Origin of the sequence: Streptomyces sp. NPDC001828, from assembly GCF_042892175.1 — a bacterium.
GTDB lineage: Bacteria > Actinomycetota > Actinomycetes > Streptomycetales > Streptomycetaceae > Streptomyces.
Genome location: NZ_JBIATV010000014.1, coordinates 1 through 57,671, shown reverse-complemented (window position 1 = coordinate 57,671; position 57,671 = coordinate 1). Strand labels below are relative to the sequence as shown.

The 57,671-nt window shown below is 71.3% G+C and carries 46 protein-coding genes (1 of these 46 running past the window's edge); 24 read left to right on the top strand and 22 right to left on the bottom strand.

All coding sequences use genetic code 11. The features are described 5' to 3' along the window. Nucleotides 1–912, top strand: the final stretch of a protein-coding gene (acnA, locus tag ACFYZA_RS31855; protein ID WP_388494219.1) for an aconitate hydratase AcnA. Its footprint begins 1,818 nt before the window's first position; the window shows 912 of its 2,730 coding nt (coding positions 1,819–2,730); the start codon falls outside the window, past its left edge; its stop codon occupies nucleotides 910–912. Nucleotides 913–1,004: 92 nt separating this feature from the next. Here the strand turns inward: acnA and ACFYZA_RS31850 are convergent, their stop codons facing one another. Together ACFYZA_RS31850 and ACFYZA_RS31845 are read right to left on the bottom strand one after the other, a co-directional pair. Continuing rightward, complete coding sequence (locus ACFYZA_RS31850; protein WP_388494218.1) at nucleotides 1,005–1,937, bottom strand: FG-GAP repeat domain-containing protein; 933 nt, start codon at nucleotides 1,935–1,937, stop codon at nucleotides 1,005–1,007. A 157-nt stretch (nucleotides 1,938–2,094) separates the two neighbouring features. Continuing rightward, on the bottom strand, nucleotides 2,095–5,922 hold the full coding sequence (locus ACFYZA_RS31845; protein WP_388494217.1) for a GH92 family glycosyl hydrolase: 3,828 nt from the start codon (nucleotides 5,920–5,922) through the stop codon (nucleotides 2,095–2,097). A gap of 486 nt (nucleotides 5,923–6,408) precedes the next feature. On the opposite strand from ACFYZA_RS31845, the gene ngcE reads away from it, so the two are divergent. The 11 genes from ngcE (at nucleotide 6,409) to ACFYZA_RS31790 (ending at nucleotide 21,341) form a co-directional block, all read left to right on the top strand. Then, a complete protein-coding gene (ngcE, locus tag ACFYZA_RS31840) occupies nucleotides 6,409–7,833 on the top strand; it encodes an N-acetylglucosamine/diacetylchitobiose ABC transporter substrate-binding protein (protein WP_382590341.1) in 1,425 nt (474 codons plus the stop codon). Between the two features lie 45 nt (nucleotides 7,834–7,878). After that, nucleotides 7,879–8,805 (top strand): carbohydrate ABC transporter permease, encoded by a 927-nt coding sequence (locus ACFYZA_RS31835; RefSeq protein WP_382590344.1) that lies wholly within the window; start codon nucleotides 7,879–7,881, stop codon nucleotides 8,803–8,805. A 10-nt stretch (nucleotides 8,806–8,815) separates the two neighbouring features. After that, the gene (locus tag ACFYZA_RS31830) at nucleotides 8,816–9,730 is read left to right on the top strand and encodes a carbohydrate ABC transporter permease (protein ID WP_382590348.1); all 915 of its coding nucleotides are present in this window, start codon (nucleotides 8,816–8,818) and stop codon (nucleotides 9,728–9,730) included. Nucleotides 9,731–9,957: 227 nt separating this feature from the next. Beyond that, nucleotides 9,958–11,157: an ROK family transcriptional regulator gene (locus tag ACFYZA_RS31825; protein WP_382590351.1), complete on the top strand. Its 1,200-nt coding sequence runs from the start codon at nucleotides 9,958–9,960 to the stop codon at nucleotides 11,155–11,157. A 133-nt stretch (nucleotides 11,158–11,290) separates the two neighbouring features. Further along, a complete protein-coding gene (locus tag ACFYZA_RS31820; RefSeq protein WP_382590386.1) occupies nucleotides 11,291–12,394 on the top strand; it encodes a sugar ABC transporter substrate-binding protein in 1,104 nt (367 codons plus the stop codon). Between the two features lie 195 nt (nucleotides 12,395–12,589). After that, nucleotides 12,590–13,378 (top strand): ATP-binding cassette domain-containing protein, encoded by a 789-nt coding sequence (locus ACFYZA_RS31815; RefSeq protein ID WP_382590354.1) that lies wholly within the window; start codon nucleotides 12,590–12,592, stop codon nucleotides 13,376–13,378. Then, nucleotides 13,375–14,679: a sugar ABC transporter permease gene (locus tag ACFYZA_RS31810; RefSeq protein WP_382590357.1), complete on the top strand. Its 1,305-nt coding sequence runs from the start codon at nucleotides 13,375–13,377 to the stop codon at nucleotides 14,677–14,679. Before ACFYZA_RS31815 ends, ACFYZA_RS31810 begins: the two co-directional genes overlap by 4 nt. A 177-nt stretch (nucleotides 14,680–14,856) precedes the next feature. Then, entirely contained in the window at nucleotides 14,857–16,782 is a 1,926-nt protein-coding gene (dxs, locus tag ACFYZA_RS31805; protein WP_382590360.1) for a 1-deoxy-D-xylulose-5-phosphate synthase, read from the top strand. A gap of 149 nt (nucleotides 16,783–16,931) precedes the next feature. Next, entirely contained in the window at nucleotides 16,932–18,425 is a 1,494-nt protein-coding gene (locus ACFYZA_RS31800; protein WP_382590363.1) for an amino acid permease, read from the top strand. Between the two features lie 72 nt (nucleotides 18,426–18,497). Next, nucleotides 18,498–19,985, top strand: coding sequence for a glycosyltransferase family 39 protein (locus tag ACFYZA_RS31795; protein ID WP_388494216.1), 1,488 nt, complete (start codon nucleotides 18,498–18,500; stop codon nucleotides 19,983–19,985). 204 nt (nucleotides 19,986–20,189) lie between these two features. Further along, complete coding sequence (locus tag ACFYZA_RS31790) at nucleotides 20,190–21,341, top strand: hypothetical protein (RefSeq protein WP_388494215.1); 1,152 nt, start codon at nucleotides 20,190–20,192, stop codon at nucleotides 21,339–21,341. A 157-nt stretch (nucleotides 21,342–21,498) separates the two neighbouring features. On the opposite strand, the gene ACFYZA_RS31785 is transcribed toward ACFYZA_RS31790, so the two are convergent. From ACFYZA_RS31785 to ACFYZA_RS31760, 6 genes are all read right to left on the bottom strand, one after another. Further along, on the bottom strand, nucleotides 21,499–23,631 hold the full coding sequence (locus ACFYZA_RS31785; protein WP_388494214.1) for a 3-hydroxyacyl-CoA dehydrogenase NAD-binding domain-containing protein: 2,133 nt from the start codon (nucleotides 23,629–23,631) through the stop codon (nucleotides 21,499–21,501). Continuing rightward, complete coding sequence (locus ACFYZA_RS31780) at nucleotides 23,628–24,854, bottom strand: thiolase family protein (RefSeq protein WP_382599585.1); 1,227 nt, start codon at nucleotides 24,852–24,854, stop codon at nucleotides 23,628–23,630. The genes ACFYZA_RS31785 and ACFYZA_RS31780 overlap by 4 nt, the downstream gene beginning before the upstream one ends. Nucleotides 24,855–25,100: 246 nt before the next feature. Continuing rightward, nucleotides 25,101–28,736, bottom strand: a complete 3,636-nt coding sequence (locus tag ACFYZA_RS31775; protein ID WP_388494213.1) for a beta-galactosidase — start codon at nucleotides 28,734–28,736, stop codon at nucleotides 25,101–25,103. A 196-nt stretch (nucleotides 28,737–28,932) separates the two neighbouring features. Further along, nucleotides 28,933–30,216, bottom strand: a complete 1,284-nt coding sequence (locus ACFYZA_RS31770; RefSeq protein WP_388494212.1) for an HRDC domain-containing protein — start codon at nucleotides 30,214–30,216, stop codon at nucleotides 28,933–28,935. 78 nt (nucleotides 30,217–30,294) lie between these two features. Then, complete coding sequence (locus tag ACFYZA_RS31765) at nucleotides 30,295–30,957, bottom strand: response regulator transcription factor (protein WP_114039865.1); 663 nt, start codon at nucleotides 30,955–30,957, stop codon at nucleotides 30,295–30,297. Between the two features lie 269 nt (nucleotides 30,958–31,226). Next, the gene (locus ACFYZA_RS31760; protein ID WP_388494211.1) at nucleotides 31,227–31,880 is read right to left on the bottom strand and encodes a DUF3000 domain-containing protein; all 654 of its coding nucleotides are present in this window, start codon (nucleotides 31,878–31,880) and stop codon (nucleotides 31,227–31,229) included. Nucleotides 31,881–31,971: 91 nt separating this feature from the next. On the opposite strand from ACFYZA_RS31760, the gene hemE reads away from it, so the two are divergent. Continuing rightward, nucleotides 31,972–33,039 (top strand): uroporphyrinogen decarboxylase, encoded by a 1,068-nt coding sequence (hemE, locus tag ACFYZA_RS31755; RefSeq protein WP_382599593.1) that lies wholly within the window; start codon nucleotides 31,972–31,974, stop codon nucleotides 33,037–33,039. A 3-nt stretch (nucleotides 33,040–33,042) separates the two neighbouring features. Here the strand turns inward: hemE and ACFYZA_RS31750 are convergent, their stop codons facing one another. Next, nucleotides 33,043–34,419: an FAD-dependent oxidoreductase gene (locus ACFYZA_RS31750; protein ID WP_388494210.1), complete on the bottom strand. Its 1,377-nt coding sequence runs from the start codon at nucleotides 34,417–34,419 to the stop codon at nucleotides 33,043–33,045. A 208-nt stretch (nucleotides 34,420–34,627) separates the two neighbouring features. Between ACFYZA_RS31750 and hemG the strand changes: the two genes are divergently transcribed. Both hemG and hemQ read left to right on the top strand, forming a co-directional pair. Next, nucleotides 34,628–36,058: a protoporphyrinogen oxidase gene (gene hemG / locus ACFYZA_RS31745; RefSeq protein ID WP_388494209.1), complete on the top strand. Its 1,431-nt coding sequence runs from the start codon at nucleotides 34,628–34,630 to the stop codon at nucleotides 36,056–36,058. 4 nt (nucleotides 36,059–36,062) lie between these two features. Beyond that, entirely contained in the window at nucleotides 36,063–36,788 is a 726-nt protein-coding gene (hemQ, locus tag ACFYZA_RS31740) for a hydrogen peroxide-dependent heme synthase (protein ID WP_382599599.1), read from the top strand. Nucleotides 36,789–36,851: 63 nt separating this feature from the next. Here the strand turns inward: hemQ and ACFYZA_RS31735 are convergent, their stop codons facing one another. The 6 genes from ACFYZA_RS31735 to ACFYZA_RS31710 form a co-directional block, all read right to left on the bottom strand. Then, nucleotides 36,852–38,450, bottom strand: a complete 1,599-nt coding sequence (locus ACFYZA_RS31735; RefSeq protein ID WP_388494208.1) for an alpha/beta hydrolase — start codon at nucleotides 38,448–38,450, stop codon at nucleotides 36,852–36,854. 106 nt (nucleotides 38,451–38,556) lie between these two features. Further along, nucleotides 38,557–39,315: a TIGR04222 domain-containing membrane protein gene (locus tag ACFYZA_RS31730; RefSeq protein ID WP_388494207.1), complete on the bottom strand. Its 759-nt coding sequence runs from the start codon at nucleotides 39,313–39,315 to the stop codon at nucleotides 38,557–38,559. Nucleotides 39,316–39,389: 74 nt separating this feature from the next. Then, nucleotides 39,390–40,196, bottom strand: coding sequence for a DUF4142 domain-containing protein (locus ACFYZA_RS31725; RefSeq protein ID WP_388494206.1), 807 nt, complete (start codon nucleotides 40,194–40,196; stop codon nucleotides 39,390–39,392). Between the two features lie 155 nt (nucleotides 40,197–40,351). Further along, nucleotides 40,352–41,641 carry a DUF692 domain-containing protein gene (locus ACFYZA_RS31720; protein WP_388494205.1) on the bottom strand — a complete coding sequence of 430 codons (1,290 nt, stop codon included), beginning with the start codon at nucleotides 41,639–41,641 and terminating at the stop codon, nucleotides 40,352–40,354. Between the two features lie 107 nt (nucleotides 41,642–41,748). Then, the gene (locus ACFYZA_RS31715) at nucleotides 41,749–42,354 is read right to left on the bottom strand and encodes a DUF4142 domain-containing protein (RefSeq protein ID WP_382599635.1); all 606 of its coding nucleotides are present in this window, start codon (nucleotides 42,352–42,354) and stop codon (nucleotides 41,749–41,751) included. A gap of 305 nt (nucleotides 42,355–42,659) precedes the next feature. Then, on the bottom strand, nucleotides 42,660–43,481 hold the full coding sequence (locus ACFYZA_RS31710; RefSeq protein WP_388494204.1) for an aminoacyl-tRNA hydrolase: 822 nt from the start codon (nucleotides 43,479–43,481) through the stop codon (nucleotides 42,660–42,662). Between ACFYZA_RS31710 and ACFYZA_RS31705 the strand changes: the two genes are divergently transcribed. Genes ACFYZA_RS31705 through ACFYZA_RS31690 form a run of 4 tightly spaced genes read left to right on the top strand, consistent with a single transcriptional unit; the run spans nucleotide 43,480 to nucleotide 45,925 of the window. Beyond that, nucleotides 43,480–44,157 carry an AIM24 family protein gene (locus tag ACFYZA_RS31705; protein ID WP_382599612.1) on the top strand — a complete coding sequence of 226 codons (678 nt, stop codon included), beginning with the start codon at nucleotides 43,480–43,482 and terminating at the stop codon, nucleotides 44,155–44,157. The genes ACFYZA_RS31710 and ACFYZA_RS31705 overlap by 2 nt on opposite strands. Further along, on the top strand, nucleotides 44,154–45,011 hold the full coding sequence (locus tag ACFYZA_RS31700) for an ATP-binding cassette domain-containing protein (RefSeq protein ID WP_388494309.1): 858 nt from the start codon (nucleotides 44,154–44,156) through the stop codon (nucleotides 45,009–45,011). The genes ACFYZA_RS31705 and ACFYZA_RS31700 overlap by 4 nt, the downstream gene beginning before the upstream one ends. Beyond that, entirely contained in the window at nucleotides 45,008–45,685 is a 678-nt protein-coding gene (locus ACFYZA_RS31695; protein WP_388494203.1) for an ABC transporter, read from the top strand. Before ACFYZA_RS31700 ends, ACFYZA_RS31695 begins: the two co-directional genes overlap by 4 nt. A gap of 33 nt (nucleotides 45,686–45,718) precedes the next feature. Then, nucleotides 45,719–45,925 (top strand): hypothetical protein, encoded by a 207-nt coding sequence (locus ACFYZA_RS31690; protein ID WP_388494202.1) that lies wholly within the window; start codon nucleotides 45,719–45,721, stop codon nucleotides 45,923–45,925. 49 nt (nucleotides 45,926–45,974) lie between these two features. Here ACFYZA_RS31690 and ACFYZA_RS31685 read toward each other — a convergent pair whose 3' ends face one another. Continuing rightward, entirely contained in the window at nucleotides 45,975–46,853 is an 879-nt protein-coding gene (locus ACFYZA_RS31685) for a polysaccharide deacetylase family protein (RefSeq protein ID WP_382599617.1), read from the bottom strand. A gap of 235 nt (nucleotides 46,854–47,088) precedes the next feature. Between ACFYZA_RS31685 and ACFYZA_RS31680 the strand changes: the two genes are divergently transcribed. Then, entirely contained in the window at nucleotides 47,089–47,841 is a 753-nt protein-coding gene (locus ACFYZA_RS31680; protein WP_382599619.1) for a hypothetical protein, read from the top strand. Between the two features lie 58 nt (nucleotides 47,842–47,899). Here ACFYZA_RS31680 and ACFYZA_RS31675 read toward each other — a convergent pair whose 3' ends face one another. The 3 genes from ACFYZA_RS31675 to zapE form a co-directional block, all read right to left on the bottom strand. Next, nucleotides 47,900–48,784, bottom strand: coding sequence for a PPK2 family polyphosphate kinase (locus ACFYZA_RS31675; protein ID WP_382599621.1), 885 nt, complete (start codon nucleotides 48,782–48,784; stop codon nucleotides 47,900–47,902). Nucleotides 48,785–48,861: 77 nt separating this feature from the next. Next, complete coding sequence (locus tag ACFYZA_RS31670; RefSeq protein ID WP_120720768.1) at nucleotides 48,862–49,287, bottom strand: OsmC family protein; 426 nt, start codon at nucleotides 49,285–49,287, stop codon at nucleotides 48,862–48,864. A 66-nt stretch (nucleotides 49,288–49,353) separates the two neighbouring features. After that, nucleotides 49,354–50,460 carry a cell division protein ZapE gene (gene zapE, locus ACFYZA_RS31665; protein ID WP_382599624.1) on the bottom strand — a complete coding sequence of 369 codons (1,107 nt, stop codon included), beginning with the start codon at nucleotides 50,458–50,460 and terminating at the stop codon, nucleotides 49,354–49,356. On the opposite strand from zapE, the gene ACFYZA_RS31660 reads away from it, so the two are divergent. The 4 genes from ACFYZA_RS31660 to msrB all read left to right on the top strand — a co-directional run bounded on the left by ACFYZA_RS31660 (nucleotide 50,459) and on the right by msrB (nucleotide 53,840). Further along, nucleotides 50,459–51,274 carry a pyrimidine reductase family protein gene (locus ACFYZA_RS31660; RefSeq protein WP_382599625.1) on the top strand — a complete coding sequence of 272 codons (816 nt, stop codon included), beginning with the start codon at nucleotides 50,459–50,461 and terminating at the stop codon, nucleotides 51,272–51,274. The genes zapE and ACFYZA_RS31660 overlap by 2 nt on opposite strands. A gap of 152 nt (nucleotides 51,275–51,426) precedes the next feature. Continuing rightward, nucleotides 51,427–51,894, top strand: a complete 468-nt coding sequence (locus ACFYZA_RS31655) for an indole-3-glycerol phosphate synthase (protein WP_382599627.1) — start codon at nucleotides 51,427–51,429, stop codon at nucleotides 51,892–51,894. A 113-nt stretch (nucleotides 51,895–52,007) separates the two neighbouring features. Beyond that, nucleotides 52,008–53,402: a UDP-N-acetylmuramate--L-alanine ligase gene (murC, locus tag ACFYZA_RS31650; protein ID WP_382599629.1), complete on the top strand. Its 1,395-nt coding sequence runs from the start codon at nucleotides 52,008–52,010 to the stop codon at nucleotides 53,400–53,402. Nucleotides 53,403–53,432: 30 nt separating this feature from the next. Further along, the gene (gene msrB / locus ACFYZA_RS31645; protein ID WP_388494201.1) at nucleotides 53,433–53,840 is read left to right on the top strand and encodes a peptide-methionine (R)-S-oxide reductase MsrB; all 408 of its coding nucleotides are present in this window, start codon (nucleotides 53,433–53,435) and stop codon (nucleotides 53,838–53,840) included. Here msrB and ACFYZA_RS31640 read toward each other — a convergent pair. The 3 genes from ACFYZA_RS31640 to ACFYZA_RS31630 all read right to left on the bottom strand — a co-directional run bounded on the left by ACFYZA_RS31640 (nucleotide 53,815) and on the right by ACFYZA_RS31630 (nucleotide 57,280). Then, nucleotides 53,815–55,890 carry a PE-PGRS family protein gene (locus tag ACFYZA_RS31640; protein ID WP_388494200.1) on the bottom strand — a complete coding sequence of 692 codons (2,076 nt, stop codon included), beginning with the start codon at nucleotides 55,888–55,890 and terminating at the stop codon, nucleotides 53,815–53,817. The genes msrB and ACFYZA_RS31640 overlap by 26 nt on opposite strands. A gap of 101 nt (nucleotides 55,891–55,991) precedes the next feature. Further along, nucleotides 55,992–56,468 (bottom strand): chorismate mutase, encoded by a 477-nt coding sequence (locus ACFYZA_RS31635; protein ID WP_388494199.1) that lies wholly within the window; start codon nucleotides 56,466–56,468, stop codon nucleotides 55,992–55,994. Nucleotides 56,469–56,545: 77 nt separating this feature from the next. Beyond that, nucleotides 56,546–57,280 (bottom strand): 4'-phosphopantetheinyl transferase family protein, encoded by a 735-nt coding sequence (locus tag ACFYZA_RS31630; RefSeq protein ID WP_382600933.1) that lies wholly within the window; start codon nucleotides 57,278–57,280, stop codon nucleotides 56,546–56,548. Nucleotides 57,281–57,671 lie beyond the last annotated feature (391 nt).

The window sequence follows — 57,671 nt, the reverse complement described above, 5'->3', positions numbered from 1 at the left end:
GCCGAGGTCAACGACGTCGTGGCCAACGCCATCGGCGAGGACATGTTCAACAAGTCCTACCAGGACGTCTTCGCGGGTGACGCGCAGTGGCAGTCGCTGCCGATCCCGACCGGCAACACCTTCGAGTGGGACCCGCAGTCCACCTACGTCCGCAAGCCCCCCTACTTCGAGGGCATGACGATGGAGACCACCCCGGTCTCCGACATCGAGGGCGCCCGCGTCCTGGCGAAGCTGGGCGACTCGGTCACCACCGACCACATCTCCCCGGCCGGTGCGATCAAGGCCGACACCCCGGCCGGCAAGTACCTCACGGAGCACGGCGTCGAGCGTCGCGACTTCAACTCCTACGGCTCGCGCCGTGGCAACCACGAGGTCATGATCCGCGGCACGTTCGCCAACATCCGCCTGCGCAACCAGATCGCGGAGGGCACCGAGGGCGGCTTCACCCGCGACTTCACCCAGGCCGACGCCCCGGTCTCCTTCATCTACGACGCCTCGCAGAACTACCAGGCCGCCGGCATCCCGCTGGTCATCCTGGCGGGCAAGGAGTACGGCTCGGGCTCGTCCCGCGACTGGGCCGCCAAGGGCACCGCGCTGCTCGGCGTCAAGGCCGTCATCGCCGAGTCGTACGAGCGCATCCACCGCTCGAACCTCATCGGCATGGGCGTCCTGCCGCTGCAGTTCCCGGAGGGCGCCACCGCCGCCTCGCTCGGCCTCACCGGCGAGGAGACCTTCTCCTTCACCGGCGTGACCGTTCTGAACGACGGCAGCACCCCGCGCACCGTCAAGGTCACCACCGACACCGGCGTCGAGTTCGACGCGGTCGTGCGCATCGACACCCCCGGCGAGGCGGACTACTACCGCAACGGCGGCATCATGCAGTACGTGCTGCGCAGCCTGATCCGCAACTAGGCACGGGCGAAGCACCAGCGACGACGGCAGGGCCGCACCCCCCTCACGGGGGTGCGGCCCTGCCGCTTGCGCGCCGGTGCGTCAGACCGTCGTCAGGACGCCATCAGGCGGTAGATGTTGTAGCTCCAGCCGATCTGCACCCGCGTCCGGTACGGGGCCGCGGCGTTGCCGGTGCCCTTGTACAGCCACAGGTTGCCGCCCGGTTCGCGGGCGATGAGGTCGGTCTTGCCGTCCAGGTCCACGTCGCCGCTGGAGACCAGCGCGTCGAACATGTTCCAGCCGGAGCCGATCCTGGTGCGGGGCGCGAACGGCGCCTTGTAGTTGCCGGTGCCCTTGTAGAACCACAGCACGCCCGCCGTGTCGCGGGCCACGATGTCGGCCCTGCCGTCACCGTCCAGGTCGCCCTTGCCGGCCAGCTGGGTGTAGACGTTCCAGCCGCCGCCGACCTTGATGCGGCTGGTCACGGTGCCGTCGCCGTAACCGAGGTACAGCCACAGCACGCCCGTCTTGTCGCGCGCGACGATGTCGTAGCCCGGGGCGCCGCCGAGGTTGCCCGGCGCGAGAACCTTGTCGTAGATGTTCCAGCCGCCGCTGATCGGCTTCGGGACGTTGGAGTTGGCGTAGAAGTCCAGGTTGCCGCCGGTGCTCCACTGCCACTCGCCGTCGAGATAGCCGTCGGCGTCGTTGTCGACGAACGCGTCGTTGGCCAGGGCCGGGAAGGTGCCGTCCGTCGCCTCGCGCGGGGTCAGACCGCCGGCGCCGTTCGGGCCGTACACCCAGACCAGGTTGGCCCTGTCCACCCCGATCAGCGGGAAGACCGGGTTCGCGGCGTTGGTGGGCGTGGCCGCGGCGGCCGCGAAGTTCCTGGCCGTCGGCCCGTGCTTCGTGGTCGCCGGCTGGTGGCCCCAGTAGACGCTGTCGGCCGAGGCCGCGCCGGCGCTCACGCCGAGGAGGGCGCAGGCCATCGTGGCCACGGCGAGGCGGGAGAACGAGGTGCCGCTCTTACGGCTGCTGATTCTGGCCACGTATCGCTCCTGGTGTCGGTGACAGTGGCGCGGGCGGGACGCCGGACGGCTCACGAGCCGTCCAGCATCCCGCCGCGATAGTTCCACCGCATCTTTACATGTCAACTCGTTTGCTATGGGAGGAAGATGGGATTTTCCCTCCCTGATGAGTGGACTTTCAGGAGAGCAGTTCGACCTCGGCGAGCGTCGCGGATCCGCCCGCACTCACCAGGCGGTAGTGCGTGAATGAGCCAGGCGCGCGCAGCGAGAACACCCGGGTCTGGTGGTCCCAGGTGAACCGCTCGCCCGTACGCCGGTCGACGTCCTTCCACGTCGTGCCGTCCGTCGAGGCCTGGAGCGTCCAGGACGTCGGAGCCTTGGCGTGGTCCGCCGAGGTGAGCGTGTACTGGAGCGCCCGCGTGGCGGCCGCCACCGGCAGCTCCACCGAGGTGAACTCCCCCGACGTGGCTGAGGAGTTGTCGAACAGCGGACCGGAGCCGGTGATCGCGTCGCTCGGGGGAGCGGGCACCTTGTCGTCCTTGGTGATGGAGACCGGCGCCGCGTTCTTGCCGGTGCCCCACGACGAGGGCTTCGGGCCCATGGCGAAGTCGAGCGTGCCGCCCCGCGCCAGCAGATCGTGCGGCAGGGCCGTGGAGTTCCACGCCTTCCCGTCGACCTTCAGGGACTGCACGTACACGTTGGCGTCGCTGTTCTTCGGCGCCTTCACGACCAGGTCGCGGCCGTTCTCCAGGTGGATGGTCGCCTTGGTGAACAGGGGCGAGCCGATCGCGTACTCGCCGCTGCCCATCACCAGCGGGTAGAAGCCGAGCGCCGAGAACACGTACCAGGCCGACTGCTCGCCGTTGTCCTCGTCGCCGTGGTAGCCCTGCCCGATCTCGCTGCCGTTGTAGAGGCGCCGCAGCACCTCGCGGATCTTCTCCTGCGCCTTGTAGGGCTGACCGGCCGCGTCGTACATGTACGTGACGTGGTGCGCGACCTGGTTGGAGTGCCCGTACTGGCCCATCCGCACGTCCCGCGCCTCGGTCATCTCGTGGATGACGCTGCCGTAGGAACCGGCGAACTCGGGCGAGGCCGTCTCCGGCGTCGCGAAGTAGGCGTCCAGCTTCCGGGCGAGGCCCGCCTGGCCGCCGTACAGGTTGGCCAGGCCCCGCGAGTCCTGCGGGGCGGTGAAGGCGTAACCCCAGCCGTTGGTCTCCGTGTAGTCGTAGCCCCACACGCGCGGGTCGAACTTGGCGCTGTCCACGCGCCATTGACCGGCCGCGTCCTTGCCCTGGAAGAAGCCCGCCTTGCTGTCGAAGAGCTTCACGTAGTTCTGGGCACGGCCCATGAAGTACGCGGACTCCTCCCGGTAGCGGGGCTTCTTCGTCTTCTCGTACAGCGCCCGGCCCATCTTCGCCAGGCCGTAGTCGTTGACGTAGCCCTCCATCGACCAGGACAGGCCCTCGGGGGTGGAGGTCGGCGCGTAGCCGAGGAAGGGGGAGGTGGTCATGCCCTTGCGGCCGACGCCGGAGGAGGGCGGGGCGACCGTGGCGTTCTTCAGGGCGGCCTCGTAGGCGGCCTCGGCGTCGAACTTCACGCCCTTCACATAGGCGTCCGCGAAGGCGACGTCCGAGCTGGTGCCGGTCATCAGGTCCGCGTAGCCGGGCGAGGACCAGCGCGAGATCCAGCCGCCGTCCTTGTACTGCTGCACGAAGCCGTCGACCATCTCCCCGGCCTTCTCCGGGGTGAACAGCGAGTACGCCGGCCAGGTCGTGCGATAGGTGTCCCAGAACCCGTTGTTGACGTAGACCGTGCCGTCGACGACCTTCGACCCGGTCTGGGTCGGGGTGTCCTCGCCGGTCTTCGGCGTGAAGGGGCTGGCGTACTGGTTCTTCGAACCGACCTTCTCGAAGCCGGAGTTGGGGTACAGGTACAGCCGGTAGAGCGAGGAGTACAGGGTGGTCAGCTGGTCCTGCGAGGCGCCCTCGACCTCGATGCGGCCCATGATCTTGTCCCAGGCCTGCCGGGCCCGGTCCTTGACCGAGTCGAAGCCGGCCCGCGCCGGGATCTCGGCGGCCAGGTTGGCCTTCGCCTGGTCCACGCTGATGAGGGAGGTCGCGAGCCGCAGCGTGACGGTGCGGTCCTTGCCGGGCTTGAAGCGCGCGTAACCGGTGACGTCGGCGCCTCCGCCGCCGGGCAGCTTGCCGCTCGCGGTCACCGGCGCGTCGAAGACGCCGTACACGAAGAGCCGTCCGGCGCCCGTGGACAGACCGCTCTTGACGTCCGAGAATCCGGTGAAGGAACGGCTCGCCGGGTCCAGGGTGAGGCCGCCCTGGTTGGTCACGTTGTCGAGGATCAGGCTCGCGTCGTCACCGGGATAGGTGAACCGCATCATCGCCGCGTGGTCGGTCGGAGTGATCTCCGTCCTGAGGCCGTTCTCGAAGGTGACGCCGTAGTAGTACGGCTTCGCGGTCTCGTTCTCGTGCCGGAAGGGCAGCGCGCGGGCGGTCCGGGAGGCGTCCGGGGTACCGGCTGCCGCCGACGGCATGACCTGGAAGGTCTGCCGGTCGCCCATCCACGGGCTCGGCTCGTGGCTGGCGCTGAAGGCCTGGAGGGTGGGCAGGTTGTCGGCGTTGTTGCGCCGCGCGTAGTCGTACAGCCAGTCCTGCGAACCGGCGTTGGTGACCGGGGTCCAGAAGTTGAACCCGTTGGGGACGGCCGTCGCGGGGAAGTTGTTGCCGCGCGAGAAGGAGCCGCTGGAATTGGTGCCGCGCGTGGTCTGCGCGTAGTCCGACAGATGCGCGAGGGGCTTCGCGGGCTTCTTCGGCGCGATGGTGAGGTCGTCGATCCAGCCCTGGAACCTGGCGGGCCCCTTGGGGGAGTCGTAGGCGACCAGGATCCGGTCCACCCGCTTGCCGGCGGCGACGGTGCCGATCACCGAGGAGACCTGGTTCCACTGGTTGACGTAGAGCGTCTTGGCGGCGCCCTGGCCCTGCGGGCTGAGCGGCCCGCCGTGCGAGTCCAGGGCCTTGAGGTCACTCAGATAGGTGCCGTCGCTGAAGGCGAGGTCCACGGACACGTTGGTGGCCGGGTAGTTGAGGTCGGTCTCCGTCATCGACGGGAAGATCTTGTAGTCGAGTGCGGTGTCCCGGGTCACCGGCAGGTCGACGTCGAAGACCTTGTTGTACGAGTAGGCCCGCCCGTCGGCCTGGTGCGTGCCGGCGTAGCGCAGCGCCCGCTTCCCGGTGAAGCCCGCGTTCGCCTTGGCGGTGGGGGAGCCGCCGGGGCCGCGGTCCGGGGCGGTGAGCATGTCCGGCGGGGCCGGGGTGCTGGTGTCGCCGTTGGAGAACTGGATGTCGCCGAGCTGGGTGATGGGCGCCCCGCCGTTGGCGGTGATCTCCAGGCGGTAGTGCGCGTAGGCGGTGGAGTTGGCGAAGTCGTAGGTCTTGGTCTGGAAGCGGTCCTTGAAGCTCTCGCCGGAGCGGCTGTCCAGGGTCTTCCAGTCCTTGCCGTCCGCCGAGCCCTTCAGCGTCCAGTCCTTGGGGTCGCGCTCGGGGGCGTCGTTGGCCGACGTCAACGCGTAGGTGAGGGTCTTCACCGGTTCGGACAGATCGAATTCGAGCCAGGCCGACGGCTGGAAGGCCAGCCATTTGGTGCTGGGCTGGCCGTCGACGAGGTTCTCCTTCACCTCGCCGCCGTCGGTGTTCTCGGCGCTGGCCCGGACGTCGGTGACCTTGTCGGTCACATTGCCCGGTATCCCACTGGTGAACGCGCCGTCCACCCCGGAGGCCCGCTTGGTCCCCGCGCGGTCCGTGTCTACGGTATTGGTCCAGTCCGGCTGGGGCTGGCCGGTCTCGAACGAGGTGCTGAACCGGCCGCCGGGCTGCGGGGGTTGGGCCGTAGCGGACGGTGCACCGACGGCCGACTGGGCCGTCACTACGAGCAGGAACGAGGCGGCGGCCAGGGCGGCCGCCGGTGCTCGTCGGTACCGGGATCTGGGCAGCATGCGGGCCCTTTCCTTCGGCGCGTACCGGGTTCAACCGGCAGGTGCGAGGTGGACAACGTTGTCAGAACGGAAACGCAGGACCCAGTAGCGCGGCAAGTGCCGGTTGGTGTCAAGGGTGTTGGGAAGGAATGGATGGCCGGAATCGGCGGGGGCAATGCGGACGTCAAGGTGTGTAATGCGCGTCAAAAGCAACAGCCTCCTCCACATTGGTACGTACCAACGGATATATCCGTGAGGTCTCAACTCGGGAAAGACTGTCGGCCAACCGTGCTTTCGATCTTGCTCAGTTGACGGGAAGTGGACTATACCTGTCGGCGTCCGGGCAACCCGCTGAACGCGGGCGGGGGGAACCGCGTACGGGCCGGTCGGCCCGGGGCCGGGCGGCCTCCGCGATGGATGTACGGCATCACTCACGCTTCAACTGTTCGCGGGCGCCGGCGGATTCCGCTGCACCGCATGAGTCCTGGAGAAGGCGAGGACTTGAGCATGGGATCCGAGATCAACCGTCGTGACGCACTCAAGCGGGCCATGGCAATCGGCCTGCTGGCGGTGCCGGCGACGTCACTGCTGAGCGCGTGTGCCAGTTCCGACAGCGGCGACACCACCAAGAAGCCGAGCTCGCAGGGCACCAAGTCGGCGGACAACCCGCTCGGTGTCAACAAGGGCACGGCACTTGAGGCGTTCGTCTTCAAGGGCGGCTTCGGCGACGACTACATCAAGTCCGCCGAGGCCGACTACAACGCCAAGTACGGCATCACGATCAAGCACACCGGCACGCAGGCCATCGGCCCGAAGCTCCAGCCGCGCTTCGCCGGCAGCACCCCGCCGGACTTCATGGACAACTCCGGCGCCGACAACCTCGACACCGCCGCCCTCGCCAAGACCGGCAAGCTCCAGGACCTCACCCCGCTCCTGGACGCACCGACCATCGACGACCCCTCGAAGAAGGTCCGCGACGTTCTGATCGCCGGCACCATCGAGCAGGGCCAGTTCGGATCCCCGGAGCTGTACGCGTTCAACTACGCGTTCACCGTCTACGGCACCTTCTATTCCAACAAGCTGTTCAAGGACAAGGGCTGGACCTACCCCCAGACCTTCTCGGACATGCTGGCGCTCTGCAAGAAGATCAAGGCCGCGGGCATCGCCCCGTTCACGTACCCGGGCAAGTTCCCGTACTACGTGCACTTCGACCTGCTGCACCAGATCGGCAAGGTCGGCGGCAAGGAAGCGCTCAACGCGATCGACAACCTCGACGACGGCGCCTTCAAGACCGACGCGGTCAAGGAAGTCATCTCGTACTACGAGGAGCTGGCGGGCCAGGGCTACTTCCTGCAGGGCTCCGAGGGCATGACCCACATCCAGATGCAGACCGCCTGGACGCAGGGCCGCGCCGCCATGGTGGCCGACGGCTCCTGGGTGGAGAACGAGGCCGCGCCCACCATGCCGAAGGACTTCGACCTCGCGGTCGGCTCCCTCATCGGCTCCGGCCCGAACGACAAGCTGCCCTTCGGCACCCTGTACGCGGCGGCCGGCGAGCCCTTCATCGTCGCCAAGGACGGCAAGAACCCCACCGGTGGCATGGAACTGCTGCGCATCATGCTCAGCAAGAAGCAGACCACCAACTTCACCAACGCCATCAAGTCGCTGACCTGTGTCCAGGGCGCCGCCGACGGCCTCTCCCTGACGCCGGGCCTGACCTCGGCGAACGCCGCGCTGAAGGCCGCCGGGCCGAACGTCCTCAACTCCCGGCTGCAGGACTGGTACAAGAAGCTGAACAACGAGACCATCGGCAACCTGACCCTGGACCTGCTCAGCGGCAAGATCAAGGCCACCGAGTGGATCGACAAGGCCCAGAAGGCCTCGGACGACACCAAGAAGGACTCCTCCGTCCCGAAGTTCAAGCACCTCTGACGAGGCCGCTTACCACTACTGGCTGAGACGAGAGCGACCGGCGACATGCGACACGGCAAGTACCGGTTCATCATCGGATTCCTGGCAATTCCCCTGGCGCTGTACGGGGTCCTCGTGATCTCGCCCTTCCTCCAGGACTTCCAGATTTCGCTGACGAGCTGGAGCGGACTGACCCCCGAGAAGAACTTCATCGGTCTGGACAACTATCAGAAGCTGATTCACAACGACCTCTTCTGGAAGGCGTTGTGGCACAACGTCCTTCTGCTGCTCTTCGTGCCGGTCGTCACGCTGGCTTTCGGTCTCTTCTTCGCCTTCATGCTGAATGTCGGCGGCCGTCGCAGAGGTTCTGCGGGGGTCGCCGGCGTGCGGGGCTCCGGCCTCTACAAGGTGATCTTCTTCTTCCCGCAGGTCCTGTCGATCACGATCATCGCGATCCTGTGGCAGCAGATCTACAACCCCGACCCCGAGAACGGGATGCTCAACTCCCTGCTCTCCAGCGTCGGTCTGAGCTCGCTCCAGCAGTCCTGGCTCGGCGACTCCAGCATCGCGCTGATCTGCATCATGGTCGTGATGGTGTGGGCGAACGTCGGCTTCTACGTCGTCCTGTTCTCCGCCGGAATGGCCTCCATCCCGGGCGAGATCTACGAGGCCGCCCTCCTGGACGGCGCCTCGCGGGTCAAGACGTTCTTCCGGATCACCCTGCCGCTGCTGCGGGACACCGTCGCCACCGCCTGGGTCTACATGGGCATCATCGCGATGGACGCGTTCATCTACGTACAGCTGATGTCGGTGAACGTCGGCGGCCCCGACGAATCCACCGACGTGGTCCCGCTGCTCCTCTACAAGACGGCGTTCCGGGACAACAGCCAGTACGGAATGGCCGCCGCCATGGGTGTCGCGATGCTGATCGTGACCCTGGTGTTCGCCATTCTCAGCATGCGGCTCTCGCGCCGCGAGCGCATCGAATTCTAGGGGTGGCGCGATGACGACCGAAACCATGCAGGTGGACGGCGAGAAGTCCGCCGTACCGCCCACCGCCAGCGCCGCCCGCTGGAAGTGGCGCAGCAGCGAGGGGGGCGTGCTCAACGCCTTCTCCCACGTGTTCCTCCTGGTCTGGGCGCTCATGGTGGGCGTACCCCTGCTGTGGGCGCTGTGGAGCTCGTTCAAGACCTCCGGTGACATCCTCACCCACCCCTGGTCGCTGCCCACGGAGTTCCACTTCGACAACTGGTCGCGGGCCTGGAGCAAGGCCAACATCGGGCAGTACTTCCTCAACACGGCCTTCGTGGTGGGTCTTTCGACCTTCGGCACGATGCTGCTCGGCTCGATGGCGGCCTATGTGCTGGCCCGCTTCGAGTTCCCCGGCAACAGGTTCATCTACTTCCTGTTCGTCGGCGGCATGGCGTTCCCCGTGGTGATGGTGCTGGTCCCGCTGTTCTTCGTCACCAAGAACCTGGGCATCCTGAACACGCTGCCCGGCCTCGTCCTCATCTACATCGCGTACTCGCTGCCGTTCACGGTCTTCTTCATGACGGCGTTCTTCCGGACGCTGCCGACCACCGTCGCCGAGGCCGCGCTGATCGACGGGGCCTCGCACACCCGGACGTTCTTCCAGATCATGCTGCCGATGGCCAAGCCCGGCATCATCAGCATCGGCATCTTCAACGTGCTCGGCCAGTGGAACCAGTACCTGCTGCCCCTGGTGCTCAACCAGGGCGACACCAAGAACTGGGTGCTCACCCAGGGCCTCGCGGACCTCGCGGTGCAGCAGGGCTACCAGGGCGACTGGGGCGCGCTCTTCGCGGGCCTCTCGATCGCGATGCTGCCCGTGCTCGCCGTCTACATCGTCTTCCAGAAGCAGGTCCAGGCGGGTCTGACCGCGGGAGCGCTCAAGTAGCCGCCGCCGCGTAGCCGCCTTCTTCCCCCGACCGCCCGTGGGCCCCGTGCCCACGGGCGGTCGCGCGTTGCCCGATCCGGGCCGCGTCTGCTCAGGTCTTGACGGGAGACCACCCAGAAGGCTGAGCTTAGGGTTCACATGTTGGAGAAAAGACGGGGCCTCATTGCTGCGGCTCCGTGCGGGGGCGGCCGTCGAGCCGCCCGCCTACGGTGGGAGTGGATGAGTCGATGGAGACTCCGGGGTCGCAGACGTCATTGCACCGGGCCAACCTCGAGCGGGTCGTACGGGCCGTGCGCATGGCGGGCTCGCTCACCCAGGCCGAGATCGCCAGAACGACGGGCCTGTCCGCGGCCACCGTCTCCAACATCGTGCGCGAGCTGAAGGACGGCGGGACCGTCGAGGTCACCCCCACCTCGGCCGGCGGCCGCCGGGCCCGCAGCGTCTCGCTCAGCGGCTCGGCCGGCATCGTCATCGGCGTCGATTTCGGCCATACGCACCTGAGGGTGGCGGTCGGCAACCTGGCCCACCAGGTGCTGGCCGAGGAGTCCGAGCCGCTCGATGTCGACGCCTCGTCCGCGCAGGGCTTCGGCCGGGCGGAAGAGCTGGTCAAGCGGCTGATCGCGGCCACCGGGATCGGCCAGGACAAGGTCATCGGGGTGGGCCTCGGCGTGCCGGGACCCATCGACGTGGAGTCCGGCACGCTGGGCTCCACCTCGATCCTGCCGGGCTGGACCGGCATCAACCCCAGCGAGGAGCTCTCCGGGCGCCTTGGCGTGCCGGTCTACGTCGACAACGACGCCAACCTGGGCGCGCTCGGCGAGCTGGTCTGGGGCGCCGGGCGCGGGGTGCGCGACCTGGCGTACATCAAGGTCGCGAGCGGTGTGGGCGCCGGTCTGGTGATGGGCGGGCAGATCTACCGGGGGCCCGGCGGCACCGCGGGCGAGATCGGGCACATCACCCTGGACGAGTCGGGCCCGGTGTGCCGCTGCGGCAACCGGGGCTGCCTGGAGACCTTCACGGCGGCCCGCTATGTGCTCCCCTTGCTGCAATCCAGCCACGGGGCAGACTTGACGATGGAGCGCGTGGTGCGGATGGCCCGCGAGGGCGATCCGGGCTGCCGCCGGGTGATCGCCGACGTCGGACGCCACATCGGCAGCGGCGTCGCCAACCTGTGCAACCTCCTCAACCCCAGCCGGGTGGTCCTCGGGGGCGATCTGGCGGAGGCCGGGGAGCTGGTTCTGGGGCCCATCAGGGACTCCGTGTCGCGGTATGCGATCCCCAGCGCCGCACGGCAGTTGTCGGTCCTTCCGGGGGCCCTCGGAGGACGTGCCGAAGTGCTCGGCGCACTGGCCCTCGTCCTGAGTGAAATGGGGGATTCGACCCTGTTGGACAGTGCTCTCCCCGCCTCGGCGCCTGCCTTCACTTAGATAACGGATGGCACCGTTGTCATCTCGTTAAGGATTTACTCCTTGACGGTGGGCTTAACGCCGAGTTGACTTCCAGCCACCTCGGCCGCAACGTCGCGGCCTCGTCAGGGAGGTTTCTGAAGTGAACACGAACATGCGTCGTGCCGCTGTAGCCGTTGCCGCCACCGCGATGGCCGTCTCACTCGCCGCCTGTGGCAGCGCCAAGGAGTCGGGCGGCGGCACCAAGTCGTCCGACAGCGCCAAGAAGGGCGACGACCTCAAGATCGGTCTGCTGCTCCCCGAGAACCAGACCGCGCGTTACGAGAAGTTCGACAAGCCGCTGATCGAGGCCAAGGTCAAGGAACTGACCAACGGCAAGGGCCAGATCGTCTACGCGAACGCCAAGCAGGACGCGACGACCCAGAACCAGCAGGCCGACACGATGATCACCAACAAGGTGGACGCGCTCATCGTCGACTCGGTCGACTCCAAGGCCATCGCGGGCTCGGTCAAGAAGGCCAAGGAGGCCGGCATCCCGGTCGTCGCCTTCGACCGCCTCGCCGAGGGCCCCATCGACTCCTACGTGTCCTTCGACAACGAGGAAGTCGGCCACGTGCAGGGCAAGGCCCTCCTCCAGGCCCTGGGCGACAAGGCCAAGTCCGGCGACATCGTCATGATGAACGGCGCCGTCACCGACCCGAACGCCGCGCTCTTCAAGAAGGGCGCCCACGCCGAGCTCGACGGCAAGGTGAACATCGGGAAGGAGTACGACACCAAGGAGTGGAAGCCCGAGAACGCCAACGCCAACATGGAGGGCGCGCTCTCCGCCCTGGGCAAGGACAAGGTCATCGGCGTCTACTCCGCCAACGACGGCATGGCGGGCGGCATCATCACCGCCCTCAAGGCGGCCGGCCTCGCCAAGCTCCCGCCCGTCACCGGCCAGGACGCCGAGCTCGCGGGTGTGCAGCGGATCCTCTCGGGCGACCAGTTCATGAGCGTCTACAAGTCCTACCCGCAGGAGGACGCGATCGCCGCCGAGATGGCGGTCAAGCTCGCCAAGGGCCAGGACCTCGGCTCGCTCGCCCCGAAGAAGATCGACTCGCCGACCACCAAGGGCGTTCCGTCGAACATCGTCCCCGTCGTCTCGCTGACCAAGGCGAACATCAACGACACGGTGATCAAGGACAAGATCTACACGGTCGCCGAGCTCTGCACGGCCACCTACAAGGCCGCCTGCGACGCGGCCGGCGTCAAGTAGTCCGCGCCACCAAGTCCCTTGCGCGACAAGGGGCTTGAGCGCTCCGAAGCCCTCCGGCGCCCCGCGCCCGCTCTGTGCCCCCGCTGCGGCGGGGGCGCCGGACGGAACGTTTCGGCTCTTCTGTTCTCTTCTGCTCGACCTCCGCGCCCCCACCCCTTCGGGCGCGGCATCCCCGCCGGTCAGGCGGCGAAGGAGATGGTTCACGTGTCCGCTACGCCCGTGTTGGCGTTGCGCGGGGTCTCCAAGCGGTTCGGTGCCGTTCAGGCGCTCACCGACGTAGAGCTTGAGGTCCACGCCGGTGAAGTGGTCGCCCTGGTGGGCGACAACGGCGCCGGAAAGTCCACGCTGGTCAAGACGATCGCCGGCGTGCACCCCATCGATGACGGCGTCATCGAGTGGGAGGGCAAGGCCGTCCAGATCGGCAAGCCGAACGACGCCCAGAACCTGGGCATCGCGACGGTCTACCAGGACCTCGCGCTGTGCGACAACATCGACGTCGTCGGCAACCTCTACCTCGGACGCGAGCTGAAGAAGCGCGGCATCCTCGACGAGGTCGAGATGGAGCGCCGCTCGCGCGAGCTGCTCACCACGCTGTCGATCCGCATCCCGAGCGTGCGCATCCCGATCGCCTCGCTCTCCGGCGGCCAGCGCCAGACCGTGGCCATCGCCCGCTCGATGCTCGGCGAGCCCAAGCTCGTCATCCTCGACGAGCCGACCGCGGCACTCGGCGTCGAGCAGACCGCGCAGGTCCTCGACCTGGTGGAGCGGCTGCGCGAGCGCGGCCACGCGGTCGTCCTCATCAGCCACAACATGGCCGATGTGAAGGCCGTCGCCGACCGGGTCGCGGTGCTCCGGCTCGGCCGGAACAACGGTGTCTTCGACGTGAAGACCACCTCGCAGGAAGAGATCATCTCCGCCATCACCGGGGCCACGGAAAACGCCGTGACCCGCCGTGCGGCGCGCAACGCGGAGGTTCAGAAGTGAACACCGACAAGACCTCCTCGACCGACCTCGGCAAGCCGGCCACGGCTCCCGTCGACGCGCCGCCCGCCGCGGGCGCCGCCTCCACCGCGGTCGACCCGCGGCTGCTGGTGCGCGAGCAGGGCTTCGCCGGTTACATCGGCGAGCTGAAGCGCAAGGTGCGGGCCGGTGAGCTGGGCGCGCTGCCCGTCATCGTCGGCCTGATCATCATCTGCATCGTCTTCCAGAGCCTGAACTCCAACTTCCTCACCGCGGGCAACCTCTCCGACATCTCGGTCGCCATGGTCGGCACCGGCATGATCGCGGTCGGCATCGTCTTCGTGCTGCTGCTGGGCGAGATCGACCTGTCGGTCGGCTCGGTCAGCGGTGTGGCGGGCGCGTCCTTCGCGGTGCTCAGCGTCCTGCACGGCACGCCCGAGTGGCTGGCGCTGATCCTGGCCATCCTCACGGGCACGGTCGCCGGAACCATCCACGGTTTCATCTTCGCGCGCATCGGCGTCCCCGCCTTCGCCGTCACGCTGGCCGGTCTGCTGTTCTGGAACGGCTTCATGCTGAAGATCCTGGGCGACAACGGCACGATCAACACCAACGGCTCCGGCATCTTCTACAACCTGTCGAACTACTTCTTCAGTGACGTCGCGGTGGCCTACGGCGCCGCGGTGGTGGCCGTCGCCGTGTACTTCCTGTCCGCGTTCTTCGACAGCCGCCGCCGCGAGGCCGCGGGCGTCCCCGCGCGGCCGCTCAGCGAGATCGTGCTGCGCACGGTGCTGCTCGCCGTGGTGGCCTTCGCGGTGGCCTACATGTTCAACCAGAACAAGGGTCTGCCGCTCGCCGTGGTGATCTTCCTCGCGGTGCTGATCCTCACCGACTTCGTGCTCCGCCGCACGTCGTACGGCCGCATGATCTTCGCGCTCGGCGGCAGCGTCGAGGCCTCGCGCCGGGCCGGCATCAACATCGTGATGATCCGCACCTCGGTCTACGCGATCTCCGGCACCTTCGCGGCCGTCGGCGGCCTCTTCATCGCCTCCAAGATCAGCGCGGCCAACCAGGGCGCGGGCAGCGGTGACCTCCTGATGAACGCCATCGCGGCGGCCGTCATCGGTGGCACCAGCCTCTTCGGCGGCCGCGGCCGCACCTGGAACGCGCTGCTCGGTGTGCTGGTGATCACCTCGATCCAGTACGGCCTCGCCCTCGAAGGCGTCGCCGCCGCGATCCAGCAGATGATCACCGGTGGCGTGCTGTTGATCACCGTGATCATCGACGCCGTCACCCGGAAGACCCAGAAGTCCGCGGGCCGCGCCTGACCTGCCCCGTTCCCGACGTGCCCGGTGCCTGGGAGGCGCCGGGCACGTCTGTGCGCGGCGGTGCCCGTCAGCCACCCGGGTGACACAGAACGCACCGCCCCGCGACCGCGGTCGCGGGCGGAACATTAGACTCAACGGATCGGCATGCTCGACCAGCACGGATGCAAGGAGGCACGGGTGCCGCTGCTTACCCGTATCAGGGGACCGCGCGATCTTGACCGGCTCAGCCCGGAGCAGCTCGACCAGCTGGCGGCAGAGATCCGGACCTTCCTGGTGGACGCGGTCTCCAAGACCGGCGGACACCTCGGTCCGAACCTCGGTGTGGTGGAACTGACCATCGCGCTCCACCGCGTTTTCGAATCCCCCCGGGACCGCGTCCTGTGGGACACCGGACACCAGAGCTACGTCCACAAGCTGCTCACCGGGCGGCAGGACTTCTCGAAGCTGAAGATGAAGGGCGGTCTGTCCGGCTACCCGGCGCGCGCCGAGTCGGACCACGACGTCATCGAGAACAGCCACGCCTCGACCGTCCTCGGCTGGGCCGACGGCCTCGCCAAGGCGAACGAGGTGCTGAAGAAGGACGACCACGTGGTGGCCGTCATCGGTGACGGCGCCCTCACCGGCGGCATGGCCTGGGAGGCGCTGAACAACATCGCCGCCGCCAAGGACCGCCCCCTGGTGATCGTGGTCAACGACAACGAGCGCTCGTACGCGCCGACCATCGGCGGCCTCGCCAACCACCTGGCCACCCTGCGCACCACCGACGGCTACGAGCGCTTCCTGGCCAAGGGCAAGGACCTCCTGGAGCGCACCCCGGTCGTGGGCAAGCCGCTGTACGAGACCCTGCACGGCGCCAAGAAGGGCCTCAAGGACTTCATCGCCCCGCAGGGCATGTTCGAGGACCTGGGCCTCAAGTACGTCGGGCCCATCGACGGCCACGACATCGACGCCCTGGAGTCGGCCCTGCAGCGCGCCAAGCGCTTCGGCGGCCCGGTCATCGTGCACTGCCTCACCGAGAAGGGCCGCGGCTACCAGCCGGCGCTCGCGGACGAGGCCGACCGCTTCCACGCCGTCGGCAAGATCCACCCGGACACCGGCCTGCCGGTGTCGACCTCCGGCCTCGACTGGACCTCGGTGTTCGGCGAGGAGATGGTCAAGCTCGGCAAGGAGCGCGAGGACATCGTCGCGATCACCGCGGCCATGCTCCAGCCGGTCGGCCTCGACAAGTTCGCCAAGGCCTTCCCCGAGCGGGTCTACGACGTGGGCATCGCCGAGCAGCACGCCGCGGTCTCCGCCGCGGGCCTGGCCACCGGCGGCCTCCACCCCGTCTTCGCGGTGTACGCCACCTTCCTCAACCGCGCCTTCGACCAGGTCCTCATGGACGTGGCCCTGCACAAGTGCGGGGTGACGTTCGTGCTCGACCGGGCCGGTGTCACCGGCACCGACGGCGCGTCCCACAACGGCATGTGGGACATGTCGATCCTCCAGGTCGTGCCCGGCCTCAGGATCGCCGCCCCGCGCGACGCCGAGCAGGTCCGCGCCCAGCTGCGCGAGGCCGTCGAGGTCGAGGACGCCCCGACCGTGGTGCGCTTCTCCAAGGGCGCGGTCGGCCCCGCCGTCCAGGCGGTCGGCCGCATCGGCGGCATGGACGTACTGCGGCAGCCCGCCTCGGCCGGCACCCGCCCGGACGTGCTCCTGGTCTCCGTCGGCGCGCTCGCGCCGATGTGCCTGGAGATCGCCGATCTGCTCGACGCCCAGGGCATCTCGACGACCGTGGTCGACCCGCGCTGGGTCAAGCCGGTCGACGAGGCGCTCGCGCCGCTCGCCGAGAAGCACCGCGTCGTGGTCACCGTGGAGGACAACAGCCGTGTGGGCGGCGTCGGTTCGGCCGTGAGCCAGGCACTGCGTGACGCGGGAGTGGACGTCCCGCTGCGCGACTTCGGCATCCCGCCGCGCTTCCTCGACCACGCCTCGCGCGGCGAGGTCATGACGGAGATCGGGCTGACCGCGCCGGACATCGCACGTCAGGTCACCGGTCTGGTCTCCAAGCTGGACGGCCGGTTCGAGGAGAGCCGCGCCGAGGTGGAGCCCGCCCGCGACTGATCATGTGACGCCGGGTCAATGGGCCGGACCGATCTGCCTGTACGGGTGATTGGTCCGGCCCGTTCGCGTGAAAAACGCTCCCAGCCCGGTACCCGTGCCTCCTCTCCTCCCGATCATGGCGAGGACGATGAGCTAGCGGAGGTGCACGGGTGGCCAGTAAAGGTCTGTTCCGGACCAAATCGATCGAGCAGTCAATCCAGGACACAGAGGAGCCAGAACACGCGCTCAAGAAGTCCCTGTCCGCGCTCGACCTCACCGTTTTCGGGGTCGGAGTCGTCATCGGCACCGGCATCTTCGTCCTCACCGGCAAGGTCGCCAAGGAGAACGCCGGGCCCTCGGTCTCCATCGCGTTCGTGGTCGCGGGCGTGGTGTGCGCGCTCGCCGCGCTCTGCTACGCCGAGTTCGCCTCGACGCTGCCGGTGGCCGGATCGGCCTACACCTTCTCCTACGCCTCGCTCGGCGAGCTTCCCGCGTGGACCATCGGCTGGGACCTGGTGCTGGAATTCGCGCTCGGCACGGCGGTGGTGGCGGTCGGCTGGTCCGGTTACGTCCGCTCGCTCCTGGACAACGCGGGCTGGCACCTGCCCGAGGCGCTCAGCGGGCGCGACGGCGCGCACGGCTTCGGCTTCGACATCCTGGCCGCCGCCCTCGTCCTGGTGCTCACCGTCATCCTCGTGCTCGGCATGAAGCTGTCGGCCCGGGTCACCTCGGTCGTCGTCGCCGTCAAGGTGACCGTCGTCCTGATCGTGATCATCGCGGGCGCGTTCTTCATCACGTCCTCCAACTACTCGCCGTTCATCCCCGAGGCGCAGCCGCAGAGCGCGGGCAGCGACCTCAAGGCGCCGCTCATCCAGCTGATGTCCGGGTACGCCCCCACCAACTTCGGCGTGATGGGCATCTTCACCGCCGCCTCGGTCGTCTTCTTCGCCTTCATCGGCTTCGACGTGGTGGCGACCGCCGCCGAGGAGACCAGGAACCCGCAGCGGGACATGCCGCGCGGCATCCTCGGCTCCCTCCTCATCTGCACGGTCCTCTACGTGGCCGTCTCCGTCGTCGTCACCGGCATGCAGCACTACACCGAGCTGTCGGTGGACGCGCCGCTGGCCGACGCCTTCAAGGCCACCGGACACCCCTTCTACGCCGGCGTCATCAGCTTCGGCGCCGCGGTGGGCCTGACCACGGTGTGCATGATCCTGCTGCTCGGCCAGACCCGGGTGTTCTTCGCGATGAGCCGCGACGGGCTGCTGCCCCGCTTCTTCTCGCACGTCCACCCGCGCTTTCGCACCCCGCACCGGCCGACCATCCTGCTCGGCGTGATCATCGCGATCGTGGCCGGCTTCACCAGCCTCAGCGAGCTCGCCGAACTGGTCAACATCGGCACCCTGTTCGCCTTCGTCATCGTCTCGGTCGGCGTCGTCATCCTGCGCCACACCCGCCCCGACCTGCCCCGCGCCTTCCGCACCCCGCTGGTGCCGTGGGTGCCCGCCCTCGCGGCGGCCGCCTCGCTGTGGCTGATGATCAACCTGCCCGCCGAGACCTGGATCCGGTTCGCCGTGTGGATGGCGATCGGCATCGTCATCTACTTCGCCTACGGCCGGCGGCACAGCATGGTCGAGAGGCGCGCCGACCACAACTCCCAGTAACCGGCGCCCGATTCCGCGTGGCCCCGTATGTCCCCGCGATCCGGGCGTACGGGGCCGCATAGGGTGGCTCGCATGCTCGCCGAGCCGCCGCCCTCACTACGATCCGTGACCACGAGCATGCTGCCGGGCCAGCGCCGCCGCCCCGCCGGTCCCGCCCCCGCCTCCTACTGGCGGCGGCTGCTCCCGGTCCTCGCCGTCCTCGCCCTGCTCACCCGCCTCCCGTCGTTCCGGCATCCGCTGTGGAATCCCGACGAGGGCTATCTCGCCGTCCAGGCCCGCCTGTTGGCGAGCGGCGGCACCCTGTACGCCACCGTCGTCGACCGCAAACCGCCCCTGCTGCCCTGGCTGTACGAGGCCGCGTTCGCGCTGTGCGGCGACGGTTCGCTCGGCCCGCTGCGCCTGGCCGCCGTCGCCGCCCAGCTCCTCACCGCGCTCGCGCTCGCCTCCACCGCCCGCCGCCGCTGGGGCGACCGCGCGGGTCGCGCCGCGGGGGTGCTGTATCTGCTCGTCTCGGTGGGGCTCAACCCCGAGGACGCCCAGGCCGCGACCTTCGAGGTGTTCATGCTGCCGTTCACGGCGGCCGCCGTGCGGTGCGCGGACCGCGGCCAGTGGGCCCGGGCGGGGCTCGCGGTCGCCGGGGCCTGCCTCACCAAACAGACCGGCGGCGCGGCCCTCGCCCCCGTCCTGTATCTCCTGTGGCAGCAGCCCCGCACGCGCCCGACAGCGCTGCTGCGTACGGGAGTTGGCGTCGCGCTCCCCGTCGTCGCGGTGGCGCTGCTCACCGGGCCCTCGCGCTTCCTGTTCTGGACGGTCACCGGCTCGTCCTCGTACGCCTCCTTCGCCGGGTCCGAACTCCACGTCCTGGCAAGGGCGTTGACCAACGCCATCATCCTGGCCGCGGGCTGCGCCGGGCTCCTGCCGCCGGTCGTGCGGGTGCTGCGCATCGCGCGGACCGGGGCCGCCGACCTGTGGCTCTGGCTGATCGCGTCGTCGGGGGCGGTGCTGCTCGGCTTCCACTTCTTCGGCCACTACTACCTCCAGCTCATCCCGCCCCTGGTGCTCCTCGCCACCGGCGCCCTCCAGATCCTGCCGCCCTACCGGCTCACCAGCGCGCTGCTCACCTCCGCCTGCGCCTGTGCCCTGTTCCTGCTGTGGGGCCTGCTCGCACCCCGCCCGGACCTCGCCCACACCGAGCGCCTCGCCGCCGCAGTCGAGGCCCGCACCGGCCCCGCGGACCGGGTCCTGGTGTGGGGCATACACCCGGAGACGTACTGGCTGGCAGGCCGCGTCCCCGCGAGCCGCTATCTGACCGCGGGGCTGCTCACCAACTACAGCGGCGGCCGGGACGGCCCCCAGGTGGGGGAGAAGTACGGGGTCGCCGGCGCCTGGCCGGTGTTCCGCGACGAACTCGCCGAGCACCCCCCGGCGCTCGTCGTCGACGACTCCCGGGGCCTGCCCTTCGCCCCCGACCACCTGCCGAGTCTGAGGCGCTTCCTCGACGCGCGCTACCAGCGCGGCGCCGTGGTGGACGGGGCCGTCTTCTACGTACGCGCGGGATGACCCCCGGGCCTCACCCGGCCGGGCGAACGCGAACGGGTGGAAGCCTCGTCCGGGCGCCGCCGACCAGCGGCGAAAAGCCGCACGTCGGGACGGAAATCCCGGGGAAATCGGGGGTGGCCACCAGTGTTATGGTCGCTGGAAGTCGCTGGTGTGCTGGACCCGGACGCGTCGCGCGGATCCGGTGGGGAAAGGTGGTCGTGGACCATGGCAATGAGGTCTCGACAGGCATCGGGCGCGCAGCCCGCACGGGCCGGGGGCATCGTCACCGCACCGGTCCCCGCCACTCCCGTCGTGACGGCCGACGACGGCCGTCCCACGGTCACCGACTGGCTCCGGCTCGGCAAGGACGGCCGGCTCTCCGCGTACGCGCCCGCCGCCGGCGGCGTGGCCCGCTGGACCGAGTCACGGCCGGGCGGCGCGTGGACGGGCCCCGAGCTCGTCGCGCCCGGTAAGGGCCTCCAGGGGCACCTCTCGATCGCCCAGGGCACCGACGGCTACGTCCATCTGACGGCGCTGCGCCACACCCCCGTCGAGGACGGCGGCACGTGGAGCGAACTCGTCCACGCCATCCAGTACCAGTCGGGCCGTCCGGTCAAGAACTGGGCCGTGGTGGGCTCCCCCTACCCGCGCCGCGACTGGAAGCTCGGCCTCAAGATGGGCCACCCCTCGGTGGGCGTGGACACGGCGGGCAACGCGCAGATCGTGGTGCGCAACGCGTTCGGCGGCGTCTCCGCGCGCGGCCAGGAGCCGTCCGGCAAGTGGGGCGGCTGGGCCGACCTCAACGGCAACGGCGCCGACCGCTCGATATCCGTCGTCGCGTCCGCCGGCGGCAGGATGGCCATCCACGCCCCGTCCGACAACGGCATCATGCGCTTCGAACGGGCCGCGGCGGACGCCCCGTTCGAGCGGATCGAGAAGCTCGCGGCCGCCCCCGAGACGGCCACCGTCAACGGTCTGGAGACCGGCGAGGGCGGCCGGGTCACCTTCTTCCTGCGCGACGCCAAGTCCGGCGAACTGCGTGCCTGGCGCGGCGACGGCCCCACCGAGGCGCTCGGCGGCCGGGGCACGGGCCCCGTCGCGGTCCTGCGCACGGAGATCGACGGCGTCGACTGCACGGTGCTCGCCCAGCGCGACCGCGACGGGCGGCCCGCGATAGCGGTCTACCCCACCGAGCAGGAGGGCGCCGGGGTCAGCTGGACCGCGACCGGCGAAGTCTGCGCGGGCGCACCGGCGTTGACCCTGGACGCGGACGGCCGTGTCGTCCTCGGCGTGTTCACCGAGGACGGCGGTCTGCGGATCACCCGCCAGCGCACCGACGCGCCGGGCCTGGCCCTGGAGGCCTGGCAGCAGGTCTGACGTACGACGAGCACGCACCGGGGCCCGGGACCGCACCAGCGGTGCCGGGCCCTCACGCATGGGTGACGTGAAGTCAACTCCCTTGCCCGGCACGGCACATGGGTACGAGAACGGCCCCGCACCGAGGTGCGGGGCCGCTCTCGTCAGGACAGACGGGTTACGCGGGGACGCTCGCGACGCCCTGCGCCAGGAACTTCTTCCCGTTCACGCGCTCCGAGACGCCCTCGCGGTCCAGGTACGGCGTGATGCCGCCCAGGTGGAAGGGCCAGCCGGCGCCGGTGATCAGGCACAGGTCGATGTCCTGGGCCTCGGCGACGACGCCCTCGTCCAGCATCAGACCGATCTCCTGCGCCACCGCGTCCAGGACGCGGTCACGGGTCTGCTCCTCGGTCAGGGCGACATCGCCCTGCTTGAGGAGGGCGGCGACCTCGGGGTCCAGCTCCGGCTTGCCGGAGTCGTAGACGTAGAAGCCGCGCTTGCCCGCCTTGACGACCGCGGCCAGGTTCTCGGAGACCGTGAAGCGGTCCGGGAAGGCGCGGTGGAGGGTCTCGGACACGTGCAGGCCGATGGCGGGGCCGACCAGCTCCAGGAGGACCAGCGGCGACATCGGCAGACCGAGCGGCTCGACGGCCTTCTCGGCGACGGTGACCGGGGTGCCCTCGTCGATGACGTTCTGGATCTCGCCCATGAAGCGGGTGAGGATGCGGTTGACGACGAACGCCGGGGCGTCCTTCACCAGGACCGCGGTCTTCTTCAGCTTGCGCGCCACCCCGAAGGCCGTGGCCAGCGAGACGTCGTCGGTCTGCTCGCCGCGGACGATCTCCAGGAGCGGCAGGATCGCGACCGGGTTGAAGAAGTGGAAGCCGACGACCCGCTCGGGGTGCTTCAGCTTGGACGCCATCTCGGTGACCGAGAGCGAGGAGGTGTTGGTGGCGAGGATCGCGTGCGCCGGGGCGACCGCCTCGACCTCCGCGAACACCTGCTGCTTGACGCCGATCTCCTCGAAGACGGCCTCGATGATGAAGTCGGCGTCCGAGAAGCCCTCGGCCTTGTCGAGGACGCCGGAGACCAGGCCCTTGAGGCGGTTGGCCTTGTCCTGGTTGACGCGCGACTTGGCGAGCAGCTTGTCGATCTCGGCGTGGACGTAGCCCACACCCTTGTCGACGCGCTCCTGGTCGATGTCGGTCAGGACGACCGGCACCTCCAGGCGGCGCAGGAAGAGGAGGGCGAGCTGCGAGGCCATCAGGCCCGCGCCGACCACGCCGACCTTGGTGACCGGGCGCGCCAGGTTCTTGTCCGGGGCGCCGGCCGGGCGCTTGGCGCGCTTCTGGACCAGGTTGAACGCGTAGATGCCGGACCGCAGTTCGCCGCCCATGATGAGGTCGGCGAGCGCGCTGTCCTCGGCGTCGAAGCCGGCCTGGAGGTCGCCGTCCTTGGACGCCGCGATGATGTCCAGGGCGCGGTAGGCGGCCGGGGCCGCGCCGTGCACCTTCGAGTCGGCGATGAAGCGGCCCTTGGCGACGGCCTGGTCCCAGGCCTCGCCGCGGTCGATCGCGGGACGCTCGACGGCGATGTCGCCCTTGAGCACGTTCGCGGTCCACACGAGGGACTGCTCCAGGAAGTCGACACCCTCGAAGAGGGCGTCGGCGATGCCGAGTTCGAAGACCTGCTTGCCCTTGAGCTGGCGGTTCTGGTTCAGCGAGTTCTCGATGATGACCGAGACGGCCTTCTCGGCGCCGATCAGGTTGGGGAGCAGCGCGCAGCCGCCCCAGCCCGGGACCAGGCCGAGGAAGACCTCGGGCAGCGAGAACGCGGGCAGCGCCTTGGACACGGTGCGGTAGGTGCAGTGCAGACCGACCTCGACACCGCCGCCCATGGCCGCGCCGTTGTAGTACGCGAAGGTCGGCACGGCCAGCGCGGAGAGGCGCTTGAAGACCTCGTGGCCGCTCTTGCCGATGGCGAGCGCGTCCTCGTGGCGCTTGAGGATCTCGACGCCCTTGAGGTCGGCGCCGACCGCGAAGATGAACGGCTTGCCCGTGACACCGGCGCCGACGATGGAGCCCTCGGCCGCCTCCTTCTCCACCTGGTCGATGGCGGCGTTCAGGTTCGCCAGCGAGCCCGGGCCGAAGGTGGTCGGCTTGGTGTGGTCGAAGCCGTTGTCGAGCGTGATGAGCGCGAAGCGCCCGGCGCCGTAGGGCAGTTCGAGGTGGCGTACGTGCGCGGACGTCACGACCTCGTCCGGGAACAGCTCGGCCGCGCCCTTGAGAAGCTCAGCGGTGGTGGTGCTCACTTGCTGCCTCCGGCGTCCTTGTGGTGCGGGTTCTCCCAGATGACCGTGGCGCCCATGCCGAAGCCGACGCACATGGTGGTGAGGCCGTAGCGGACCTCCGGCTGCTCCTCGAACTGCCGGGCCAGCTGCGTCATCAGGCGGACGCCGGACGAGGCGAGCGGGTGGCCGTAGGCGATGGCGCCGCCGTACTGGTTGACGCGCGCGTCGTCGTCGGCGATGCCGTAGTGGTCCAGGAACGCGAGGACCTGGACGGCGAACGCCTCGTTGATCTCGAAGAGATCGATGTCACCGATCGACAGGCCCGCCTTGGCGAGGGCCTTCTCGGTGGCCGGGATCGGGCCGTAGCCCATGACCTCGGGCTCGACGCCGGCGAAGGCGTACGAGACGAGGCGCATCTTGACCGGGAGGCCGTTCTCGCGGGCGAACTCCTCGGACGCGATGATCGAGGCGGTGGCGCCGTCGTTGAGACCGGCCGCGTTGCCCGCGGTGACGTTGCCGTGCACACGGAACGGCGTCTTGAGGCCCGCGAGGCTCTCCAGGGTGGTGCCGGGGCGCATCGGCTCGTCGGCGGTGACGAGACCCCAACCGGTCTCACCCACCTCGGAGTTGGTGTTGCGCACCGAGACCGGGACCAGGTCCTGCTGGATCTTGCCGTCGGCGTACGCCTTGGCGGCCTTCTCCTGCGAGCGCACCGCGTACTCGTCGGCGCGGAGCTTGGTGATGTGGGGGTAGCGGTCGTGCAGGTTCTCGGCGGTCATGCCCATGAAGAGGGCGGACTCGTCGACCAGCTTCTCGCTGACGAACCGCGGGTTGGGGTCGACGCCCTCGCCCATCGGGTGGCGGCCCATGTGCTCGACGCCACCGGCGATCACGGCGTCGTACGCGCCGAACGCGATCGAGCCGGCGACCGAGGTCACGGCGGTCAGGGCGCCCGCGCACATGCGGTCGATGGAGTAGCCGGGCACGGACTGCGGGAGGCCCGCGAGGATGCCTGCCGTACGGCCCAGGGTCAGGCCCTGGTCGCCGATCTGGGTGGTCGCCGCGATGGCGACCTCGTCGATCTTCGCGGGGTCGAGGGCCGGGTTGCGGCGCAGCAGCTCGCGGATCGCCTTGACGACCAGATCGTCGGCCCGGGTCTCGTGGTAGATGCCCTTCGGGCCCGCCTTGCCGAACGGGGTGCGGACGCCGTCGACGAAGACGACGTCCCTGACGGTACGAGGCACGATGGCTCTCCTCCAGGGTGCGGGGTGGCACTGCACTGCTGCGCACGCGACTGAGCGCGCGCTCACTCCACCCATGCTACTTACGAGTAACCAGCATGCCCACCCCCGGGGCCGGGAGCGGCGAACGTCACACCCCCTGGCCCCGCCGGGGCCGCGCCCCGGACCCCCCGCGTGGGCTTCGCCCCCTGCGCCCCCGTTCAGCCACGCACGGTCCGCGGCCGAACTGAACCCCACCCCCCGGAAGGGTCAGCCGCAGGCGAGCCGCGCGGACCCCCAGTCCCCGTGGTCCAGCCCGTTCCCGTCACCCCCGTCGGCCACGACGAGGTCGACCACCCGCGCCCCGGAGACGTCCGCGGCCAGCGGCACCGCGGCCTGCCGCCCCCGCAGCACCCCCGTCGAGGCGACCTCCCGGCCGTCCGCCAGGACCGTGAAGGACACCGAGCCGCCGCCACCCGTCTCGTCGTCCACCCCGACCGACGCCGTGAACCGCGAGCACACCCCGCCGAGGAACACCGTCACGTCACCGTTCGCATGCACCCCGAGCCCCTTCGGGTAGGAGACGCCCGCGATGGACATCGCGTGGCCGTCGCCCGCCGTGTCCTCCCCATTGGAGGTGTCGCGCTCCACCGGCCCCCACCCGTTCGTCGCGGTGAAGTCGAGACCGGCGAGATCGTGCGTGCCCGCCCCCGGCGCCGGGGGCGGCGAGGCCACCGTGAGCGCGGCGGACGCCGAACCGCCCCCGTACCGCGCGAGCGCCGAGAGCGCCGCCGACCAGGGCCGCGCCCCGGCCGCCGCCGTCACCTTCCAGGTGCGGGTCGCCGTGCGCCCCGCGGGCACGTTCCCGAGCGCCCGCGTGAGCGGCGCCGAGGCCGTCCAACCGTCGGGCAGGCGCAGCGTGAGCGAGGTTTCCCGGGCCGTGGTCGCGCGCGGCGTGAAGGCCGCCGTGACCTCGCCCGTGGCGCCGCGCGGGATCGCGTCCGGCGCCACGATCCGCACGTCCCCGCTCGCCCGCGGATCGCGGTTGGCCGTCGCCGACCAGCCCGGCGAGGCGATGTCCCCGTACCGCAGCGGCGTCGTGTGGTTGCCGTACGCCCGCAGGCTCACCTTCCCGAGCCCGTCGCCGGCCGCGTCCTGGCCGATCACCGCGATGGCGACCGTGTTGTGGCCGTGGGTGCGCAGCATGCCGGGCTGTACGGGGAAGGACTTCTGCGGCCCGAGGTCGTTCACGTACAGGCCGGCCATCCAGCCGTTGACGTAGACGAGCGCCCGGTAGTGCTTGGCCCCGTCGTCCGAGAACGTCAGGCCCAGCGGTACGTCCTGGCCCTGCGGCAGGCGGAGGTCGAAGCCGGTGCGGTACCAGGTGACGCCCGCGGTGGCCGTCCGCGTGTCCGGCAGGGAGGTGACGGGCCAGCCGGCGTCCGGGTAGCCGGGCAGGTGCATTCCCTGCCGTTCGCCGTACAGGCCACCGGTGTTGAGCCCGCCGCGCACCGGGTCGACGAGGTCCTCGCCGCCGAGCGCGCCCTGCAGCCGCCACCCGATCCCCCGGGCCGAGCCGACGAGCCGCACCGAGGTGAGGCCGCGCGGCTGCTTGTGGCTGTCGTTCGCCGACCAGTCCTGTTCGTGCGCCATGTCGGCGGCCAGCACCGCGAGGACGTTGTCCTGGCCCGGCTTCAGCGCCCCACCCGGCACGGCGAACACGTGGTTCGCGTCGGCGGAGCTGCCCAGATACGTGCCGTTGAGCCACGCCAGGTAGCAACCGCCGTTCCCTGTACTGGCGTTGACCTGGATGCCGGACTCCGTCCCGGCGGCCGAGAAGTGGCCCCGGTACCAGACGGACCCGGCGTGGAAGCCGTAGTCGTCCGCCGAGAGCACCGGCTTGTCCGCGGCCCGCCACGCCGCGTCGTCGAACCCGGCCCGCGCCTCCGGCGTCTCGCGCTGGACCCGCCAACTCCCCAGCGCCGGAAGGGAGACGGGCTTCGGCCCGGCCAGCACACTCCCCGCCGGGTCGAGCGCGCCCGGCGCGGGAAGGCCGTTCCAGCTCACGGACGTCGCGGCCGTGCCGGTCAGTACGCGCAGCGGGGCCGCCTTGTCGGTGTCGCCGGTGAGCTTCAGTACGCCCCTGTCGTACGAGGCGGTCCGCAGCAGCTCGGGACCGCTCGCCAGGACCGGGCCCCCGGGAGTGTCCAGCCGCCAGTACGTGTCGGCTGTCGCATCGTCAGCGAGCAGCAGGAGAACGGGAGTTGAGCCGTCGGCGGGGGTGATGAGGACCTGCGCCAGGCCGTCGTGGGTGTAGTCGAGCCGCAGATCGCCGCTCGCCGCGTCCCAGGTCTGCTTCACCTGTCCGCCGAGCACCTTCACCGCCGGCCGGGCGGCGTACCGCAGCACGCTCTCGCCGTCCTGCCCGTGCCGTCCGTAGAGCAGCGCCACGTCCCGGGGGCCGAACGTTCCGTGCGTCATGAGCTCCGACGTCGAGTACACCAGCCGCTGGTGGTCCATCGCGTAGTCGGAGACCAGCAGCTTCGAGTCCCGGCCGTCGACCGTGAGCGTCGTGCCGGGCTCCTGCGGCACCGACGCGTATCCGCCGAGCGCGAGGTGGGTGGTGTCCTTCGCCCTGTCGTTGACGTCCTTGTGCCGCACGACCGTGATCGTGGTGCCGTCGTCGGGGTTGCGCCGGTCGCGGCGCAGCACGGCCGCGTTGTCGGGCGGGCTCGCGGCCGCGCTCTCGGTGTGCGTCAGCGGCGCCACCGACTGGACGAGGTACCCGAGCCGCTTGTCGACCAGGTACTTCTCGCTGAGCTGGCGGTCCTCCTGGATGGGCGCGCCGTAGTCGTAGGAGCTGTAGACGGCGCCGGGCGAGGGCAGCCAGCCCCAGGAGGTGCCGCCGTAGGCCATGTAGAAGTTCTGCAGGGTGGCCCCGGAGGCGATGTTGTTCTCGTACGCGGCCTTCTCGAAGTCGCCGTCGGTGAGCTGCCGGCACTTGTCGAAGCCCGGGCCGCCCCACGGGTCGAACGAGCCGCCTTGGAATTCGGCCAGAAACAGCGGTTCGTCACTCTTCTTCGCACCGGACAGATCGGGCAGTCCGTGCCAGGTGTCCGGGCTCGAGCAGTTGAAGCCCTGCGGGTAGGAGTCGTGTCCGTCGATGTCGAGTTCCCTGGCGAACACGCCGTTGTGGTTGCCCGTCAGGGGGACCGTGATGCCGTCCGCGCGGGCCTTGTCGACCAGGTGCTGGATGTAGGCATGGCCGTCGGCGGTGTCCTCGTAGTACTCGTTCTCGACCTGGTAGGCGATGACCGTGCCGGTGCCGTTGGTCAGCTGGTGGCGGGCCAGGACCGGGTCGATCCTCGAGAGCCATTCGTCGGCGGCCGCCAGGTAGTCGGGGGCCGTGCTGCGGGCCTTGCCCCGCTGGGTGACGAGCCAGCCGGGGAAACCGCCGCCGTCGGTCTCGGCGTTGATGTACGGGCCGGGGCGGGCGATGACGTAGATCCCCACCTCCCGCGCGATGTCGAGCAGCCGGTCGACGTCGCGGACGCCGGTGAAGTCGTAGACGCCGGGCTTGGGGGAGTGGAAGTCCCAGTCGAAGTAGATGGAGGCCGCGTTGAACCCGCCCGCCTTCATCTTCTGCAGGACGTCCCGCCAGGCGTCGGGGCTGGGCAGCCGCCAGTAGTGGAACTCGCCGGACCAGATGGACAGGGGCTTGCCGTCGATGGTGAGGGCGTGGTCGTCGTGGCCGACGGTGTGGGCGGCGGCCGGGGCCTCGGGGCGGGCCTGCGGGCGCGTCTGCGGGTCGGCCTGGGCGGCGGGCGCGGCGGCGGTGAGGCCCCCGGCGCTCAGGGCGAGCGCGGTCGTGACCGCGAGGGCCGCCGCGCGTAATGGCGTGCGCATGTCATTCCTTCCGTGGTGCGGAGGGCACTTGAAAGAATCTGATGCGGCGCACAGCCTAAAGCTGTTCGAGGCTGTTGGATATGGTCCGGTCTTGGGGAATTCTGGGCCACCGGCGGCGTGAGAATCCCGGGGGTGTCCGGACGTGGCCGGGCCCGCGGCGACAGCAGTACACCGCGGGCCCGTATCGCTCAGCCGGTCAGGACTTGGCCGGGGTTTCGGTGAGCGCCGCCGCGAGCAGCGGGGTGACCTGGGCGATCTGCCAGGGCCTGGCGCCGTACGAGGCCAGGGCGGACGCCACCGCGGGCTCGGACCGGTCGCCCGGAGGCTCCCAGCACACCCGTCGCACCGTGTCCGGAGTGATCAGGTTCTCCTGCGGCATGTTCAGCCGCTCGGCGAGCTCGGAGACGGCCGCGCGGGCCGCCGAGAGCCTGGCCGCGGCGGCCGGGTCCTTGTCCGCCCAGGAACGCGGCGGGGGAGGGCCCTGAAGCGCCTGGCCGGGCTGCGGCAGCTCCGCCTCCGCCAGGGCCTTCGCGCGGTCGACGGCGGACTGCCACTGCTCCAGCTGACGCCGCCCCATCCGGTGCCCGAACCCGGGCAGCGCGGTCAGCGCGTTCACATGGGCGGGCAGCGCGAGCGAGGCCTCGATGATCGCGGAGTCGCTGAGCACCTTGCCCGGCGAGACGTCCCGCCGCTGCGCGACCTTGTCCCGGGCGGTCCACAGCTCGCGCACGGCCGCCATCTGACGCCGCCTGCGCACCTTGTGCATGCCCGAGGTGCGGCGCCAGGGATCCTTGCGGGGCGGCGCGGGCGGGGCGGAGGCGATCGCGTCGAACTCCTCGTGGGCCCACTCCAGCTTGCCCTGCCGGTCGAGCTCGTCCTCCAGCGCGTCGCGCAGGTCGACCAGGAGCTCCACGTCCAGGGCCGCGTACCGCAGCCAGGGCTCGGGGAGCGGCCGGGTCGACCAGTCGACGGCCGAGTGGCCCTTCTCCAGGGCGTACCCCAGCACGCTCTCGACCATCGCGCCCAGGCCCACCCGCGGGAAGCCCGCGAGCCGGCCGGCCAGCTCGGTGTCGAAGATCAGGGACGGAACCATGCCTATTTCGCGCAGGCAGGGCAGATCCTGGGTGGCGGCGTGCAGGATCCACTCGGTGTCCGAAAGCACCTCCCCGAGGGCGGAGAGATCCGGACATCCGACGGGGTCGATGAGCGCGGTGCCCGCGCCCTCCCGGCGGAGCTGCACGAGGTAGGCGCGCTGCCCGTAGCGGTAGCCGGAAGCGCGCTCGGCGTCGACGGCCACGGGGCCGGTGCCGGCCGCGAAGGCGGCGACCACTTCGGCCAGGGCCTCATCGGTGGCAACGACAGGCGGAATGCCCTCTCGGGGCTCCAGCAAGGGAATCGGCGCCTTGTCGACGTCGTCCGGGGGAGCGCCCCCGGTGGTTCGCAGTGCTGTCTCTGCTGCGGTCTTATGGGCGTCGGTCACCTGTCAAGGGTATCTGTGTATGCACGGAGCCCGTCGACGGAACGTTCCGTCGACGGGCTCGTGAGGGTCGTAAACCGGTCAGTGGATGATTCCGGTCCGCAGCGCGACGGCCACCATTCCGGCGCGGTCACCCGTGCCGAGCTTGCGTGCGATCCGGGCGAGGTGGGACTTGACGGTCAGAGCGGACAGGCCCATCGAGACGCCGATGGCCTTGTTGGACTGGCCCTCCGCCACGAGCCGGAGCACCTCGACCTCACGGCCGGAGAGCTCGCGGTAGCCGCCCGGGTGGCTCGGGGCACCCGGGGGGCGGCGGTGCATACGGGCGGCTGCGGCGCCGATGGGGGCGGCGCCGGGACGGCCGGGGTGCCCGATGTTGGTGCGGGTACCGGTGACGACGTAGCCCTTCACGCCGCCCGCGAGGGCGTTGCGCACGGCGCCGATGTCGTCGGCCGCGGACAGGGCCAGGCCGTTGGGCCAGCCGGCGGCTCGGGTCTCGGACAGCAGGGTCAGCCCGGAACCGTCGGGCAGGTGGACGTCGGCAACGCAGATGTCGCGCGGGTTGCCGACGCGGGGACGGGCCTCCGCGATGGACGACGCCTCGATGACGTCACGTACTCCGAGCGCCCACAGGTGCCGGGTGACGGTGGAGCGGACTCGGGGGTCGGCAACGACGACCATGGCCGTCGGCTTGTTCGGGCGGTAGGCGACCAGGCTTGCGGGCTGCTCAAGAAGAACGGACACCAGGCCTCCTGGAAAGGTGCGGGACGAAGCCGGCTCGGGGATGAAGCCGGGGCGAACCGTGCAGTTAGGGTCACAAACCTCTTCGGCACCAAACCCCTCGGCCTTTAGAGAATGATCACGATTTGGTGAGAAACATTTAGGGCAATTCGGACAGGCGCTCGATCGTCGAGTAATCGGCGGGGCGCGCGGCCCCCGCGAGAGCGTGCCGAAAACGCCCCGCGCCCCGCCGGAAGCGGGGCGCGGGGCGCGGGGCGAGAGGTGAGCCGACGTCAGCGGGGGTCGCGCCGCTGGGGCAGGGTGACCACGCCACCGCTCGCCTCGGTGGTGCCCGAGGCCGGTGGCAGACCCGCGATCTGGCACAACAGATCGCACCAGGCGGCGAGATGGCCCGCCGTGTCCGGCACCCCGCCGTGGCCCTCGCGCGGAGTCCAGGAGGCCCGGATCTCGATCTGGGTGGCCGGAAGGCGTTCCGAGAGGCCGCCGAAGTAGTGCGAACCGGCCCGGGTGACCGTGCCGCCGGCCTCCCCGTAGGACAGCCCGCGCGCCTCCAGGGCGCCGGTCAGCCACGACCAGCACACCTCCGGCAGCAGGGGGTCGGCCGCCATCTCCGGCTCCAGTTCGGCCCGTACGAGGGTGACCAGGCGGAAGGTGCCCTGCCAGGCTTCGTGTCCGGCCGGGTCGTGCAGCAGGACGAGCCGGCCGTCGGCGAGGTCGTCCTCGCCCTCGACGACCGCGGCCTCCACGGCGTAGGCGTATGGCGCCAGACGCTGGGGCGGACGCGTCTCGTCCACCTCGATCTCGGGGCGCAGTCGCGCCGTGCGCAGTGCGTCGACGGCCCGACGGAAGGGGATCGGAACGGTCGTCCCGTCCGCGGCTTCCCTGCCGTCAGCGCCATCCGAAGTTCGTCCCTGAGCGGCAGCCATGCGGGGAAGACTAGGCGGAACGGGCGCCCGGCGCCGGTAGGGACACCCGGCCCGGGGCAGCGGCTTGCGGGCACATGCGAAGATTCTGGGCGTGAGCGCCAACGACCGCCCTGTGGGCCAGCCGAACAGCAAGACGCACGACTCCACGTTCCTCAAGGCGTGCAGGCGGGAAGCCGTCCCGCACACGCCGGTCTGGTTCATGCGCCAGGCGGGGCGCTCGCTGCCGGAGTACCTGAAGGTGCGCGAGGGCATCCCCATGCTGGAGTCGTGCATGCGGCCCGAGCTGGTCACCGAGATCACGCTCCAGCCGGTGCGCCGCCACAAGGTCGACGCGGCCATCTACTTCAGCGACATCGTGGTTCCGCTCAAGGCCATCGGCATCGACCTGGACATCAAGCCGGGCGTCGGCCCCGTCGTCGCCGAGCCGATCCGCACCCGGGCCGACCTCGCCCGGCTGCGCGACCTGACCCCCGAGGACGTCCACTACGTCACCGAGGCGATCGGCATGCTGACCGGCGAGCTCGGCTCCACGCCGCTCATCGGCTTCGCGGGCGCCCCCTTCACGCTTGCCAGCTACCTCGTGGAGGGCGGCCCGTCCCGCAACCACGAGAACACCAAGGCCATGATGTACGGCGACCCGGAGCTGTGGGCCGACCTGCTCGACCGCCTCGCCGAGATCACCGCCGCCTTCCTCAAGGTGCAGATCGAGGCGGGCGCCTCCGCGGTGCAGCTCTTCGACTCCTGGGTGGGCGCGCTCGCCCCCGCCGACTACCGCCGCTCGATCCTGCCCGCCTCCGCGAAGGTGTTCGACGCGGTCGCCGGCTACGGCGTGCCCCGCATCCACTTCGGCGTCGGCACCGGCGAGCTGCTCGGCCTCATGGGCGAGGCCGGCGCGGACGTCGTGGGCGTCGACTGGCGCGTCCCGCTGGACGAGGCGGCCCGCCGGGTCGGCCCCGGCAAGGCGCTCCAGGGCAACCTCGACCCGGCGGTCCTGTTCGCCCCGACCGCGGCCGTCGAGGCCAAGACCCGTGAGGTCCTGGACGCGGCGGCCGGCCTCGAGGGCCACATCTTCAACCTCGGCCACGGCGTGCTGCCCTCGATGGACCCGGACTCCCTGACCCGCCTCGTCGCGTACGTCCACGAGCAGACCGCCAGGTAGCGGCTAACCGGCGGCGCGCACCTTCGACACCGCCTTGCGCGCCGCCACCAGGACCGGGTCCCACACCGAGGAGAACGGCGGGGCGTAGGCCAGGTCGAGCGCGGTCATCTGATCCACCGTCATACGCGCGGTGAGGGCGACCGCCGCGACGTCGATGCGCTTGGCGGCGCCCGCGCCGCCCACGATCTGCACCCCGAGCAGCCGGCCCGTGCGCCGCTCGGCCAGCATCTTCACCGTCATCAGGGCCGCGCCCGGGTAGTACCCGGCGGTGTTGGTCGACTCGATGGTCGCCGTCACGTACTGCAGGCCCTCCCCGCGGGCCTGCCCCTCCGAGAGGCCGGTGCGGGCCACCTCCGTCTCGCAGACCTTGGTCACGGCCGTGCCGACGACGCCCGGGAACGTGCCGTAGCCCCCGGCCACGTTGGAGCCGATGACCTGGCCGTGCTTGTTGGCGTGCGTACCGAGCGCGATGAAGCGGTGCCGGCCCGAGACCAGGTCGAAGACCTCCACGCAGTCGCCGCCGGCCCAGATGTCCTCGTGCCCGCGCACCCGCATCGAGGTGTCCGTGCGCAGACCGCCGGACTCCCCGAGCGGCAGACCGGCCGCGCGGGCCAGGTCCGTACCCGGGGTGACGCCCAGGCCGAGCACCACCACGTCCGCCGGATACTCCCGCGACTCGGTCGCCACCGCCCGCACCCGGCCCGAATCGCCGGTCAGCACCTTGGTGACCTCGGCGCCCGTGACCACCCGGATCCCGGAGCGCTCCATCGCCTCGGTGAGGCGGTGGCCCATGTCCGGGTCGAGCGAGTGCATGGGCTCGGCGCCACGGGTCAGGAGCGTCACCTCGAAGCCGCGGCCAAGCAGCGCCTCGGCCATCTCGATGCCGATGTACCCGCCGCCCACCACCACCGCGCGCCGCTCCCCGGCCGCGTCCAGGCTCTCCAGGAGGGCCCGGCCGTCGTCGATGGTGTGCACCCCGTGCACCCCCGGCGAGTCGATTCCCGGCAGCGCGGGCCGCACCGGACGCGCCCCCGTCGCGATGACGAGCTTGTCGTAGGAGGTCCACTCCTCGGCGCCCGAGGCCAGATCGCGCGAGCGCACCCGGCGGCCCGCCACGTCGAGCTCCGTCACCTCCGTACGCATCCGCAGATCGATGCCGCGCTCGCGGTGCTCCTCGGGGGTGCGGGCGATCAGGTCGTCGTGGCCCGGTACGTCGCCGCCCACCCAGTACGGGATGCCGCACGCGGAGTACGAGGTGAAGCCCGACCGCTCGAAGGCGACGATCTCCAGCTCGTCGGGGCCCTTCAGCCTGCGGGCCTGGGAGGCCGCGGACATGCCCGCCGCGTCACCGCCGATGACCACCAGTCGCTCCGCCGCCATGGGTGTTGCCTCCGCTCGTGAGGGTCGCCTGCTCCTGATCACGATACGTACCGGGGGCGCGCGGCATTCCCGCCCCGAGGGGGAGGGGGCCGGGTGTTGGCCGGAGTCGGGTCCCAACTCGGCCTCAGAACAAGCTGGTTGACCCTCCTGCCCGGGGCGTCGCGGGGCGCGTTCCCGGTGGTCGGCGGGGGTCTGAGACAGTGGAGGCATGGACAACGCCCCCGCCCGCGCCCCGCACATCGTCGTCGTCGGAGGCGGTATTTCCGGCCTCGCCGCCGCCCACCGGCTGCTCGCGTCCGGTGCCCGTGTGACGGTGCTCGAAGGCAGCGCGGTGCTCGGCGGCAAGCTGCTCGCCGGGGAGATCGAGGGCGCGCCCGTCGACCTCGGCGCCGAGTCGATGCTGGCCCGCCGGCCCGAGGGCGTGGACCTCGCCCGCGCGGTCGGCCTCGGCGACCGGATCCAGGCGCCCGCCGCGGCCGGCGCCGCCATCTGGACCCGGGGCGCGCTGCGGCCGATGCCCACCGGCCATGTGATGGGCGTGCCCGCCGAGCCCGGCACCCTCCAGGACATCCTCTCCGCCGAGGGCCTGGCCCGGGTCGCCCAGGACCGCGAGCTCGCCCCGAGCGAGGTCGGCGAGGACATCGGCGTGGGCGAGTTCGTCGCCAAGCGGGTCGGCCGCGAGGTCGTCGACCGCCTTGTGGAGCCGCTCCTCGGCGGGGTGTACGCGGGCGACGCGTACAAGATCTCGATGCGGGCCGCCGTGCCCCAGCTCTACGAGGCGGCCCGCACCCACGGCTCGCTCCTCGACGGCGTGCGGGACATCCAGGCCAAGGCCGCCGCGAGAGCGGGGAGCGGGCCGGTCTTCGCGGGTCTGGACGGCGGCATCGGCACCCTGCCGATCGCCGTCGCCGACGCGGTACGCGCCCAGGGCGGCGAGATCCGCACCGAGGCCCCGGTCCTGGGGCTCGCCCGCACCGCCGACGGCTGGCGGATCCGTACCGACACCGAGCTGATCGACGCCGACGGCGTGATCCTGTCCAACCCCGCCTGGTCGGCAGCCGAGCTGCTCGCCGCCGAGGCGCCGGTCGCCGCCGCCGAGCTCGCCGAGGTCGAGTACGCCTCGATGGTCCTGGTCACCCTCGCGTTCCGGCGGGCCGATCTGGCCGGTCTCGAGGAGCGCTCGGGCTTCCTGGTGCCGCCGGTGGACGGCCGCACCATCAAGGCCTCCACCTTCTCCTCGTACAAGTGGAGTTGGGTCAAGGAGCGCGGCTCGGACCTGTTCGTGCTGCGCACCTCGATCGGGCGCTACGGCGAGGAGCGCCATCTGGACTGGGACGACACCGACCTCGTGGACGTCTCGCTCGGCGATCTCGGCGACGCGGTCGGCCTGTCGGCCCGTCCCGTCGCGACCCGGGTCAACCGCTGGATCGGCGGCCTTCCGCAGTATCCGGTGGGCCATCTGGCCAAGGTCGCCCGCATCCGCGCGGAGGTCGCCAAGCTGCCCGGACTGCGCGTCTGCGGCGCCGTCTACGACGGCGTCGGCATCCCCGCGTGCATCGCGAGCGCCCGGCGCGCCGCAGACGAGATCATCGCCACGTCGACCCTGGCGCAGAACACCCAGAGTGACGCGGGACAATAGCCACATGAGTGCTGCTCCGGAAAAGATTCCCAACGCGGGGAAGAAGGCGAAGGACCTCAACGAGGTCATCCGCTACACCCTGTGGTCTGTCTTCAAGCTGCGCGACGTACTGCCCTCCGACGAGGCGGTCCGGTCGGGTTACGCCGACGAGGTCCAGGAGCTGTTCGACCAGCTCGCCGCCAAGGACGTCACCGTCCGCGGCGCCTACGACCTGTCGGGTCTGCGCGCGGACGCCGACATCATGATCTGGTGGCACGCGGAGACCTCCGACGAGCTCCAGGGCGCCTACAACCTGTTCCGCCGCACCAAGCTGGGCCGCGCGCTCGAACCGGTGTGGTCGAACATGGCGCTGCACCGGCCCGCCGAGTTCAACAAGGCGCACATCCCGGCGTTCCTGGCCGACGAGAACCCGCGCGACTACGTGTCGGTGTACCCGTTCGTGCGCAGCTACGACTGGTACCTGCTGCCCGACGAGGACCGTCGCCGGATGCTCGCCGACCACGGCAAGATGGCCCGCGGCTACCCCGACGTGCGGGCCAACACGGTCGCCTCGTTCTCGCTCGGCGACTACGAGTGGCTGCTCGCCTTCGAGGCCGACGAGCTGCACCGCATCGTCGACCTGATGCGCCACCTGCGCGCCTCCGAGGCCCGGATGCACGTCCGCGAGGAGGTGCCGTTCTACACGGGGCGCCGCAAGAGCGTGGCCGACCTCGTGGCGGATCTGGCCTAGCAAGACCAGGTGACCGGGGCCCGCGCCACGCGAGCGTGCCCCGGTCATCCCTGACCCGGAAGATCAGAGAGCGGGCAGCACATGCCCCGGCCTGCCTGCTGCCCGCTCGTCCAGCGACACCGGGTTCGGCTCCCGGTGCGGCGCGCACGCAGCGCGCCGCACCGGCGTCCGGCCGTTCAGCAAGTAGTCCTCCACATAGCCGTTCACGCACGCGTTGGCGCCGCCCGCGATGCCGTGGGTGCCGGCGTCCTTCTCCGTGATCAGGACGGAGCCCGGCAGCCGCCGCTGGAGTTCCAGGGCCCCCGGGTACGGCGTCGCCGCGTCCCGCTCGGCCGCCAGGATCAGCGTCGGCGGCAGCGCCCCCGGCCGTGCGCCGACGTCCACCGGCTTCTGCTGCGGGGCCGGCCAGTAGGCGCAGGGCAGGTTCATCCACGCGTTGTCCCACGTCTCGAAGGGCGCGGTCACCGCGAGCCCGGTGTTGTCGCGGTCCCACGTCGCGAAGTCCCTCGGCCAGGGCGCGTCGTTGCACTCGACGGCCGTGTACACCGCGTTCCCGTTCTCGTCGTCGGCCGCCGACTCCGGTCTGGGCGCGGCCTGTTGGACCAGCGGCCGCTCATTGCCCCTGAGGTACTCCGAGAGCGCCGTGGCCCGGCTCGACCAGTAGTCGTCGTAGTACCCGGCCTTGAGGAACGCGGCCTGCAACTGCGCGGGCCCCACCGTGCCGCCGGCCGGTTCGCGGGTCAGCCTGGCCCGCACCCGCTCGTAGCTCCCCAGCACCTCCTCGGCCGTACTGCCCAGGTGGTAGACCGCATCGTGCTTGGCGACCCAGGCGCGGAAGTCCGCCCAGCGGTTCTCGAACGCCCGTGACTGGTCGAGGTTGTTGCGGTACCAGATCTGCTTCGGGTCCGGGTCGACCGCCGAGTCGAAGACCATCCGGCGGATGTGCGAGGGGAACAGCGTCGCGTACACCGCCCCGAAGTAGGTGCCGTACGAGGCGCCCATGAAGGTCAGCTTCTGCTCGCCGAGCGCGGCCCGCAGCACGTCCAGGTCACGGGCGTTGTTGATGCTGGTGTAGAACCGCAGCGCCTCCCCGGCGTTGCGCGCACAGCCCCGCGCGTACGCCTGGGCCCGGGCGATCCGCTCCAGCTTGTCCGACTCGGAGGGGTACGTCGGGGACTCGGTGGGCGCCTTGGCGAAGTCGGCCGGATCCTGGCAGGACAGCGGCGCCGAGCGGGCCACCCCGCGCGGGGAGTAGCCGACCAGGTCGTACGCTCCCGCGATCCGCTTCCAGTCCGAGAGCCGGGCGACCATCGGGAAGTACATGCTGGACGCGCCGGGCCCGCCGGGGTTGAAGACGAGGGCGCCCTGTCGCTCGGCGGGCTTGCCCCGGGCCTTGGTCCGGCTGACGGTCAGGGAGATCTGACGGCCCGTCGGATGTGCGTAGTCCAGCGGCACTTGGACCGTGCCGCACTGCACGGAGGGGGGCAGCGACTCCGCCTCGGGGCAGCGGCCGAAGGCGATCGGCCTGGTGGCCGCGCGCTGGGCGGCGGCCGTCACACCACGGGCCTCGGCGGTCAGCGGGTCGGCGCTGCCGGCGGGGGCGGCGACGAGGGCGGAAAGGACGAGGGAACCCAGGGTTCCGTACAGCGCTACAGCTCTCATCGCCGGTACATCCCTTTCGTGCTGCGGTACTACGGAAGTACATACAGACCAGAAGGGGATACTTCGGACGAGTGAAAGTAAAGCAGCGGGGCCGCGCCGGGCGCGGTCATTGACTCCGATGCGCGAAGCGGCCGCTCGTGAGGGCGCTGCGCAGCTGGGGGTCGTCCACGGCCCGCAGTCCCCGCACGGCGACCGCGGTGAGCGGGTCGTCCGCCGGGTCGAGCCCGCCGAGCAGCGCCTGCCCGTCCGGCGAGGCCCAGCGGGTGTACGGGTGGATCTCCACCCGGGCGATGGCCAGGCAGCCCAGCGTGAGGACGAGGGGGAGCGCGAACCAGGCCGCGATCTCGGCCCGCCCGGTGCCCTGCTCGCCCGGCATGAACAGCGCGGCGAAGGCGAGCGCGGTGATGAGCAGGGCCGCGCCGCGCACCGTCCGCACCGAGGCGCTGACCCCGGACCGTACGGCGTCCGGCACCGCGAGGCCCGCTCCGGCCAGCCGGTCGGCCAGGACGCGCACCGCGTCGGCCGCGGCCGTGCCGGACCGTATGGCCGCTATGCGCTCCTGGCCGCCGGGTCCGATCGCGGTCAGGACCGAGCGCTCCAGGTCGTCGCGGCCCTCGGGGTCGACGACGGTGGCCCAGCCGGTGTGGGCGAGCAGCAGCCGGCGGGCCCGGTGCATGGAGATGAGGGTGAGGTCGACGACCCGGTAGGGGCCGCCCGCCAGGAACGCGGCCTCGTAGTAGGACAGGCCCCGCTCGTCGTCCGTACGCGGCTGGGGGCGTGCGGCCGCGACGGCCGCCAGGCAGAGCCGCCCGCAGGAGAACCCGGCGGCGACCATGGCCGGCAGAAGGAACAGGACCCAGAACATGGCCGAGTTGTATGCGAAGTTGACGCTCGGCCGCCACAGTCTGTCCACAATTTGGACGTCGGGTTATCGCTTCGTTACGGAGTGTGGGTATCGGGCACGGCTGACGCCTCGTCCTTCGGGCGGGAGGCGGCCGGCGGCAGCGGGAACGACGGCTCGGCCCCCACCGACGGCTCGGCGCTGTCGGCGGGCCCCGGTGTGAGCGGCACCGCGCTCGCCACCGTCGCGCCCGGCGTGGGCGGCGGCGGGCCGGTGGGACTCGCGGTCGCCGCCGCCGCGGCGTCCCGTGCGAGCGCGTCGAAGTCGACGAACCCGGTCGCCTCCAGCATCTTGATGTGGTCGAGGACGGTCGTGTTCGCGTCGTCGGCGAGCCCGCGCACCAGCGAGTTGCGGGTGTTGGCCCGGACCTGGGCGACCAGGGCGAAGACCTTGCCGTGGGCGGCGCGCAGCAGGTTCGCGAAGTCCCGCTCGTAGGCGGTGCCGGTGTCAGCCGTCAACTGGCGCAGCCAGCCCTGCTGTTGGTCGTTGGGCTGGTCCGGCAGCTCCATGCCGAGCTGGGCGGCCACCTCGCGGACCCGGGCGTCGAGGAAGGCGTGCCCGTCGACGAGGTGCTGCCCGGCCGCCCTGACCGCGTCGCTGGGGTCCCGCTGGACGGCCTGCTGTCCGGCCGGTCCCTCCCAGAGCCCGGCGAGCCGCACCCGGACCACGAAGTCCCGGTCGGCGGCGGTCAGCGGACCCCAACGGGTGCGCACCGTACCGGCGTTGAGGTCGGCGAGCGGGGTGCCCGAGCGGTCGGCGTACGACCAGACGGGGAAGAGCAGCGCGAGCAGGGTCGCGCCCAACGCGATGACGACGAGTCCGGTGCCGGACAACAAGCGACGCATGGCTGCCTCCTGGTGCGGTGCGCACGGTAGTGCGGATGCCGCTGCTCCGGGAGGCGGTTTCGTGAAGTGGGTGGCCGGGTGGTGTGGGGGTCGTCACGTGATGCGGGAGTCGCCGCCAACTCCCTTCTTCTTGAGGTACGTTGCCCCGCCGCGCCTCAGGCGGCCCGGGTCAGATTGCGAAGGAGTCGCGCGGCCCGCCCCGGCGGCCTCGGCCCCGCCCGATCCTTCCACCAGCGGTTCAGCGCCCGGCGGGCCTCGGCGTCGGCGGGCCGCCCCGCGTCGAGCAGGAACCGGGCGAAGTCGAGGGCGTCCTGGCGGTAACCGCCGCGCATCGGGCGGGACTTGGCGTAGTCCAGGAACGCCTCCCGGTAGTCCGCCCCGAGCAGGGCCGCCGGCTCGGGCGCCACCTTGGCCACCACATCGGCCCGCTTGGCCGCGAGCGAGCGGGCCTGCACGCGAAGGCGACGCCCGTCGAACCCGGCGGGCGCGGGCGTGCCGGCGGTCAGGGAGGAGAGCAGGGCCGCCTGGGCCAGGGCGAGCCGGTCCCGCGCCCCGGCGCCGGCGTGCTCGCCGGGGCGCGCTTTCGGGTCAGCCGTCTCCGGCGCGGTGGGCGCGGCGGAGGCGGGAGCGTTGAGCGTGGCCCGGATGGCGTCCAGTTCGGCCGCGAGCTCCGCCGCCGGCGGAAACGCGTCGTCGCGCTCCAGGAGCACCCCCGGCGGCGAGACCCGGGACGCGAGATCGGCCAGGACGTCGAGCACCGCCTCCGGCACGGGATGCGCGTGCGTGTCGTGCCACACGCCGTCCCGTTCGACGCCGCCCGCGACATGGACGTACGCGATCGCCTCCAGGGGCAGCGCGGCGAGGACCTTCGCGGGGTCCTCGCCCCGGTTCACCCGGTTCGTGTGGAGGTTGGCCACGTCGATGAGCAGTCCGACGCCGGTGCGCTCGACGAGCTCCGACAGGAACTGACCCTCCGTCAACTCCTCGTCGGGCCAGTCGATCAGGGCCGCGATGTTCTCCAGGGCGAGCGGCACCGGCAGGGCGTCCTGGGCGATGCGTACGTTCTCGCACAGCACCCGCAGGGCGTCGCGGGTGCGCGGCACCGGCAGCAGATGGCCCGCCTCCAGGCGCGGCGAGGCGGTCAGCTCACCGCCCGCGCGCACGAACGCGATGTGCTCGGTGACCAGGGGCGAGCCGAGCGCCTCGGCCCGGGCCGCGAGGTCGGCCAGGCGCCGCGCGTCCGGCCGCTCGGCCCCGCCGAGGCCGAGCGAGACCCCGTGCGGCACCACCGTGACCCCGCGCTCGCGCAGCCGGACCAGAGAGTCGGGGAGGTGCCCGGGGCAGAGGTTCTCCGCGACCGCCTCGACCCAGTCGATGCCGTCGAGCCCCTCCACCGCCCCCGCGATCTCAGGCCGCCAGCCGATGCCGATGCCCAATTGCTTCATGGACAGGTCATGGCCCCCGGCTCCGGCGCCGAACCCTCGCGGGGTGACCTTCAGAGCTTGATTTGAGGTTGCCGCGCGCCCGGCCGTGCCCGGCGCGGTGCGCCGCGTCAGCTGGGCGTGGCGAGGGCGTCGAAGTCCACCAGGCCGGTGGCCTCCAGCATCGTCATGTGGTCGAGCACGGTCCGGTTGGCGTCGTTGGCCAGATCCCGCACCAGCGAGTTCCGGGTGGTCGCGCGGACCTGGGCGACCAGGGCGAAGACCTTGCCGTGGGCGGCGCGCAGCAGGTTCGCGAAGTCCCGCTCGTAGGCGGTGCCGGTGTCCGCGGTCAGCTGGCGCAGCCAGCCCTGCTGCTGGGCGTTGGGCTGGCTCGGCAGCTCGATGCCCAGTTTCGCGGCGACGTCCCGGTCGTGCTGGTCGAGTGCCGCATGTCCCATGACGAGGTGGTCACCGGCCGCCTTGATCGCGGCGCTGGGCGCCCGCTGCTGCGCCTGCTGCCCGGCCGGCCCCTCCCAGAGCCCGGCCAGCCGCACCCGCACCACGAAGTCCCGGTCCGTCGCGGACAGCGGGCCCCAGGGGGTGGGTGTGGACGAGGAGTCGAGGTTCGCCTGCGGGGTGCTGGAGCGGTCGGCGTACGACCAGACGGGGAAGGCGAGCGCGCCGATCGTGGCCACGAGCACCGCGATGAGCAGCCCCGTTCCGTTCACGTGACGCAGGGCGAAACGGCTGGAGCGAACTGTTCCACGCGACAAGATGCCTCCCGGGACGGCCAGTTGAGAGCGCGAACGCTGCTCGGCGGTACCGGGGGGTACGGATGGGGCGGGTGGTGCGTTCAGCGGGGCGGTGACCTGGCCGAAAGCGGCGGGCCGGCCGCCCGGGGACCGGCAGCACCGGCAGCACCGGCGGCCGGGCGGCGACTTCCGCCCGGCCGCCGGTATGGTCACCGGGCGTTGAAGTACTCCGCCATCCGGTCGCCGCCCGTCGGCCCCGTCCGGGGCTGCCGGGTGCGCGGAGGGAGGCCTCAGCCGGCCGCCGGGCGTGCCCGCAGGGCCGGGTGGTCGGCCACCACCGTGCAGGAGCCCGGGGCGATCTCCGTGAAGCCCGCGTCATGGACCACCGGCAGCCCGCTGAGGGTCAGCTCACGCCAGGCGGCCGGGTCCGCGGTGCGCACCGCGAGGGCGAAGCCCGACTCGCGCCAGGCCTTGCGCTCGGTCTCGGACAGCTCCCACCAGGCGAGCTGGGCGCCGTGCCCGGCCTGTGCCATGGCCTTGCCCGCCGACATGTCGAGGTCCGGGTTGAGCCAGAGGACCGGCGCGAGCGGGTCGGGGGCGTCCGGGTCCGCCGGGTCGTCCAGGTCCGTGCCCGACACCTGGAGCTTGGCCAGCTCCTTGGGCCAGCCGTCGAGCGGCACCGGCGGGAAGACGCGTACCTCCGCCGCCCTGCCCGTCACCGTGATCCCGGGCAGCGCCGAGGCCTTGCGCCACTCGGCGCCTCGGGCCCGCCGCACGACCTTGCGGATCCGCGCGTCCTGCCAGTCCCGCATGACCCGGGCCCACTCGCCCTCGTCGTCCCCCTCGCCGAGCGACCGCTCGTCGGAGAGGATCACGAGCACCGCGCGGGCCGCCGTCTCCAGCGCGTCGGTGCGCCCCGGGGGATCCGCCTTCTCGATGTGGACGACGAGCGGCAGCACGAACTGCTGTGCCTCGTCGCGCGGCGACGCGTCGTGAAAGGGGCTGTCGGAAGGGGCGTTCTGGGTGTCCTCGGTGCTCACCCCACCAGTCTGCCAGCCGCCGAAGTGGTGATTCTTGGCGGAACGAATGGTTCCGGGACAGGATGCGCGCATGAAGAGCGACCTTTTCGCCATCGAGAACATGGCCCAGCCCGCGACCGCCGCCGGAATGACGCTGGAGAACGCCAAGTCCATCAAGTACGCGGTCAACGGCGAGATGCTCGCGCGCCAGGGCGCGATGATCGCCTACCGCGGCAGCCTCCAGTTCGAGCGGCGCGGCCAGGGCATCGGCGGCATGCTCAAGCGCGCGGTGACCGGCGAGGGCCTGCCGCTGATGGCGGTCAGCGGCCAGGGCGAGGCCTGGTTCGCGCACGAGGCGCAGAACTGCTTCATCGTCGACATCGAGCAGGGCGACGCGCTCACCATCAACGGCCGCAACGTGCTGTGCTTCGACTCCTCGCTCAGCTACGAGATCAAGACGGTCAAGGGCTCCGGCATAGCCGGCGGCGGCCTCTTCAACAGCGTCTTCACCGGCCAGGGCCGCCTGGGCCTGATGTGCGAGGGCAACCCGCTGATCATCCCGGTCTCGCCGCAGCTGCCGGTGTACGTCGACACCGACGCGGTGGTCGGCTGGACCGCCAACCTCCAGACCTCCCTGCACCGTTCGCAGTCCATCGGCTCGATGCTGCGCGGCGGCTCCGGCGAGGCCGTCCAGCTGATGCTCCAGGGCGAGGGCTACGCCATAGTCCGTCCGAGCGAGGCGACGCCGCAGAAGGCCCAGCAGCACTGAGCACCACCCGAGCCCTGCGCGGGGCGGGCCGCCGGTACTCCCTCGGCGGCCCCTGGGTCCTGCGCGGCATCGACCTGGACCTGGCCGAGGGCGCGCTGGTCCGGGTCGAAGGCGCCAACGGCACCGGAAAATCAACCCTGTTGAGGCTGATCGCCGGAATCGACGCCCCGACCGAGGGCCGCGTCACCGGCCGCCCCCGCACCGCGTACGTCCCCGAACGCTTCCCCGTGGCGCTGCCCTTCACGGCGGCCGGTTACCTGACCCACCTCGGCCGCGTCCACGGCCTGGCGCGCCGCACGGCGAGGGAACGGGCGGGGCAGTGGCTGGAGCGGTTCGGCGCGGCCGGGCACGCGGGCACTCCGCTCGCCGAGCTCTCCAAGGGCACCAGCCAGAAGGTCGCCGTGGCGCAGGCGATGCTGGCCGACCCGGAGCTCCTCGTCCTGGACGAGGCGTGGACGGGGCTGGACACCGCCGCCCGGGCCGAGTTGGACCGCGCGGTGCGCGAGCGGGTGACGCGGGGCGCGACGGTCGTCTTCGTCGACCACGACCCCGCCCGGCTGACCGGCCAGGAGGACGCCCGGTACGCGCTCGCGGGCGGCGGGCTGTGTCCCGTACCCACGGTCGGGGGCGGCGGGCTGTGTCCCGTACAAGAGGCGTCACCCGCCGCGACCGTCCTCGTCGACATCACCGGTACCGGGCCGCTTCCGCCCCAACTGCCGGGAAGCCCGCAGGAGTTGACGGCCTCCGGGGATTCCCGCACCCTGCGCGTACCGGCCGAGCGGTCCGACGATCTGCTGCGCGCCCTGCTCGCGGCCCGCCCGCCCTGGCACATCCGAGGAGTGCGCGGCGCATGAGTCCGCTCGTCCCGCTCGTGCGCTACCAGAACGCCCTGCTCCTGCGCTCCCAGCGCTGGCTGGCACCGGTCCTGCTGTACGCCGCCCTGCTGGGCATCGGCGTACAGGCGGGGCAGCCGGTCCTGGACTCGATGGGGTACGCGGCCGCCGGTCTGCTGCCGGTGGCGGCCTGGCTCGTGCGGATCTGCGTCACCCAGGAGCCGGAGGCCGCCCGCGCCTGCGCCGCCGCGTCGGCGGGCCCGGCCCGCGTCCACCTCGCGTCGCTGCTGTCGGCCCTGTGCTGCGCGGGCCTGCTCGGTGTCGTGGGCACGGCGTACGTCGCCGCCGTGAGCGATCCGGCGAGCGGCGACCACAGGGTCGCGGTGCCGCTCGGCGCCGCGATCCCGGCCGGACTGGTGGCGGCCGGGGTGTGTGTCCTGACCGGTGCGGTGGTCGGTGCTCTGGGCAGCCGTCCGGTGCTGGGCGCCCGTGGCTGGTCCCTCGCGGTCACCGCCCCGGCCGCGCTGCTCGCCCTGGTCCTCGCCCCGTCACCGGCGCGGTACGCGGTCTTCGGCCTGGTCAACGGCTCGCGGACCGGCACGGTCCACCTGGCGCTGGTGCCGCTGGCCGCCGCGACGGCTCTCGCGGGGGCGGTTGCCGCCGGAGTCTGCGTACTCAGCGCGCGACGCCGCTGAGCCGGGCCCCGGACGCCGACTAGGCTCGGGCGCATGGACGAGACGCAGCCCCGGGACGACACGGCCTACTGCGCGGCGGGCCCCACCGGCGCGGACCCCGCGCCCGGAGCGTACGAGGAGCCCTTCGCCGAATGCGTGCTGTGCCGGGCGCCGACCGAGTACCCGGAGTCGACCAAGGGCAGCACGCTCTGCCCGGTGTGCGAATGGCAGGAGGCACAGCGCTCGGCCTGCTCCGGCTGAGCGGACCGGCGCGGGGCGGGGCCGCGCCCCTCGGTGTGGCGCGACGCGGTCAGTGCTGGGCGTGCTGGGCGGTGGCGCGGATCAGGTCGGAGACCTTCACGAAGCGGTAGCCGCGCTTGCGCAGCTCCGGCACGATGCGCTGGAGCGCCGTGTCGGTGACCGGGGCCGCGCTGCGCGTGCAGTGCATGACCACGAGCGACCCGGGCTTGACCCCGGCCAGGACCTGTTCGGCCACCGCGTTGGCGTCCTTCGCGAACGCGTCCCCGCTCACCACGTCCCACTGGACGGCGGTCATCTTCAGCGGGGCGAGCGCGCGCAGCGCCTCGTCGTCGTAGCAGCCGCCGGGGAAGCGGAAGTACGGCACCGTGTTGACGATCCCGGCCGCCTTGAACCGGGCCGTCGCCTTCTCCACGTCGGCCCGTACCGCGTCCTTCTCGACGACGGGCAGCCCGTAGCAGTCGGACTTGAACGCGTAGTGGCTGTAGGAGTGGTTGCCGACCTCGAAGTCGGGGTCGGTCCCGATGGCGCGGGCCTCGGCCGGATACTCCTCGGCCCACCGCCCGGTCATGAACACGGTGGCCGGCACCTTCATCCGCTTCAGGTCGGCGATGAGCCCGGGGTTGTCGAAGCGCTCGCCGCCCGCCGCGCGCGGCCCCTGGTCGGCCGTCATGTCGGCGTCGAAGCTCAGCGCGACGACCTTCTCGCCCTGGGGGGTGGTGGCCGCCCGCTCGAAGACGGGGGTCAGCCCGCCGGGGCCGGGCGCCAGCGTCGCGGCGCTCGCCGTCTTCGGTGCACCGGCCCCTGCGGGCGCCGAGGGTGAGGCCTTGCCCCCGGCCTGGTGCGGGGGCGTGGCGGGGTCGGAGCCGCAGCCCGCGAGGGCGGCACCGAGCAGGGCAACCGTGATCAGTTTCCGTGCAGTAATGGTCACGAACGGAAAGTATCCGATCGTATCGGCGTATTTGTTTACGGCGCTCCCGCCATCCCCGAGATTCCGGCCAATGCCGCACAGCCCGACGAGCCCCGGCGGGACCCCGCGCCCCGCACCCGCCACCCGCACAACGCGACCCGCACGCCCCCGGGGTCTACGCTCGACGCATACGGAGCACACGCCCGCACAGGCCTCTTCGCGGGCGAGGCGCGGTTCACGGCCCCAGGGAGGCGACGTGTCCGGATCCCGTACCGGCGCATGCGCGGCGGCACTCTTCTCGACCGCTCTCGCCCTGTCCCTCGCGGGCGCGGCCGGCGCCCGCGCGGACGACACCGGCTCGCTCACCGCGGACCAGATCGCCCAGCGCTCCCACGACGCCCTGCTCGGCGCCACGTCCCTGCACGTGACGGCCAAGGGGGACCTCGGCTCGGGGGCGGGGACCTCCTTCGACCTGACCCTCGACCGGTCGGGGAACTGCCGAGGCTCGGTGAGCCTCGGCCCGCAGGGCTCGGTGGAGATCATCCGGCACGGCACCGACGTGTGGATCAAGCCGGACGCGGCGTTCTGGAAGAACGAGGTGCCCGGCGGCGGCACCGCGCTCGCCTCGCTCGTCGGCGACCGCTACCTGAAGGGCACCACCAACGACCCGGTGCTGCGGAACACCACCGACGTGTGCGACCTCGACACCTTCCAGAAGTACCTCGACACCTCCGCCAAGCTGCCCGCCACCACCCTCACCAAGGGCAGTCCGGTCAAGGTCGACGGCGTCGAGGCCATCCCCGTCACCGCCACCCAGCAGGGCCGGACCTACACGCTCGACGTGGCCACGACCGGCAAGCCGTACCCCGTACGGTTCACCGTCGCCAAGGGCGCTGCCGCGCCCGACGCGACCGTACGCTTCGACGGCTTCGACAAGCCGGTGCCGGCCGCCACCCCCGCCGCCGCGGACTCCGTCGACATCTCGGGCCTGATGAGCAAGTCGTCCTGAGGGGCCGGGGCACCCAAGGGGCCGGACACCCCAGGAGGTGGGGCCAACTGCCCCTGGATCAGCGGTCCTTGAGAAGCCTGCGCCTGCACTCCTCGACGTCGAAGTCGCCCGGCGGGTACTGCGGATCCAGCGCCTCCAGGTGTTCCAGGAGCAGCTTGCTGACCGCCCAGTTCCGGTACCACTTGCGGTCGGCCGGCACCAGGTACCAGGGGGCCGCCGCCGTCGAGCAGCGCTCCAGGGCGATCTCGTACGCCTCCTGATAGGCGGGCCACAGCGCGCGCTCGTCGATGTCCCCGGCGTTGAACTTCCAGTGCTTGTCCGGGTTGTCGAGGCGGGCCAGGAGGCGGCGGCGCTGCCGCTCGTAGCTGATGTGCAGGAACACCTTGACGACGGTCACGCCGTCGTCCACCAGAGACTGCTCGAAGCGGTTGATGTGGCCGTAGCGAAGCGTGACTTGAGGCCGCGGGACCAGTTCGCGTACCCGGGCGATCAGTACGTCCTCGTAGTGCGAGCGGTCGAAGATGCCGATCTCGCCGGACTGCGGGAGCGCCTTCGTGATGCGCCACAGGAAGGGATGGGCGAGCTCCTCGCGGGTGGGCGCCTTGAAGGCCTTGATGCGGCAGCCCGAGGGGTTGAACAGGCCGATGACGTGCTTGACCGTGCCGCCCTTGCCGCTGGTGTCCATGCCCTGGAGCACCAGCAGGATCCGCCGCCGGTCGCCCGCCGTGCTCGCCGCGTACAGGCGCTCCTGGAGACCGGCGAGACGTTCACCCATCCGGGCGATGTCGGCGAGGCCCTCCGCCTTGCTCCCGGGGCCGCCGGGGGTGGCGTCGGCGGCGTGCGAGGAGAGGGTGACCCGCTCGCCCTCGGGGATGCGCAGCAGCTCGCGAAGATCCTGCCCGGGCTTGTCGACGCCCTTGCGGGCCTTGCCCTTACCGGCCACTGCGCACCCCTTCCGGCCGCCTACGTTCCCTCGATCGTGCGATGGAACGGCGGCCGGCGCTACCGCTGGCGGCAGCCTCAGACGAGCTCGGCGCTGAGGGTGATCGTGGTCCCCGAAAGGGCCTGGCTCACCGGGCAGTTCTTCTTGGCGTCCTCGGCGGCGGCCTGGAAGCCGTCCGCGTCGAGGCCGGGGACCTCGCCGCGCACGGTGAGGTGGATCCCGGTGATGCCCTCGCCGGGCTGGAAGGTGACGTCGGCCTTGGTCTCCAGGCGGGTGGGCGGGGTGCCCGCACCCGTCAGGCCGTGCGAGAGGGCCATCGAGAAGCAGCTGGAGTGGGCGCCCGCGATGAGCTCCTCCGGGCTGGTCTTGCCGTTGGCCTGCTCGGCGCGGGACGGCCAGGAGACCGCCTGGGAGGCGATGCCCGAGGAGTCGAAGGTGACGGTGCCGGAGCCCTTGAGGAGCTCGCCTTCCCAGACCGTGTGCGCCGTGCGCGTGGTGGCCATGATGATTCCCTTCTGTGGCCGAGGGGGCGGTGGACGGATGCGGCATGAGCCCCCTCGGCCCCAAACCTACTGCGCCACAAGGCCCTTCGCGTCGCGGGCGAGCGCGGTCAGGCGGGAGATCGCCCGGAAGTACTTCTTGCGGTAGCCGCCGTTCAGCATCTCGTCACTGAACAGCCGGTCGAAGGCGACGCCGGAGGCGAGCACCGGCACCTCACGGTCGTACAGGCGGTCGGCGAGCACCACGAGCCGCAGCGCGGTCGACTGGTCGGGCACCGGGCGCACATCGGTCAGGCACACCGCGCGCACCCCGTCCGTCAGCGCGCCGTAGCGGCTGGGGTGGACGCGCGAGAGGTGGTCGAGCAGCTGCGGGAAGTCGTCGAGGGCGGCGCCCTCGGTGGCGTACGCGGCCTTGGTGACCTGCTCCTCGGAGTACGGCGCCGGGGCCTCGGGCAGACCCCGGTGGCGGTAGTCCTCGCCGTCGATCCTGAGCGGCCGGAAGTGCGCCGAAAGGCCCTGGATCTCGCGCAGGAAGTCGGCGGCCGCGAACCGGCCCTCGCCGAGCTTGCCCGGCAGCGTGTTGGAGGTCGCGGCGAGCGCCACGCCCTGCTCGACCAGCCGGCGAAGCAGCGAGGACACGAGGACGGTGTCGCCCGGGTCGTCGAGCTCGAACTCGTCGATGCACAGCAGCCGGTGGCCGCTCAGGGTCTGCACGGTCTGCTGGAACCCGAGGGCGCCGACCAGGTTGGTCAGCTCGACGAACGTGCCGAAGGCCTTCAGGGCGGGCTCGGCCGGGGTGGCGTGCCACAGGGACGCGAGCAGGTGCGTCTTGCCGACGCCGTAGCCGCCGTCCAGGTACACCCCGCGCGGCCCGGGCGCGGCGGCCGGCTTCTTCGCGAACCAGCGCCGCTTGGCCCCGACGGCGTGCGCGCCGCCGAGCCCCGCCGCGAAGGAGGAGAGGACGGTGACCGCCTCGGCCTGACTCGGCTGGTTCGGGTCCGGTACGTACGTCTCGAAGCGCACCGAGTCGAACCGCGGCGGCGGCACCATCTCGGCGACCAGACGGTCGGCGGGGACATGCGGCGCGCGGGCGCAGAGCGACACGGGGGCCGCTTCGGTTATGGGGCTGGTCGACACAGTTCCCCACTGTAAGCGCCGTGCCAGACTGCACGGCATGCGACAACTGTTCCCTGTGACCGACCAGACACCGGCGGCCCGGAGCACCCGGGCCGGAGCGCCCGCAGACGCCGACGCCGCGGAACACGCCGCAAGCACCGAGTGGTCGCTCGACCGACTGGCCGACGCCTACGCCTATCCCCGCGACGGCGGCCCCTGGCTGCGCGCCAACATGGTGTCCTCGCTCGACGGCGCCGGCCACCACGAGGGCCGGTCGCAGCCGCTGTCCTCCGACACCGACATGCGGATCTTCGGCACCCTGCGCGCCCTCGCGGACGTCGTCGTGGTCGGTGCGGAAACGGTACGCCTGGAGGGGTACCGGCCGGCCAGGGCGCGCGCCGAGTTCGCCGAGCGGCGCAGGGCGGCCGGGCAGGGTCCCGCGCCCGTGATCGCCGTGGTCACCGCGAGCCTGGACCTCGACTTCTCGCTGCCGCTGTTCACCTCGCCGCTCGTGCCCACCCTGATCCTGACCGGCGCGGCCGCCGACCCCGACCGGGTCCGGGAGGCCGAGCGGGCGGGCTGCGCGGTGGTGGTCGCCGGCGACGGGCGCGGTATCGAGCCCCGCCTGGCGGTCCGGGCACTGGCCGAGCGCGGCCTGCCGAGGATGCTCACCGAGGGCGGACCGCGCCTGCTCGGCCAGTTCGTGGCCGCCGGGGTGCTCGACGAGCTGTGCCTGACCATGTCCCCGACCCTGACCGCGGGCGACGCCCAGCGCATCGCCTCGGGGCCCGCGGTGAAGGTCCCTCAGCGGTTCGCGCCGACGTCCGTACTGGAGGACGCCGGGTTCCTGTACACGCGTTACCGTCGGATCTGACAATCGGCGGAATTTATCGTTCCGGTTAGCTCACGCTGGGCACACTTATTCACGCAGACCCCGTGCGGGTACGGGGAAGGATGGTTTCCGCAGGGGCCGGACCCGCCACTCACGGCGGGGGCGGCCATGGAGAGAACAGAAGGGCGCCTGTCGTGTTCACGAGCGTATTGATGATCGAGAAGCCCCTGACCTCCGTCGACGTGGAATTCGTCACCACTCTGCACGGGGACGAGCCGATTTCCTTCGTCGTGCTGATGCAGCCCAGGGGCGACCAGGACCGGCTCCTTCGCGCGATCGACGACGTGGCCCTCGGCGAGCTCGACGATGCCGTCCACGAGGGCGCGGAGCCGGAGGGCTCGGCCGCACAGGGCCCCGCCGAACTGGCCCTCCAGCACTCCCTGCAGTCACTGCGGGACGCGGGCAGCAAGGCCGTCGGCCAGGTGGTCGACGACCACCCCCTGGACAAGCTGAAGGGCGTGGTCGACGAGGTCGGCGCCGACGAGGTCATCGTCCTGACGGCCCCGCACTACGTGGAGGAGTTCTTCCACCGCGACTGGGCCTCGCGCGCCCGCCACAAGGTCGGCGTGCCCGTCCTCAAGCTGTTCGCCCACAGCGAGTAGCCCCGGCCCCCACCCGGGGGCCGTGCCGCCCCCGGAGCCGTGTCGCGGCCGGAGCCCCCACAGGAATTAGGGTGGGGGCTCCTTCTGTACGTCGCACCCCGGGAGAGAACCGCATGGCCTCCGCCATTCCCACCGCCATGGAACGGCCGCACTTCATCGGCATCGGCGGTGCCGGCATGTCGGGCATCGCGAAGATCCTGGCCCAGCGCGGGGCCCAGGTCGCGGGCAGCGACGCGAAGGAGTCCGCCACCGCCGAGGCGCTGCGCTCCCTCGGCGCCACCGTGCACATCGGCCACGCGGCCGGACACCTCGCCGACGACGCCACCTGCGTGGTCGTCTCCAGCGCGATCCGCGCCGACAACCCCGAGCTGGCCCGCGCCGCCGAGCTGGCCGTGCCCGTCGTCCACCGCTCGGACGCGCTCGCCTCGCTCATGGGCGGCCTGCGCGCCATCGCGGTCGCGGGCACCCACGGCAAGACGACCACCACCTCGATGCTGGCCGTCGCCCTGACCGAGCTCGGCCTCGACCCCTCGTACGCGATCGGCGGCGACCTCGAAGGCCCCGGCACCAACGCCCGGCACGGCGAGGGCGACATCTTCGTGGCCGAGGCCGACGAGAGCGACCGCAGCTTCCAGAAGTACGACCCCGAGGTCGCCATCGTCCTCAACGTCGAGCTCGACCACCACGCCAACTACGCCTCGATGGACGAGATCTACGACTCCTTCGAGACCTTCGTCGGCAAGGTCAGGCCCGGCGGCACGCTCGTGATCGCCGCCGACCAGCCCGGCGCGGTCGAGCTGACCCAGCGCGTCCGTGACCTGTCCTCGCTGAAGGTCGTCACCTACGGCGAGTCCGAGACGGCCGACGTACGCGTCCACAAGGTCACCCCGCGCGGCCTCACCTCCGAAGTGACGGTCCTCCTCAACGGCAAGTTCCTGACCTTCACGGTCTCGGTCCCCGGCCGCCACTACGCCCACAACGCGGTCGCCGCCCTCGCGGCCGGCGTCGCGCTCGGCATCCCCGCGCACAACCTGGCCTCCGCGCTCGGCAAGTACACCGGCGTCAAGCGCCGCCTCCAGCTCAAGGGCGAGGCCAAGGGCGTCCAGGTCATCGACTCGTACGCGCACCACCCCACCGAGATGACCGCGGACCTGGAGGCGATGCGGGGCGCGGCCTCCGACTCCCGCCTCCTCGTGGTGTTCCAGCCGCACCTCTTCTCCCGCACCCAGGAACTCGGCAAGGAGATGGGCCAGGCCCTCGCCCTCGCCGACCTCTCCGTCGTCCTCGACATCTACCCGGCCCGCGAGGACCCGGTCCCCGGCGTCACCAGCGAGCTGATCATCGACGCGGCCAAGGCGGCGGGCGCCACGGTCACCGCCGTCCACGACAAGGAGACCGTTCCCGACGTCGTCGCGGGAATGGCAGCCCCCGGTGATCTCGTTCTCACCATGGGCGCGGGCGACGTGACGGACCTCGGCCCGGCCATCCTGGCCCGCCTGTCGAACTGATCCGACCTGATCCGACCGAGGAGCACCCCCATGTCGTACGACGTCGAGAAGCCGGACGAGCAGTGGCGCGCGGAGCTGAGCCCCGCCGAGTACCAGGTCCTGCGCCAGGCCGGCACCGAGCCCGCGTTCGTCGGTGAGTACACCGACACCAAGACCGAGGGCGTGTACTCGTGCCGCGCCTGCGGAGCCGACCTCTTCACCTCCGGCGAGAAGTTCGAGTCGCACTGCGGCTGGCCGAGCTTCTTCGACCCGAAGGACAGCGAAGCCGTCGAACTCATCGAGGACCGCACCCACGGCATGCTCCGCACCGAGGTCCGCTGCGCCCGCTGCGGCTCCCACCTCGGCCACGTCTTCGAGGGCGAGGGCTACCCGACGCCTACGGACCAGCGGTACTGCATCAACTCGATCTCGCTCAGGCTGGCTCCCGCGGGGGAGTGACCCCCGGGCCCGCTTCCGGCGCATCCTGATCCCGCTCGGCCATCCACCGGATGACGCCGGGCGGGATCGCCGTGTTCTGGGCGGCTTCCCCTGCGGTGTGGTGGTCTCGGAGCAGTGCGACCAGGACGTGAGCGGGCAGCAGGGGGCAGCGGGCGGCGGCCCGGCGGACGGAGCGGTCGGGGTCGTCCAGGAGACGGACCGCGCCCAGGCGGCTGAGACGAGGGTCGCTCGCCGCACGGAGGCGCACCTCGTGGTGGGGATCGAGGGTGAGGCGTTCGACGAGTTCCGGGCTGGACTCCGGGTCGTCCAGGGCGAGTTGGCGCAGCCGCGGGTTGGCGGCCCCGGCGTATCGCAGGAGCCCCGTCCGAGGGAAGTTGGGATGGGAGCGGGGGCGGCCCACGAAGGAGAGGCTGCCGTTCCACCAGTGCCAGACCTGGAGCAGCATCCACGGCGGTGCGTCGTCGCAGGACTCGGCGAGGAAGAGGTGGACGACGCGGTCGTCGTCGTGAGCGAGACGGTCCACGACGTCCGGCGGGAGACGGCGGGCGCGTGCGACGGAGCGGCGGACCAGGGGATGGGGCGAGGCGGCGAGACGCCGCATGGCTTCGGGGTCGCCGTGCAGGGCGTGGACCCAGGAGAGGGTGGAGTAGTGGACCGACGGGTCGAAGTCGTAGGAGATGGACCCCCGTTGGGCTTCCGTGACATCCGGCCGCAGGGCGGGGGCGCCTCGAACGGAGGGGTCGGGGTCTACGGCCAGGACGTCGATCAGGGACGGGGCCAGGTGCGGGTTGTCGGCGAGGGCCCGCCGCAGAGCGACGTCCGGGTGCGTGGTCAGGTGGCGGGCCAGGTCGGGTTCCAGTACGGAGTCGGTGATGACGCGGGTGTCGTCGCCGAGGCTGCCGCTCGCGAAGACGGCCAGCGGGACCGGGTGTTCACGGTGGTGCAGCCGGCGGGCGGCGGCGCGGACACCGGGGTCGGGATCGGTGAGGAGCACGCGGCGCTCGTCGGCGTCGAGGTCCGGCCAGGCGGGAGCGCAGGCGGCCTGCCGGACCTGCGGCTCGGGGTCGGCGAGGAGGGACCGGGCCGCGGTGACGGGCAGGCCGGTGAGCGAGGCGGCCGCGGCACGGACACGCGGGACGGGATCGACGGCGAGACGCGCGTACGCGGCGGCGGTGAATGACGCGCGGTAGTCGACGGCGATGGTGGTCAGGGCCCAGCGTTGCCGATCGTTCTCCTCGGCGAGGACGAGGCGGCTCCACTGGTCGGGCGTCAGCTGGTCGGAGCCGGTGTCCACCAGGGCGCCGCGCACCTTCCAGTCCGGGTGGACGAGCAATTGGTCGATCAGGTCTGAGGGCAGTTCGCGGCCGTAGAAACGCCCGGTGCGGACCATGAGGTCGAGCCGGAGGTCGTCCGGCAGGGAGGGGTTGGAGAGGAGCCAGACCGCCCACTGCTCCCGTGTTCGCGGTGAGATCCGCAGGTGGCGCAGCAGCCCGTCCCAGGCGGCTTCCCGCTCCTCCTCGCTCTCCTCCCGCGCCAGTGTCCGGGCCCGCTGCTCCCGGTACGCGGGGACGTCGTCGACCACGACCAGCCAGATCTCGTCCTCCTCGGTGGTGACGCCGATCAGCGTCTTCCCGTCCGGCGAGAGCGTCAGGAACTCCGGGCAGCGGGGCTGACCGCGCAGCACCTCCGCGAGCCGCCACTCCTGCCCGAGCCGGACCCCGAACCAGGAGCCGTCCCCCCGTGCGATCAGGAAGCCCCCGTCCTCGCCGAACAGCCCGTGCGCGGTGGCCAGCCGGAACCATTGCGCGTCCGTGTCGGCGAACGGGTCGATGGCGTCGAGCCGTACGACAGCGGCCGGCACGGCGTTTCCCGCGGCGATCGGCCGCAGTGCCGCACGTGGAGGGAGGGTGTTGTGGCCGGCACCCCAGCCGCCCGCGTCCTCAAGGCCCGCCTCGGCGAGCATCGCATCGACCTTTTCCCGCTGACCGCTCACGCCGCCGCCCCGCCCCTCTCCCCGGCAGGAGGTGATCCTGCACAGGGTCATGATCATGCGACCGACCGAGAAGGAGCAACGGAAGTAGCAGTGAACGCGGAGGGGCCGGCCGGAAGCACTGCCTCCGGCCGGCCCCTCCGCGTTGTGACGCGGACCCGCTAGCGGCCCGCTGCCACGGAGCCCCGGCAGATCTCCAGGATCTTCATCGCGATGGCGCCTCCCGCGAGCCCGAAGCGGTCGGCGTAGCGCTTGATGATCACGTTCTCGCGTTTGAACTCGGTACGGCGCCCGCCCGCGGCCATCCGGACCCGCTGGACGGTCTGGGACAGTTCGCGGCGGCGCTCAAGGAGGCCGAGGATCTCGGCGTCGAGCACGTCGATGGAGCCTCGGAGCTCGGCGATCGTGGCCTGGGTGGTGTCCTGGGCGCTGGTCGGCAGTGTCTGCAGGGTCATGGTGCTCTCCTTGTGGGGTAGGGCAGTTGACGTGCGGGACGATCGGCCTGGTACGGATCCGGGTACGGGGAGCTCAGCCGCGGACGGCGTCGAACACCGGGTCGTTCCCCCAGCCCCAACGCCTATCAAGCCAGGGCGTACGGGCCGGATGAACTCGCCGGAGGAAACAGGACAGTTCAGCACCCGCACCCTTGGTACGGGAGTGCTCTCGCGGGGCTGAGGGGTCGGCTGGTGCGGTTTTCCAGGGCCAGTGGCCTGGCCTAGGTGTGCGCGTGCAGCCGGACTTCGGGGTGGCTGCCGTCGGCCGGTGCGGGGACGGAGATGGCCGCGGCCCAGGTATCGGGCACCGCCAGGTCGGTGACGGTCCAGGACTCGGGGGTGCCGGGCACCCCGGCGGCCACGACGGCCGGACCGGAGTGTTCCGGCCGGGTCTCGACGCCGGAGAGATCCGTGGTGATCCCGACCCCGACCGCTTTGAGCACGGCTTCCTTACGGGTCCAGCAGCGCAGGAAGGCCCGAGTGCGGGCATCCCCTTCCTCCGTGCCGAGCACGACCTCGCGCTCGGACTCGGTCAGGGTGGCCGGCGCGAGCTCCCTGACCGGGAACTCCCGTACGACCTCGACGTCCACGCCCACCGGGACGCGGGCCACGGCGAGCATGCCGCAGGTGTCCGTGTGCGAAATGCTGATCCACAGGGGGGTGGCCGGATCCAGCACGGCGGGCGGCCCGTGCAGCGGGTCACCGCATCCCGGACATGGCCTGCGCCCGAGGCCTATCTCCTCGGGCGCCACATCGAGCAGCCCCGAGAGGATCCGTCGGCTCGCCGCGCGCCCGGCGACGAAACCAACCGCCGTCCTCTGGTGCACGAACCGCGCGGCGCGAGCCCGTTCGTCCGTGCTGAGCAGCGCCAGGTCGGTCGGCTCCACGGGGCCGTCTCCCGTGCGCCACCACCAGGCGTGCGCGACGGCGGTGTCGGTTTCGAGGATCAAGGTCACGGGCGAACGCTACCGCCCTCGAAGGACCGCGGGGCCGACGTTCAAGTTGACGCGGGATGAGCGGGTCCGTAAGGTTCTTCGGGTTGCCACGGAGCCGGAACGGTTCTGCGACAACCATCCGCCGCAGATTCTGCGGCACCCAACTCAGCACGATCTCCCGCCCGGGATGAATTTCGGCATGCCGAATTCTAATTTCGGTCGGACCGGAAGACTCGATTATGAATCGGCCGGGGAAATCCGCTAGAGTTCGGGACGTCGGAACGGCCCAACAGCCAGGAAGACAAACCCGCCCGACCGGGAATCGGACACGAAAGAGTCTGATAGAGTCGGGAACACGAAATACCGAAGGGAAGCGCCCGGAGGAAAGCCCGAGAGGGTGAGTACAAAGGAA

Coding starts and splice junctions, on each gene's coding strand:
- ACFYZA_RS31735 (WP_388494208.1), bottom strand. CDS start 38,450: ATGAGAGCTGTAGCGCTGTACGGAACCCTGGGTTCCCTCGTCCTTTCC.
- ACFYZA_RS31730 (WP_388494207.1), bottom strand. CDS start 39,315: ATGTTCTGGGTCCTGTTCCTTCTGCCGGCCATGGTCGCCGCCGGGTTC.
- ngcE (WP_382590341.1), top strand. CDS start 6,409: ATGGGATCCGAGATCAACCGTCGTGACGCACTCAAGCGGGCCATGGCA.
- murC (WP_382599629.1), top strand. CDS start 52,008: ATGGCCTCCGCCATTCCCACCGCCATGGAACGGCCGCACTTCATCGGC.
- ACFYZA_RS31690 (WP_388494202.1), top strand. CDS start 45,719: ATGGACGAGACGCAGCCCCGGGACGACACGGCCTACTGCGCGGCGGGC.
- msrB (WP_388494201.1), top strand. CDS start 53,433: ATGTCGTACGACGTCGAGAAGCCGGACGAGCAGTGGCGCGCGGAGCTG.
- ACFYZA_RS31660 (WP_382599625.1), top strand. CDS start 50,459: ATGCGACAACTGTTCCCTGTGACCGACCAGACACCGGCGGCCCGGAGC.
- ACFYZA_RS31725 (WP_388494206.1), bottom strand. CDS start 40,196: ATGCGTCGCTTGTTGTCCGGCACCGGACTCGTCGTCATCGCGTTGGGC.
- ACFYZA_RS31820 (WP_382590386.1), top strand. CDS start 11,291: ATGCGTCGTGCCGCTGTAGCCGTTGCCGCCACCGCGATGGCCGTCTCA.
- ACFYZA_RS31795 (WP_388494216.1), top strand. CDS start 18,498: ATGCTCGCCGAGCCGCCGCCCTCACTACGATCCGTGACCACGAGCATG.
- ACFYZA_RS31835 (WP_382590344.1), top strand. CDS start 7,879: ATGCGACACGGCAAGTACCGGTTCATCATCGGATTCCTGGCAATTCCC.
- ACFYZA_RS31815 (WP_382590354.1), top strand. CDS start 12,590: ATGGTTCACGTGTCCGCTACGCCCGTGTTGGCGTTGCGCGGGGTCTCC.
- ACFYZA_RS31695 (WP_388494203.1), top strand. CDS start 45,008: ATGAGTCCGCTCGTCCCGCTCGTGCGCTACCAGAACGCCCTGCTCCTG.
- ACFYZA_RS31845 (WP_388494217.1), bottom strand. CDS start 5,922: ATGCTGCCCAGATCCCGGTACCGACGAGCACCGGCGGCCGCCCTGGCC.
- ACFYZA_RS31790 (WP_388494215.1), top strand. CDS start 20,190: ATGGCAATGAGGTCTCGACAGGCATCGGGCGCGCAGCCCGCACGGGCC.
- ACFYZA_RS31720 (WP_388494205.1), bottom strand. CDS start 41,641: ATGAAGCAATTGGGCATCGGCATCGGCTGGCGGCCTGAGATCGCGGGG.
- ACFYZA_RS31830 (WP_382590348.1), top strand. CDS start 8,816: ATGACGACCGAAACCATGCAGGTGGACGGCGAGAAGTCCGCCGTACCG.
- zapE (WP_382599624.1), bottom strand. CDS start 50,460: ATGCCGTGCAGTCTGGCACGGCGCTTACAGTGGGGAACTGTGTCGACC.
- ACFYZA_RS31825 (WP_382590351.1), top strand. CDS start 9,958: ATGGAGACTCCGGGGTCGCAGACGTCATTGCACCGGGCCAACCTCGAG.
- ACFYZA_RS31705 (WP_382599612.1), top strand. CDS start 43,480: ATGAAGAGCGACCTTTTCGCCATCGAGAACATGGCCCAGCCCGCGACC.
- ACFYZA_RS31640 (WP_388494200.1), bottom strand. CDS start 55,890: ATGATCATGACCCTGTGCAGGATCACCTCCTGCCGGGGAGAGGGGCGG.
- ACFYZA_RS31750 (WP_388494210.1), bottom strand. CDS start 34,419: ATGGCGGCGGAGCGACTGGTGGTCATCGGCGGTGACGCGGCGGGCATG.
- hemQ (WP_382599599.1), top strand. CDS start 36,063: ATGAGTGCTGCTCCGGAAAAGATTCCCAACGCGGGGAAGAAGGCGAAG.
- ACFYZA_RS31670 (WP_120720768.1), bottom strand. CDS start 49,287: ATGGCCACCACGCGCACGGCGCACACGGTCTGGGAAGGCGAGCTCCTC.
- ACFYZA_RS31710 (WP_388494204.1), bottom strand. CDS start 43,481: ATGCGCGCATCCTGTCCCGGAACCATTCGTTCCGCCAAGAATCACCAC.
- hemG (WP_388494209.1), top strand. CDS start 34,628: ATGGACAACGCCCCCGCCCGCGCCCCGCACATCGTCGTCGTCGGAGGC.
- ACFYZA_RS31775 (WP_388494213.1), bottom strand. CDS start 28,736: ATGCGCACGCCATTACGCGCGGCGGCCCTCGCGGTCACGACCGCGCTC.
- ACFYZA_RS31760 (WP_388494211.1), bottom strand. CDS start 31,880: ATGGCTGCCGCTCAGGGACGAACTTCGGATGGCGCTGACGGCAGGGAA.